This window comes from Nocardia sp. NPDC055050 (assembly GCF_053608345.1).
Genome location: NZ_JBSGVG010000010.1, coordinates 168,491 through 222,990 on the forward strand (window position 1 = coordinate 168,491; position 54,500 = coordinate 222,990).

The following is a 54,500-nucleotide window of genomic DNA, read 5'->3' on the forward strand; positions in this document are numbered from 1 at the left end:
GAAGCAGGGGCTCACCGATGTGGCCGCCATCGAGGCGGGCATGGCCGAGAAGTCCGCCGAGTTCGCCGACCAGGGCAGCAAGGTGTACCTCCCGGTCGTCTCCTGACCCCGCTCCGCCCTCGCCGACGCCCGTCCGATCTTCGCGATCGGGCGGGCGTCCCGGCGCGTGCACCCTGGATTTCGGGGCTTTCGCTCACCCTGGCGATCGGTAACGATTGGCAATCGTGTCGACCTACCGGCACGCCGAGCACTGGAGTGAATCAATGAAACGCATCGTCGCCGGGGCCCTCGCGGCCGCCGCCCTGTCCGTCGCCGCCCCGCTCGGCACCGCCCAGGCCGAGTCCCTCCCGGTCGCCGACTCCGGTTCGTCGTCCATCGGCTGCACCTCCGACACCAGCCCGTGCGCCCTGCGCCCGCTGTTCGACCTGTTCACCGCCCTCCTGACGGGCAGCGCCTAGGCCACGGGGCGCGCGGGGTAACGTCGGCCGGGTGGCCGATGCCTTCTACCGCCGAGACCCCGCGGACCCGAACCGGTACCTCTCGACCGAGCTGACCCGGGGCCCGTGGTCGCCGGACGCCCAGCACGCCGGACCGCCGTCCGCTCTGCTCGGGCATGTGATCGAGCGCTGCGAGCCCCGGCCGGGATTCCAGGTCGGACGAGTCGCCGTCGAGATTCTCGGGCCGGTGCCGCTGGCTCCGCTCACCGCGCAGGCGAAGGTGGTGCGGTCGGGGCGCAGTGTCGAACTGATCGAGGCGACTTTGTCGTCGGAGCGCGGCCCCGTGATGCAGGCCAACGCGTGGCGGCTCAAGCTCGCCGAGCCCGCCCTCGATCTGCCCGCCCAGTTCCTGCCGACCGGTACCAGGCCACTGCCCGCGGCGACGGAGCCGGAGCAGTTTCCCTCCGATCAGGAGATCGGTTTCCACACCGGCATCGAATACCGTTTCTCCGCAGGCTCATTCGCCGCGCCGGGGCCCGCGATCTGCTGGATCCGGTTGAAGTACCCGATCGTCGCGGGGACCACCCCGAGTCCGCTGGAGCGCACGCTGGCCGCCGCCGATTCGGGCAACGGGGTCAGCGCGGTCCTCGACTGGTCGAAGTACCTGTTCATCAACACCGACCTCACCGTGACCCTGCATCGTCAGCCGGTCGGCGAGTGGGTGTGCCTGGACGCGGTCACCCATCCCCAGCCGCACGGCATCGGCCTCGCCGAATCCGCGCTGTTCGACGAGACCGGGCCGATCGGGCGCAGCACCCAGACGCTGCTCATCGCGCCCCGGGGCTGATCAGGGACGCGGCTTCACCAAGTCGGCGTTGCCGTGCTTGAGCAGTTCCGACTCGCCGGTGCTCGTGCGCCGGAACGGGTCGCCTTCACCGGTGGTGAGCAGACCGCGCAAGCTGGTGGTGATGTAGGCGCCCCAGGCGTTGGAGCACACCTCGTAGCATTCCCCGGCGGGCACCAAACCCACATGGGTGAAACGGATTTCGGTGCCGTCGGCGTTCTCGGTGATGTCGAAGACGACGTCGGTGTCCTCCCATTCGTTGGTGTCGGCGATGAAGGACAGGTGCGAGTCGGTGACGTGCCAGACCAGGCGCTCGCCCGGAATCGACGTGGTGGTCGTCATGGTGCAGCGGTGCAGGCCGGGGACCTCGAAGAGGTAGCTGTCACCGACCGTGCCGGTGCTGCCCTCGATGGTCTCCGACCACCAGGCCCACACGTTGTTGATGGCCGCGAAGGCCTCGTCGGGTGTCTTGTCGACGGTGATGGTGGCGGTGAAATCGTTGTCGCTCATTGCGTTTCCTTCCGGCTCAGCCGTCGAGATGCCGGCGGAGCGCGTCGAGTGGGCCGTCCCAGTCACGGGACAGGGCGGCCAGAAATTGTTGTGCCACGTGCATCGGAGCGGAATCGAGGCGGTAGCGCACGCGCCGCCGCTCCCCCGGTTCCGCGATCACCAGGCCCGCATCCGCGAGCAGGGCAAGGTGTTTGGCGATCGCCTGCCGGGTGATGGGCAGCCGATCGGCGAGGTCGGTCGCGGTGGCCGGACCGTGCGCGGCGAGTGCGGCCAGTACCGACCGCCTGCTCGGATCGGCCAGCGCGACGAAGACCCGTTCGGCGGTGGCCTCCTGCTCAGGCCGCATCGAGGTACTCGACGAGCTCGCCCAGCTCGCTCTTCCAGCCGCCGACATTGCCCTCGAACGCCGCCTTGTGGGCCTCCTCGGGCAGCTGGGCGAAGCCGGTCTCGGTGACCGTCAGCCGGGTGCCGTCGCCGACCGGCTCGAGGCTGAATTCGACATAGGTGCGTCGCGGGTCGTCGTCGGGCAGCCCGTTGATCGGCCAGGTGTAGCCGAACACCGAGGGCTCCTCGACCCGCTCCACCCGCATGTCGGCGGCGAACCCTTCCTTCCAGGTCATTCGCATGTCCCCGCCCGGTCGCAGGTCGATCTCGGCGGTATTGCCGAACCAGCTCCCCAGCCCTTCCGCGGTGGTGATGGCCGCCCATACCTTGGCGGGCGGATGCGCGAGCTCGACGGTCCGGACGATCTGATCAGGAAATCCCATGATGCCTCCTCATATATTGCAACCGACTGGTTGCAATTCAGGGTATTGCAACCGTTGGGTTGCGTCAAGGGTGTGGTCATCCGTGGCCGCCGGTGACGCGGAACCCTTTCGGGACCAGCCAGACCGTGCCGACAGCAACCACCGCGACGACGGCGGCCGAGATGTAGGACGTGGTGGTGAGGGCGACGTCGAAGGCGTGACCGGCGGCATGGGCGAGTTCGTCGCGGGCGGGTTCGGGTAGGTCGGTGGCCACCTCGGCCGCGCCGCCGATCGAACCGCTCGCCTGATCGAGCTTGTCGGCGGGGACGGACAGGCCCGTCATGTGCTGACTGAAGATCCTGGCGTGCAGGCTGCCGAGCAGGGCGACGCCGAAGCCGACGCCGACCTCGTAGTTGGTCTCCTCCACCGCACCCGCCTGGCCCGCCCGGTCCGCGGGCACGGCGCCGACCAGGACTGCGGCCGCCGCGGTCACGGCCATACCGTCGCCGAGACCGAACGACACCAGCACCAGCGCGACCACCGGATAGGTGGTGGGTTCCGGACTCACCGCCAACAGCAGGAACCCGAGGGCGACCGCGCCGAGGCCGAAACCGAGCACCGCGCGGACACCGAACCTCTCCATCAGAAACGGTGTGAGCAGGGAGGCGGTGAGCAGCGTGAGCGCGGCGGGCAACATCCGGATGCCCGCCTGCGACGGGCTGTAGCCGTGGACGTATTGCAGCCACAGCGAGATCAGGAACATGGCCGCGCCGATCGCCATCATGGCCAGCAGCGTCGCGACGGCCGCCGCGGTGAACGCGCCGTTGCGGAACAGCCGCACATCCAGCAGCGGGTCGGTGGCAGTGAGCTGACGTCGGGTGAACCAGGCCAGCGCGGCGATGCCGATCAGCAGGATCGCCCAGTCCACCTCGCTCGCTTCACCTTTCGCGAGATGCTTGACGCCCCACGCCAGGCAGACGATGCCTGCCACCGACAGCGCGGCGGCGAACCAGTCCAGGCTCCCCGCCTGCGGCGCACGATATTCCGGCAACACCCACAGCCCCACCACCACCGTCACGACCACCACCGGCACATTGAGCCAGAACGCCGACGACCACCCGAAGTGCTCGACGAGGAACCCACCGACGATGGGCCCCACCGTGGCGCCGACCCCTGCGACCGCCGCCCAGATCCCGATGGCCATGGTGCGTTCGCGCACATCGGCGAAGATGTTGCGGATCAGCGACAGCGTCGACGGCATCACCATCGCACCGCCGATTCCGAGCAATACCCGGCCGCCGATCAACTGCGCCGCGCTCCCGGCGGTAGCCGCGACCACCGACGCGATGCCGAACAGCACGAACCCGCTGATGAACAACAACTTTCGCCCCACCCGATCACCGAGCGCACCGGTGGTGATCAGCAAGCCGCCGAGCACGAGCCCGTAGATATCGATGATCCACAGCTGTTCCATCGGCCCGACCTGCAAATCCTCGATCAGCGACGGCAGCGCCACATTGAGAATCGTGGCATCCATCGCCACCAGCAACAGACTGGCGCACAGCACCCCGAGCATCACCCAGCGCACCGACCCGTAGGACTCGTCCCGCGCTTCGCTCACCCTGGCCACCTCACCGGCCGCTCGGCCCTCGACGTCCGTTGACGACAAGCTACCCACACCAGTGACGCCCGCCCGGCAATGCTCGCGGCAGGTCCAGCCGCGATCCGGGCACACGAAGGCCGATCCGGGCCGGATGAGACCCGATCACCGACGGGCGCTCAGCCGGGCAGGACCGCCGCGATGAGGGTGCGCGCGGCGCGGCCCGTACGTTCCCGGTCGCCCGTGATCACGCGGTCCTGGATGATGCCGCGCAATCCGGAGACCAGCAGCGTGGACACCACCTCGGGATCTTCGGCCAGCCCGGTGCGGCGCAGCGCGGCGGCGAGTTCGGTGACGAAGGTGGCGATCGCGGCCTCGGCGTAGTCCTGGTACGGCGAGCCGGGGGCACACGCGGCACCCAGCACCTGCAGCAGCACTCGCACGCTGTCGGCCTCGGCACCCTCGGAATTCACGTCGAAGAACCCGATCAGCCGCGCGGATAGCTGCGCGGGCTCGGCGATATCGGCGAAGACCGCGGCGAGGTCGGGTCGCTGCGTCGCCAACGCCTGGACCAGCAGTTCTTCCTTGGTTCCGAAGTAGTAGATCAGCATGCGCGAGCTGGTTCCGAGCGCCGCGGCCAGCGGTCGCAGCGAGAGCTCGGCCAAGCCGTGCGAGGCGATGTAGGTGACGACACCGGCCAGCATCTCGGCGCGCTTGCGGTGGTCGAGGGGACGGGCCATGGGTTGACTGTAGCGAGTGCTACAGGTATTCATGTCATCGTGACTGTACCGATCGCTTCAGAAACTCGGGGCGGCGTGGTGGTGACCGCGTACGCGGCGACCACCGCACTGGCCGACACCATGGACGAGACCTGGTCGCGCCTGCTGCGCGGCGAGAGCGGAATCCGTGCGCTACCCACGCGGTTCCTCGCCGAGCACGATCTGCCGGTGCGGATCGGCGGACCACTGGTCACCTCGCCCGATGCCGAGCTGACGCGGATCGAGCAGCGCAGGCATTCCTACGTCGAACGCATGGCGCTGGTCCTCGGCAGACAGGTCTGGCAGGCCGCGGGCTCGCCGGAAGTCGACCGTGAGCGGCTCGCCGTGGCCATCGGCACCGGCCTCGGGGGCGGCGACGCACTGATCGATGCCGTCGACGCGATGCGGGCGGGCGGCTACCGCAAGGTCTCGCCGCTGGCCGTGCCGATGGTGATGCCCAATGGACCCGCCGCCACCGTCGGACTCGACATCGGCGCGCAGGGTGGGGTTTTCGCGCCGGTGTCGGCCTGCTCGTCGGGGTCGGAGGCGATCGCGCACGCCTGGCGGCTGCTCAGCACCGGCGAGGCCGATGTGGTGGTCACCGGTGGCGTCGAAGGGCATATCGACCCGGTCCCCATCGCGGGCTTCGCGATGATGCGGGCGATGAGTACCCGCAACGACGAGCCCGAACGTGCCTCCCGGCCGTTCGACCGCGACCGCGACGGCTTCGTCTTCGGCGAGGCCGGCGCGCTGCTCGTGCTCGAATCCGAACGGCACGCGAAGGCGCGTGGTGCGCGCATCCACGCGCGAGTGCTCGGTGCGGGCATCACCTCCGACGCCTTCCACATCGTGGCCTCCGACCCGGCGGGCACCGGTGCGGCGCGGGCGATGCGCAAGGCCGTTCACACTGCGGGGCTGCGGGTTCGCGACATCGATCACGTGAACGCGCACGCGACGTCGACATCGATCGGCGATGCTTCCGAAGCGGCGGCGATCACCGCGGTCGCTCCCGATGCCTCGGTGTACGCCCCGAAGTCAGCGCTCGGTCATTCGATCGGCGCGGTGGGCGCTCTCGAAGCGGTGCTCACGATCCTGAGCCTGCGTGAGCAGATCGTCCCGCCCACACTGAATTTCGACAACGCGGACCCGGCGATCGATCTCGATATCGTCGCCGGGGCCGCACGACCGCACAAGATCGACTACGCCCTCAGCAACTCGTTCGGATTCGGCGGCCACAATGTCGCGCTCGCGTTCGGAAAAGCGTAGCGGCGCCGCCGATCCGGTGGGATCGACGGCGCCGTGACGGCTCAGCGCGACTTACGCCTTGTCGAAGCGGGTGTCGACGAACGACTTGAAGTCGACCTTGCCGGGGATGGCCTTGGCCTTGGTGAAGGCATCCGCGATTTCCTGTTCGGAGGCGATGACCTGGTCGGTGAGTTTGATCGGCTCCTTGATCGAGCGGGTCCAGGTGGTGCGGGAGGCGTCGACGCTGATCTGGGTCAGCTCGCCGTATTTGGTCGACCAGGTGTCGAGATTGTCCGAGGACCACTTGGTGGCGGCGGCGTAGCGCTGGAAGAAGTCGGCGAGAGCGGCGGACTTGCCCGCGTCGGCGACGGTCTTGTTGCCCGCCACCCAGAAGTTGTAGCCGTTGGCGGCCTGGTCGGCGGTGGCGATCGACTTGGCGCCGATCTCCTTCTCCGCGATGGCGGTGTAGGGGTCCCAGGTGGCCCAGGCGTCGACGTCACCGCGGGTGAGCGCGGTGTAGCCGTCGCCGGGAGCCAGGTAGACCGGCTCGACATCGCTCAGCGACAGGCCCGCCTTCTGCAGTTGCAGGAGCAGGTTCGCGTTGGCCGAACTGCCCTTGTAGACGGCGACCTTCTTGCCTTTGAGGGCCGCGACCGAACCGATCGTGGAGTCCTTGCCGACCAGGATCGCGTCACCCTTGCCGGTGGCCGAGAGCGCCCCGACGATCTTGATGTCGGCGTCGGCGGCCGCGCCGAAGATCACCGGGGTGTTGCCGGTTTGGGCGATGTCGATGCCGCCCGCACTCGCCGCCTCGACCAGCGGCAGACCGGCGGTGAAGGTGGAGAATTCGATCTTGTAGGGCAGGTTCTCCAGCTGACCCGATGCCTTCAGCAACACCTCGATCGAAATCGCCTTCTGGTCACCGACTTTCAGCGTGACGGTGCTCAGGTCGACCGGGCCCGAGGGCGAGGCCTCGGTCGCCGTGTCGTCGCCGCACGCGCTCAGTGCGAGCGTTGCGACGACGGCGAGGGCAAGGCCTGCCAGACGGGACATCGGAGTGCGTTTCACGGGAACAACTTTCGTGCGATGGTGCGGAGGGTTCAGTGCACGCCGAGCAGCGCGAGCAGGTGCGTCGCGTACTCGGCGACTTCCGGCGCGGCGGCGGTGCGGGGGCGTGGTAGCTCGATGGGCACGTCGGCGGCGATACGGCCGTCGTCGAGAACGAGAACGCGGTCGGCCAGGGTGATCGCCTCCAGCACGTCGTGGGTCACCAGCAGGACGCCGAACTCGCGCTGAGCGTGCAGGCCGAGGAGCAGCTCGTGCATCGTCAGCCGGGTCAGCGCGTCGAGCGCACCGAAGGGCTCGTCGAGCAGCAACAGCGTCGGCTCGGCCACCAATGCCCGTGCCAGCGCGGCACGTTGGGCCTCACCACCGGACAGAGTGAGCGGCCACGCGTCGGCGCGACCGGCGAGGCCGACCTCGGCGAGCAGGTCGCGGGCGGCTTGCTCGTCGGCACGTCGATTGCGCGGCTTCGGCCTGCCGAGGGCCACATTGCGCACCACCGGCTGCCACGGGATCAGGCGGGGTTCCTGGAAGACGATCGTCGGCCTGCCTTCGACGGAAGCCGCACCGCGAGTGGCGGTATCGAGGCCGCCGATAATCCGCAACAGCGTGGACTTGCCGGATCCACTGCGCCCGACCAGTGCGACGATCTCGCCCGCGCCGATCTCGAGATCGATCCCGTCGAGCACGGTGCGGTCACCGAATCGCTTGCTGAGAGCGGCGATCCGGGCGGCGGGCACGCGAGCCGATCGCGACGAGATGGGGGTGACGGTCGTGGCGGCGGCAGCGGTCATGGGGTGAACCTCGCGATCGAACGGCGGCGGGTAGCGGGCCTGCCTGCTCTCGGGACGGGGTGGGTCCTCGAGCCGGCGGAAGAAGCGGACATCAGCGGTGCACCGCCGGGCGCCAGCGCAGTGCGCGGCGTTCGAGCAGCCGCACGATCGAGTCGGTGAGCAGGCCGAGCAGGCTGTAGACCACCAGGCCGAACACCACGATGTCGGTTCGCAGGAATTCGCGGGCATTGTTGACGACGAAGCCGAGTCCGGCACTGGCATTGATCTGTTCGGCCACGATGAGCGAGAGCCAGGCGATGCCGAGACTCTGCCGGGCGCCGACCAGGATCTGCGGCAGGGCGCCGGGGAGCACGAGCAGGCGCAGTCGTTCGGTGAGTCCGAGGTGCAGGGCGCTGCCGAGTTCGAGCAGTTTCGGATCGAGCTGGCGGATGCCCGAGAAGGTATTGAGGTACAGCGGGAAGAACACACCGAGGGCGATCAGGTAGACCTTGGGCTCCTCGCCGATGCCGAACCAGATGATGAACAGCGGGATCAGGCCGAACAGCGGGATGGTGCGGATCATCTGCAGCGGCGGGTCGACCGCGTACTCACCGATCTTGCTCAGGCCGGCGAGCACGCCGAGTACCAGCGCGAGAACCGCGCCGAGGGCGAAGCCGTACAGCGCGCGCTGGCCGGAGACCAGCAGGGCCTCGGTGAGCTGGCCGGATCGGTAGGTTTCCAGACCCGCGTCCAGCACCGCGGACGGCGCGGGCAGTTTCTTGGCCGGGATCGAGCCGCTGGCGCTGGCGAGCTGCCAGATGACCAACACCGCGAGCGGCGAGAGCGCGCGCAGGAACCCGGGGCGACGGTACAGCGGGATCCGTCGCTCGCCGGTTTCGGTGGGCCTCTCCAACAGCATGCGAGCATGGTGCCCGCCCGAAGCGGTATACCGACAGGGTTCGAATCAGCTCGAGGATTTGTCGGCTCGGCTGGAGATCTGCTGCACCGCCCAGCTATTCCCGTCGGGATCGCTGAAGAAGACGAAACCGACATTGTCGAGCGGGTGCGGGACGGGCCGTGGATTCTTGCCGAGCTCGCGCACCTCGCTGACCTCGACTCCCCGCGCCACCAGCTCCGCGTGCGCCTGCTCGATATCGGGAACCACGAGTTGCAGGCCCTTCAGCGAGCCCGGCGGCATCTGCGGCACCGCCCCTTTGCCGATGACGATCGAGCAGCCCGAGCCAGGCGGGGTGAGTTGCACGATGCGCACGTCGTCGGAGATCACCGTGTCGTGGTCGACGGCGAACCCGAGCTGACGCGCGTAGAAATCTTTGGCCCGATCGATATCGGAAACCGGGACGATCACAACTTCCAGGGTCCAGTTCACTACGCGCCTCCGCGTTGCAGTCCGGGTGATGCGCCAAGTCTGCCAGGTGCGCGCTCGGGAGCAGGGCCGTATCGGCGGCGGTCAGGGCTTGCGTTCCCATCGCCAGGCGAACTCGCCGGTCGCAGGGGGTGGGCCCGGTAACTCGCCCTCGGCGGTGAGCCCGTCCACCATCAGCGCGAGGACACGTTGGCGCAGTTCGGCGGTGCGCGCCGGGTCGGGCATGGTGATGGCCGAGCATGCCTCGAGGATCAAGCCGAGGTCGAGGGCGTCGACATCGGGCCGAAGGCGACCGCTGGCGTGGGCGCGGCGGACCAGCTCCTCGCCGGCCTCACCCGAGTGCACGACGTCGGGCAGCATCGACTCGTCGGGCGTGAAGGTGCCCGCCAGACGCACGGTGAGCGAGTGCACGTCGGCCTCGACGACCCGTTCCAAGAATCCGACGAACCCGCGCCAGCCATCCGAATCCGCCAGCGCCGCATCGGCTTCCGCGTTGAATCGCCGTAGCCCTTCGTGACAGAGGGTGCGCAGCAGCACCTCCTTGCTCGGATACCGCCGGTAGAGCGCGCTGATCCCGACGCCCGCCCGTTCGGCCACGGCGGCGATCGGTGCGTTCGGATCGTCGAGGAACACCGCGCGGGCGGCGTCGAGGATCAGTCCGTCGTTGCGCGCGGCCTGCGCCTTGCGACCGGGCAAGCGGGGCTGATCTGCGGTTTCGGTCTGGTTCGCCATGAATATCAGCCTACCACTTGAAACGGAATGCTCCGTTCTGCTACGGTTGGAACAGAACGAAACATTCCGTTTCAATTTGAGGAGTCGACATGGCCACCATCACCCCGTTCCGAATCGACGTTCCGCAGGCCCGCCTCGACGACCTCGCCAACCGGCTGCGCGGCGCCCTGTACCCCGACGAACTGCCCGGCGTCGGCGACGCCTACGGCGTCCCGGCCGGTCGCGTCCGCACTCTCGCCGAGTACTGGCTCGAGGAGTTCGATTGGCGCGCGCTGGAATCCGAGCTCAACGCCTACCCGCAGTTCACCACCGAGATCGAGGGCGAGGACATCCACTTCCTGCACATCCGCTCCTCGCGCGCCGATGCGACGCCGGTGATCCTCACCCATGGCTGGCCCGGTTCGATCCTCGAATACCTCGACGTGATCGCGCCCCTCACCGAGCCGGAATCGGCCGACGCGCCCGCCTTCCACCTTGTCATCCCCTCGCTGCCCGGCTTCGGCTTCTCCGGCCCCACCCGCAGCACCGGCTGGAACCGCTACCGCACCGCCCGCGCCTGGGCCGAGCTGATGACGCGCCTGGGCTACCAGCGCTACGGCGCCATCGGCAACGACGGCGGCTCGATGGTCTCCCCGGAGATCGGCCGGATCGCGCCCGACACGGTGATCGGCGTGCACGTCACCCAGCTGTTCTCGTTCCCGTCCGGCGACCCGGCCGAGTTCGAGGGCCTGTCCGAGGCGGATATGGCCGCGCTGCAGCATCTCCAGTGGTTCCACGAGAACAAGATGGCCTTCAATACGCTGCACAGCCAGCAGCCGCAGACGCTGGCCTACGCGCTCGCCGATTCCCCGGTGGGCCTGCTCGGCTGGAACGCGCAGCTGTTCGGCGAGTCGCTCGACGCGCAGTTCGTGATCGCGAATGTGGCGCTGTACTGGCTCACCGGGACAGCGGGTTCGTCGCTGCGCTTCTACTACGAGGACGCGCACGCCACCGAGCAGCCGACCGAGCCGACCACGGTCCCGACCGGGCTGGCCATGTTCGCCGGCGATTTCCAGTCGATCCGCCGGTTCGCCGAGCGCGACCACAGCAAGATCGTCAGCTGGAATTCCTACGACACCAGCGCGGGTACGGGCGGCGCGAACGACGCGGCCGGGCACTATGCCGCACACGAGGCGCCCGCGGTGCTGGTCGGCGACATTCGCGAGTTCTTCGCCGGGCTGGCCTGATTCGTCCAGGTGCCGCGGCCCACGCTCCCCTCATCGGTGCGTGGGTCGCGACCCATTCGAATCATGCACCAGCGCAGTGTGATACGCGCAGCAAAGATGCCAATCAGTGATGCTCGTGCAGGTCGGCCCAGGCCGGAAACGGATCGGCGTAGCCGGTCCACGCACTCGGGCCCGCCGCGAACTCCGCGTCGGTGAGCAGCGCGGCGTCGAGTTCGCGCCGCACGGCGGGGGCGTCGAGGCGCACTCCGATGAACACGAGCTCCTGTCCGGCAGGCACTTCCAGTTCCGACCACCACGCGCCGGGTTCGAAGGTCAGATTCGGGCCCGCCTGCGACCAGATCGCCGCCAGCTCGGGACGGCTCGCGATCCAGCAGAATCCCTTGCTGCGCAACATCCCCCGCAATCGCTCCAGCACGGCGGCGAGGCGTTGCGGATGGAAGGGCCGGTCGGCGAGAAAGGTGCTGCTGCTGATTCCGTATTCCTCGGTCTCGGGAGCGTGTCCCCCCGCCAATTCCTCTGCCCAGCCTTCGGATTCGGCCGCGACCACCGGGTTGTAGCGTCCCGTGGCAAGCACTTCGCGCAGATCCACGACGCCCTTTTCGGTTCGCAGCACGTGCGCTCGCGGGTTGAGCCTTCGTACGGTCGCCTCCACCGTGGCCGCGGCGTTCGCGCTGACCAGGTCGGTCTTGTTGATCAACAGCACGTCGGCGAACTCCACCTGATCGACCAGCAGATCGGCGATCGAGCGGGCATCACCCTCGCCGGCTTCGAGGTCGCGTTCCGTGAGCGCCTGTCCGCGGACGAGTTCGGCCAGGAAGGTCGAGGCGTCGACGACGGTGACCATGGTGTCGAGGCGGGCGATGTCGCCGAGGCGGAACCCGTCGTCGAACTCCCAGTCGAAGGTGGCGGCCACCGGCATGGGTTCGGAGATGCCGGTGGACTCGATCACCAGCTGGTCGAAGCGGCCCTCGCGTGCCAGACGCGCGACGGCTTCGATCAGGTCCTCGCGCAGGGTGCAGCAGATGCAGCCGTTGGTGAGTTCGACCAGCTTCTCCTGGGTGCGGTCGAGGTGCCCCTGGCCTGCGATCAGCGCGGCGTCGATATTGACCTCGCTCATGTCGTTGACGATCACCGCGACCCGGCGGCCGTCGCGGTTGGCGAGGATGTGATCGAGCAGCGTGGTCTTGCCTGCGCCGAGGAAGCCGGACAGGACGGTGACGGGCAGAGGTGTCAGGGTGTTGGTCACGAGTTAATGATAATGGTTTTCATTCGCAGTGCCCAGGTGGGGTCTCGCGACGGCGAGTGCGGTCGTAGGGTTGGGGCGTGAAGATGTTGCCGCTGACCCCCGATGGCCAGACCCCCGTTCGCGCGCTCACCATCGCGGGCACCGACTCCGGTGGCGGCGCGGGCATCCAGGCCGATTCGCGCACCATGGCGCTGTGCGGCGTGCACGCGTGCGTGGCGGTGGCCGCCGTGACCGTGCAGAACACGGTGGGCGTCAGCGGGTTTCACGAGATTCCGCCGCAGGTCGTGGCCGATCAGGTACGGGCGGTCGTGCGCGATATCGGCATCGGCGCGGCCAAGACCGGCATGCTCGCCTCCACCGCGATCATCGAGGCCGTCGCCGGGGTGTGCCGCGAGCTCGGAATCGGGCGCGAGGGCACCATTCCCCTGGTGGTCGATCCCGTCGCGGCTTCCATGCACGGGGATCCACTGCTGCACGCGGAGGCCCTGGAGGCAGTGCGCACTACGCTGATTCCGCTGGCGACCGTCGTTACCCCCAACCTCGACGAGGTGCGTCTGATCACCGGCATCGAGGTGGTCGACGACGCCACCGCGCGCAAGGCCGCCGAGGCATTGCACGCACTGGGCGCGCAGTGGGCGATCGTGAAGGGCGGGCACCTGCGCGCCTCGGAATTCAGCACCGACCTGCTCTACGACGGCGACACCTTCCGCGAGTTCAGCGCACCGCGCATCGCCACCGGCAACGATCACGGCGGCGGCGACACCCTGGCCGCGGCGATCGCCAGCGCGCTCGCCAACGGCTACCCGGTTCCCGACGCGGTGGAGTTCGCCAAGGAGTGGACCTACCGATGCCTCGCCGCCTCCTACGATCTCGGCGCAGGCCACGGCCCCGTATCACCGCTCTGGAGACTTCACGTCGACGCATGATCGGCGCGGCCGCGCACGGCCGAGGTATGCCTAGCGTGGCGTCCCGAACATGTCGGTACCCAGGTTCATACTGAACCCATCGCACCCCCGTCGACCCCAACGACGTGATCGACGAGAACAACGGAGTTCGTGTCGGGCGCGAGAACTCAGTCGAGACCGAAAGCCGAGCGCAGCGGTTCCGACGGGTCGATCTTGACCCCGTTGAAGCGAGCGTGCGCCTGCGCCAGCGCCGAGATGCTCTCGGCCAGATAGTCGACGAAGCGCTCGACCGGCATCGCCGATACTTCGCGCTGGTTCGCGCCGAGCCACCAGTCCGTGGCCGAGGCGACCGCGCCGAAAATCGAATAGTTCACCAATTCGATCCCGGTCACGTCGATCGATTCGGTCGGCAGCAGGCCCGCGAAGAATTCCGCCGCCCGCCGCGCCGATTGGCGGGCCGCGACCAGCGCGCGTTCGGTTTCCTTGGCCTGCTGGCTGAAATGGCTGTGCAGCATGAACCGGAAGACGTTCGGATGCGCCGACACGACCGCCACGTACTCGGTGGCCGCGGTATGGACGAGTTCGCTGATCGAATCGTCGGTGAGATTCACGCTGGTGAGCACGCGCTCCCAGAGCATGTCGCGTACCCGGTCGACGATCGCGTTGTAGAGGTCGGTCTTGTCCTCGAAATGGCGATACAGCTTCGGCTTGGCCGCACCGGCTTCCTTGGCGATATCGCCCATGCTCACATCGGGCCCGACCTGATCGAGCGCCCGGAACGCGGCGTCGACGAATTCGATCCGCACCTGCACGCGATGCTCACGCCAGCGTTCGGTCCGCGCGTCGACACGACGCCGCGGCGCCTCGTCCGTCTTGGGGTAACCGCGCGTCACGGTAGTAATACTAGGGCGGGCCGTACCGCGGGTTACGCACCCCACCGAGAGCGGGAACACATTTGCTGAAACAGCAAGATTTCTGGCGCCCGTCGGAGCCGCCGATGCACTATCGGGTGATCCTTTCACCCTGACTGACCAGGAGCATCGATGACCGAGACCGTGGCGAACGCCGAAGAGTTCTGGGAAGACTTCTACCGCGAACGTGCGCAGATCTGGACCGGTAACCCGAACCCCCTCCTGGTGCGCGAGGTCTCCGAGCTGACCCCAGGGACCGCCCTCGACCTGGGCTGCGGCGAGGGTGCCGACGCGATCTGGCTGGCGGAGGGCGGCTGGCAGGTCACCGCCGCCGACATCTCCGCGACCGCGATGGAGCGTGGCGCGCGCCGGGCCGCCGAGGTAGGCGTGACGATCGTGTGGGAGCGCCACGACCTCCAGGCGAGCTTCCCGGCGGGCACCTTCGACCTGGTGTCGGCGCAGTTCCTGCACTCCCCGGTGGAACTGCCGGACGAGCGGGCCGGGATTCTGCGCAGCGCGGCGGCCGCCGTCGCGCCGGGTGGCGTACTGGTGGTCGGCGCGCACGCGGCCGCGCCGAGCTGGGCCTCCAGCCAGATGCACACTCATGTGTTCCCGACCATCGAGCAGGTGCTCGAGCAGCTCGAGCTCGGGCCCGAGTGGCAGGTCGAGACCGCAGAGCTGGTCCACACCCCCTCGACCAGCCCCGACGGTGTGGTCGGCGAGCGCGCCGACAGCGTGCTGCGCCTGCGTCGCGGCTGACCACGATCCCCAGCAACCTCCCAGCTCGGTCCCAGCTCGGTGGCAGCGCGGCCATCGAGTCTGGGTGTCATGACTCAGACCGAGGCCGAGCAGAAGGCCATGCAGAGCAGCCGCGCGCCGGTGCTCGACGTAGTGATACCCGTGTACAACGAAGAGGTCGATCTCGGCCTGTGCGTGCGGAGGTTGCATGCCTATCTGCGCGCCGGATTCCCGTTCACGGCCCGCATCACCATCGCCGACAATGCCAGCACCGACGCCACCCTCGCGGTGGCGGAGTTGCTGGCCGCCGAACTCGACGGCGTCGAGGTGCTGCACCTGGACGCCAAAGGGCGTGGGCGGGCCCTGCGGGCCGCGTGGGAAGTCTCGGACGCGGCGGTGGTCGCGTACATGGATGTCGACCTGTCGACCGACCTGGACGCGCTGCTGCCGCTGATCGCGCCGCTGGTGTCCGGGCATTCCGATCTCGCGATCGGCACCAGGCTCGACGCGTCGGCTCGCGTGGTGCGCGGACCCAAGCGTGAGATCATCTCCCGCTGCTACAACCTGCTGCTGAAAACCACTCTGCGGGCAGGCTTTTCGGATGCGCAGTGCGGATTCAAAGCCGTGCGCACCGAGGTCGCGCGCGAACTGCTGCCGCTGGTTCGGGATGGCGAGTGGTTCTTCGATACCGAGCTGCTGGTGCTGGCCGAGCGGGCGGGTCTGCGGATTCACGAGGTGCCCGTCGACTGGATCGACGATCCCGACAGCCGGGTCGACATCATCGATACCGCACGCAAGGACCTGCGCGGAATCTGGCGGTTGACCAGGGCGCTGACCACCGGCGCCCTCCCGCTGGACGAGCTGCGGGCCGCTGTCGGGCGGGAACCGCTGGTCGCCGGAGTACCCCTCGGCATGGTCGGGCAGCTGGTGCGGTTCGCGATCGTCGGGGTGAGCTCGACCCTCGCCTACATCGTCCTGTATCTGCTGCTGCAGCCGCTGCTCGGCAGTCAGGGCGCCAATCTGATATCGCTGCTGGTCACCGCGGTGGGCAATACGGCCGCCAACCGGGCATTCACCTTCGGCGTGCGCGGACGCGGCAACGCGATGTCGCACCAGTTCCAGGGTTTGGCCATCTTCGCGTTCGGGCTGGCGGTCACCAGCGGGTCCCTGTTCGCCCTGCACCGCTGGGCACCCGACGCACCCGTGGCGGTGGAACTCACCGTCCTGATCACCGCCAATCTCGTGGCGACACTCGCTCGTTTCGTCGGCCTGCGCTGGGTGTTCCGGCACGCGGGCGCCGACCGGAGCACGAGCGTCTCGCCGGTGTTCGCAGCCACCGAGAGCGCGGAGTCGGCAGCGCGCACGCACGCGGTGGAGGTCCGTCGATGACCACGACCATCGCACCCACCCCACCCGCCGGCATCGCGAAGACCACGCCGACCCGAAAGCGTTGGGAGCGACCCGCATTGGCGGCGTTGCTGCTCGGCACACTGATCGCCTATCTCATCAATCTGAGCGCCAACGGCTGGGCCAACGACTTCTATGCCGCTGCGGTACAGGCAGGTTCGCAATCGTGGGAGGCGTTCTTCTTCGGCTCCTCCGACGCCGCGAACTCGATCACCGTCGACAAACCGCCCGCTTCGCTGTGGGTGATGGAACTGTCGGTCCGGCTGTTCGGGCTCAACAGCTGGAGCATGCTGGTGCCGCAGGTGCTGCTCGGCGTCGCGAGCGTCGCACTGTTGTGGGCGACGGTGCGCAGGTCGTTCGGACCTGCGGCGGGGTTGATCGCGGGCACGGTGCTCGCGGTGACTCCCGTCGCGGTGCTGATGTTCCGGTTCAACAATCCCGACGCGCTGCTCGTCTTGCTGATGATCGCGGCCGCGTGGGCGATGACACGAGCGGTCGCGGACGGACGGTGGCGATGGTTGCTGCTCACCGGCGCGTTCATCGGATTCGGGTTCCTGGCCAAGCAGTTGCAGGTGCTGCTGGTGGTGCCACCGTTGGCCCTGATGTATCTGATCGCCGGACCCCCGAAGCTGGGAAAGCGGGTCGCGCAATTGTTCGCCGCCGGAGCGGCGATGGTGGCAGGCGCGGGGTGGTGGATAGTGGCGGTGGAGCTGTGGCCGTCGGATTCGCGGCCGTGGATCGGTGGGTCACAGAACAATTCGATCATCGAGCTCACCCTCGGATACAACGGACTCGGCCGGTTGAACGGCAACGAGACCGGCAGTGTCGGCCCCGGCGGGGAACTGCCCGCCGGCGGCAACGGGATGTGGGGAAGCACCGGGATCACCCGGATGTTCGAACCCGCGCAGGGCGGTCAGATCGCGTGGCTGATTCCGGCGGCGTTGCTCGCGCTCGTGGTCGGGCTCGCCTTGCGCGGACGCGCGCCGCGCACCGATGCTCGGCGGGCCGCGCTGATCCTCTGGGGCGGTTGGCTTCTCGTCACCGGACTGGTGTTCAGCTTCATGGCGGGGATCTTCCACCAGTACTACACGGTGGCGCTCGCGCCCGCCGTGGCGGCGCTGGTCGGGACCGGCGCCGTGCAGATCTGGGGTTCGCGTGATCGGCTGTGGGCGCGGTGCGCGGGCGCGGTGGCCATTGCGCTCACCACGGCGACCGCGTGGATGTTGTTGTCACGCAGCGCTTCCTTCCAGCCGTGGTTGCGCTGGACGATCCTTGTCGTCGGTGTCGTCGCCACCGTCGCGTTCGTGTTCCCACTGGCTCGCAAGCAGTCGGTGATCGTGGCGCTCGCCGCGGCCTTCCTCGGCCTCGCCGGACCGATCGCCTACTCGATCGACACCCTCGCGTCCGCGCATTCCGGTGCGATCCCTTCCGCCGGACCGAGTTCCGGCGGGATGCACGGCATGGGGGGACCCGGTATGCGTCCCGGGGGCGACGGTGGCAGGCCGGGCGCCGACGGATCCGCCAGGGACGGTGCCGCACCTGGCGGGACAGCCCCGGACGGTGCGGCCACGGGTGCGCCGGACGGTGCCGCGCTGGGGCAGGACGGCGCGGCGACGCCGGACGGTGCCGCGCAGGGAACGAACGGCGGCGACCAGCGCATGGGTGGCGCCGGCGGATTGCTGGGCGGATCACGGCCGAGCGATCAGATCGTCAGCCTGCTCGAGTCGAACGGCACCGACTACACCTGGGTCGCGGCGGCCGTCGGTTCCAACAGCGCCGCCGGGTATCAGTTGGCCACCGAACTGCCGGTGATGCCGGTCGGCGGGTTCAACGGCAGCGACCCGTCGCCCACCCTCGAACAGTTCCAGCAGTACGTGGCCGACGGAAAGATCCACTACTTCGTCGCCGGTGGGCGCGGTGGTCCCGGCGGGAACAGCGCGTCGACCAGCTCGGCGATCACCGCATGGGTGACGGCGAACTACTCGGCGACGACGGTCGACGGGGTAACGCTCTACGACCTCACCCAACCGAAGTCGTAGCCGTCTCGACGACAGGCTGGGCCCGGCGGATCACCCCGATCCGCCGGGCCCAGCCTTCGTGTCGCCTCACCCCATCGCGCCGCCGGCACCCTGCGTTGCCGCCCAGATTTCATCCACCACGCAATCACAATTCGGCCCGACGTCGGAGAACGGGAGCAGCAGCCTTTGCACGAGCTCCCCGGGGAAGCAACATCGGACAGGCGAGCGTCGTTGATATGCCGAGCAGCACCGGAGCGCCGAGCAGCCTTACAGCGCAGCGGAGACCCACTCGGCGAAGGAGGGACCGGCCAGGGTGGCGTGCGGGGACGGCAGGAGGGTGCCGTTTTCGAATTGCTCGCGGTCGGGGTTGGCCGAGTCGGAGGTTTCGATGATCTGTAGCGCGTCCCCGCGGGTCTCGACCAGAACGGCGGCCGCACCGGCCATGGTCTCCGGCTGCGGGCCTGCGATCTCGGGGAACGGAATATCTTCGGCGGCAATCGGATTCGCGGCGAGATCGACCAGCGCCTCGGCGACTGTTCGCGCGGCGACCAGCTGGGTACGCATACCCGCAACGTAGGCGACGGAGCCTTGCGTGCCCCATCCGACCATCACCTCGACGAGTTCGTGGAACTGCGCCGCACGCAGGATCTGCACCGGCAGTGCACCTTTGAGCAGTTCCTGCTCATGGGCCAGCTTGGCGGCGTTGTACCCGGCGAGCGAACCGTCGATCCCGATGATGGACACCACCACCAGCCGCTCGACCCCGGCCCGCTCCCCCGCCGCATGCAGGTTCCGCGCGGAAGCGGTGAAGAACTCGGTCGCCACCTGCTGATCGGCCGACGGCGTACTCGACGCGTCGATAACGATGTCGACCCCGGTCAACGCCTCGTCGAGACCCGCACCGGTCTCGATGTCGACACCGTCGGCGCGCGAGAAGGCGACAACGTCGTACCCACGCTCGACCAGCACATCCACCACGTGCCGACCCAGCCGCCCGGTTGCCCCCGCCACCGCGATCTTCTTCTGCTCCACCATGATCCACTCCTTCATCGCTTCTTGCGGGTTCACAGAGACGACGACGTAGGCGACCGGAGTGTGACATCACCTGGTCACGATGTCTCGAGACTCCCCCGAGGCGCGACCCAGCGGTGATTGAGGTCCACCACCGATGCGACCGTTTCGAAATCGGAGTCGTAGTGGAACAGGACAAGGCGGTGTTCTATCGCCAACACCGAAGCGAGCAGGTCATGGATGCCGACCGCGCGGTGGCGGCCCGACCGCGCCAATTCGCGCTGGATAGCAAACGCGCTCTGCCAGTGTTCGTCGTTGGTCGGTAGATACTCGAACAGCGCGCGCCGATCCGATCGGAGCTGTTCGTATTCGACAGGATTGCGCGCGCTGTATAGGATCTCGGCGTCGATAACGGCACAGGTGGCGACCACTCCCGCGTCGATGAGCGGCACGAGGTGACCGGCAACCTCCGGACGAGGCATTCGGGCGAGTGCGCTGGTGTCGACCAGGTATCGCGCTGTCACCGCCATACGTCGTCGCGCCGATCCTTATCGGCCATCTCTGCCAGCCCCCCGTTGATGAGCCACTCGACATGACGGGCTCGGGCCGCGGTGACCGCTGCCGAGTGCAGGGCCGCGCGCACGGTATCGGAGACGCCGGTAGTCCCGAGCGCGTCCTGCGCGGACTCGAGTAGCTCGTCGTCGATCTCGATCAGGCGTTTGGTCATCGCACAGTCCCTCGATATATATTCCCCCATGCCCGAACTATATACCTCGAAACGACCAGGTCACAAGGGTTCAGTGGGACAGGTTCAGGGCGGTGTGCAGGGTGGCGGCCCACTGGTCGACGATCAGTTTGCGGCGAGCGGAGTCGTCGGTGAGGACGTCGGCGAGGCCGAGGCCGCGGGCCAGGTCGAGGGTGGCCTGGACGAGGTGGTGGGTGACCGGGTCGGAGTCGTCGACGCCGAGGGCCTCGATGGCGCGGCGGTGGGAGATACGGCCGAACCGGGCCTCGAGGGGCAGGATGCGTTCGCGCAGGGCCGGGTCGGCGGCGGCGTGGGTCCAGACCTGGAGCGCGGCTTTGAAGAACGGGGTGGTGTAGGACTCGACGAGCGCGGAGACGACGGCGCGCGTGCGGCCCGCACCCTGGGCGACCGCGTTCACCGTTTCGGCCTCGGCCTTGGCCTGGTCCATCCGGAACTCGAACATGAACTCGAGCGCGGCCGTGATCAGATCCTCGCGGGTGGGGAAATGGTGCTGGGCGGCACCGCGCGACACCCCGGCCCGCTCGGCGACCACCGACACGGTGGCGGCTGCCCAGCCGGTTTCGGCCAGGCAGTCGATGGTCGCCTCCAGCAGCCGCTGCCGGGTGGCCCGGCTGCGGTCCTGCTTGGGTTCGTGGGGTGTCGCCATCGGACTATTGTGCCCAGCTGGGCGGACGCTTCTGGAAGAAGGCCGTCATGCCCTCGATCACCTCGGGGGTGCCGAAGAAGCTCGCCGACCGCTTGGCCAGTGCTTCGGCCTCGGCGTCGAACGTAGCCAGCACCGCCGCGTTGACCAGTTTCTTGGACTCGGCCAGTCCCTGCGGCGACCCCTTGCGCAGCTCGCCACTCAGGCGTTTCACCTCGGCGGCGGCGTCCTGCGCGGCCACGGTGACCAGGCCGATCTCCTGCGCGGTCGCGGCATCGAATTTCTCGCCGGTCAGGAAGTAGCGGCTCGCGGCCCGCTGGTCCAGCCGCGGCACCAGCGTGAGCGAGATCATGAACGGCGCCATCCCGATGCGCACCTCGGTGAGCGCGAAACTACTGCCCGGCCCCGCGACGACCAGATCGCAGGCCCCGATGATGCCCATGCCACCGGCCCGGACATTGCCGTCGATCTGCGCGATCACCGGCTTGGGCGAGGCGAGGATGCCGCGCAGCACGTCGATCATCACGCGGGTGCGCTCATCGGCGGCCACCGCGGGATCGGCGTTGCTCGCCTCCTTGAGGTCAGCGCCCGCGCAGAAGGTGTCACCGGTGTGGGCCAGCACGATGCCGCGCACGGCGGGATCGGTGGCCGCCGCGTCGAATCCGGCGAGCAGCTCGCGAACCAGCCTGGACGAGAGCGCATTGCGGTTGTGCGGCGAGTCGAAGGTCAGCCTGGCGAACCCGTCGACGACCTTGTAGCGGACGAACGGTGCTTCCGTCGCGTCACTCATCGGGACTCCTGTTCATCCGGTAGGGGTGGTCGCCCCATCTCCGGGGCGACCACCGTTGTGCCTAGTACGAGCGCGGCAAACCCAACGAGTGCTGGGCGACGAAGTTCAGGATCATCTCGCGGCTGACCGGTGCGATGCGCGAGATGCGCGCGGCCTGCAGCATCGCCGCCAGCCCCACCTCACGTGTCAGGCCCGAACCGCCGTGGGTCTGAATCGACTGGTCCAACGCTTTGATGCTGGCTTCCGCGGCCGCGTACTTGGCCATGTTGGCCGCCTCGGCGGCGCCGAACTCGTCGCCGGTGTCGTAGAGCGTCGCGGCCTTCTGCATCATCAGCTTGGCCAGTTCCAGCTCGATCTTCACCTGGGCCAGCGGATGCGAAATACCCTGGTGCGCACCGATCGCCGTCTTCCAGACCGTGCGCTCCTTGGCATACTCCACCGCCCGGTCGATGGCGTAGCGACCGAGGCCGACCGCCATGGCCGCGCCCATGATGCGCTCGGGATTCAATCCGGCGAACAGCTGGGCGATGGCCGCGTCCTCGGAACCGACGAGGGCGTCGGCGGGCAGGCGCACGTCGTCGAAGAACAGCGTGAACTGGTTGTCCGGCTCGATCACGTCCATCTCCTGGACGTTCTTCACCAGGCCGGGCGCATCCACCGGCACGATGAACAGCGCGGGCTTGAGCTTGCCGGTCTTGTGGTCCTCGGTCCGCGAGACCACCAGGATGGCCTCGGCCTGATCGACACCGGAGATGAAGATCTTGCGGCCGTTGAGGATCCAGTCGCCGCCGTCACGGCGGGCGGTGGTGGTGATCTGGTGCGAGTTGGAGCCCGCGTCGGGTTCGGTGATCGCGAAGACCATCTTCGACGAGCCGTCGGCCAGCTTGGTCAGCCAGTTCTGCTTCTGCGCCTCGGTGCCGTACTTGGTGATGATGGTGCCGCAGATGGCAGGCGAGACGACCATCAGCAGCAGCCCGGCGCCCTGCGCCGCCAGCTCCTCCTGCACCAGCGCCAGCTCGTACATGCCCGCGCCACCGCCGCCGTACTCCTCGGGCAGGTTCACGCCGAGGAAGCCGAGCTTGCCCGCCTCGTCCCACAGCTCGGTGAGGGGCTCGTTCTTGCGCGAGAGCGGCAGCACGTAGTCGCGGTAGTTGTACTTGCTCGCCAGCGAGGCGACCGCCGCGCGCAGCGCCTTCTGCTCTTCGGTCTCGATGAAACTCATGCCTGCTCCTGCTCTTCTTCCTCGACGACGGCGAGGACGGTTCCGACCTCGACCTGCTGGCCGACGGTCACGTTGAGTGCACTGAGAATGCCGGTCGCCGGGGCCGCGATGGTGTGTTCCATCTTCATCGCCTCCAGCCACAGAATGGGCTGCCCCTGCGTGACGTGGTCGCCTTCGGCGGCGCCGAGGCGGATCACGCTGCCCGGCATCGGCGCGAGCAGCGAACCGGCGGCCACCTGCTCCGACGGATCGGTGAAGCGGGGCAGCCTGCGCACCGCCACCGGGCCGAGCGGGGAGTCGACCGCGACGTGATCGCCGTAGCGGGCGATCTCGAATTGCCTGCGCACCGAACCACGTTCATTCGGCACACCGAGAACTACCCGATCGGGCGCGACCGAGATCAGCTCGAGACCGTCGTGGCCCTCGACCGCCACACCCGTGCGGGTGAAGCGGTAGCGCACCTCGTGGGTGCCGGAGGTCCGGCTTTCGTAAGACTTGGTCTGCGGCAGCGAAGACAGGTTGCGCCAGCCACTCGGGGTGAGTCCGGCCAGGCGAGAGGTGCCGCGATTGGCAGCCGAATCGGCAAGTGCCGCAGCGACAATCGACAATGTCTCATCGACCTCCGATACCAGCGGCGCCGCGAGCACGGCCAGGTCGTGGGTGGCGAAGAAGGCGGTGTCGGTGTCACCGGCGAGGAACGCCGGGTGCCGCAGCACGCGCACGAGCAGGTCGCGGTTGGTGACCAGGCCGTGGATCTTGGCACGCTGGAGCGCGGTGGCGAGCAGATGTGCTGCCTCCGCGCGGGTTTCGGCGTAGGAGATCACCTTGGCGAGCATCGGATCGTAGTGGACGCCGACCACCGAGTCGTCGACGACACCGGTATCCAGGCGCACGCCCGGCTGGTCGAGGACAGTGAATTCACCGGCGGTGAAAGGGATTTCGATCTTGTGCACCGGACCGCTCTGCGGCTGCCAGTCGTGCGCGGGGTCTTCGGCGTAGAGGCGAACCTCGATCGAGTGACCACGCTGGGCGGGCTGGGTCGCGGGCAGCGGCAGGCCGGACGCCACCTGCAACTGCAGGCGGACCAGGTCGAGCCCGGTGGTCTGCTCGGTGACCGGATGTTCCACCTGGAGACGGGTGTTCATCTCCAGGAAGAAGAAGTCACCCTTCTCGTCGGCCAGGAACTCGACGGTGCCCGCGCCTTCGTACCCGATCGCCTCGGCGGCCAGACGCGCCGCCTCGAACAGGCGATCACGCATGCCGTCGATCTTCTCGACGAGCGGCGACGGCGCTTCCTCGACGACCTTCTGATGACGACGCTGGATCGAGCACTCACGCTCGCCGACGGCCCAGGTCTTGCCGAAAGTGTCCGACATGACCTGAACTTCGATATGACGGCCGGTCTCGAGGTAGCGCTCGCAGAACACCGTCGGATCACCGAAGGCCGACTCGGCCTCGCGCCGAGCGCCCGCGATCTGATCCTGCAGTTCGCCCAGCTCGCGCACCACGCGCATACCGCGTCCGCCACCACCGGCGGACGCCTTGATCAGCACGGGCAGGTGCGCGTCGGTGACCTCGGCCGGATCGAGCTCGGCGAGGACGGGAACACCGGCGGCGTCCATCATCTTCTTGGACTCGACTTTGGAGCCCATCTGCTCGATCGCCGCGACCGGCGGGCCGATCCACACCAGACCCGCGTCGAGCACGGACCGCGCGAATTCGGCGTTCTCGGAGAGGAATCCGTAGCCGGGATGGATCGCGTCGGCACCGGCCGACAAAGCAGCCTCGATGATCAGCTCACCGCGCAGATAGGTCTCGGCCGGGGTGTTTCCGGGCAGCCGGATCGCCGCGTCGGCCTCGGACACGTGCGGCGACGCGGCATCAGCATCGGAGTAGACCGCGGTGGTGCCGATGCCCATCCGACGGCAGGTGGCGAAGACGCGGCGAGCGATCTCACCACGATTGGCAACGAGGACATTCGTAATGGCCACAGCGCATCTCACATTCGGAAGACGCCGAAGCCCTCGGCGCCCTTGATCGGGGCTGTGTGAACGGCCGACAGAGCCATTCCCAGCACGGTGCGGGTGTCGCGGGGGTCGATGATGCCGTCGTCGAACAGCCTGCCCGACAGGAACATCGGCATGGCCTCGGCCTCGATCTGCGCCTCGACCATCGCGGCGAGACCGGCGGCGGCCTCCTCGTCGAACGGCAGGCCCTTGGACTCGGCCGCGCCGCGCTGCACGATGGTGAGCACGCCGCCCAGCTGCGCCCCACCCATGACGGCGGACTTCGCGCTCGGCCAGGCGAACAGGAAGCGCGGGTTGAACGCGCGCCCGCACATGCCGTAGTGCCCGGCGCCGTAGGAGGCGCCGATCAGCAGCGAGATGTGCGGGACCGTGGAGTTGGCGACCGCGTTGATCATCATCGCGCCGTGCTTGATGATGCCGCCGTGCTCGTACTCCTTGCCGACCATGTAGCCGGTGGTGTTGTGCAGGAACAACAGTGGCGTGTTCTTCTTGTTGGCCAGCTGGATGAACTGGGTGGCCTTCTGCGATTCCTCGGAGAACAGCACGCCGCGCGCGTTGGCGAGGATGCCGATCGGGTAGCCGTTGATCTCGGCCCAGCCGGTGACCAGGCTCGAGCCGTAGAGCGGCTTGAACTCGTCGAAATCGGAACCGTCGACCACGCGGGCGATGACCTCGCGGGGATCGAACGGGATCTTCAGGTCCGAGGGCACGATGCCGAGCAGTTCCTCGGGATCGTAGATCGGCGAGATCACCTCCGCGCGCGGCTCCGGTCCCTGTTTCTTCCAGTTCAGGCGACGAACGATATTGCGGCCGAGGCGGATCGCGTCCTGCTCGTCGGCGGCCATGTAGTCGGCCAGACCGGAGGTGCGGGCGTGCATCTCGGCACCGCCGAGGGTCTCGTCGTCGGAGTCCTCACCGGTGGCCATCTTCACCAGCGGCGGGCCCGCGAGGAAGACCTTCGCGGCTTCCTTGACCATCACCACGTAGTCGGACATACCGGGGATATAGGCACCACCGGCGGTGGAGTTGCCGAAAACCAGGGAGATGGTGGGGATTCCGGCCGCCGAGGCCTGGGTGAGGTCGCGGAACATCGCGCCACCCGGGATGAACACTTCCTTCTGCGTCGGCAGGTCCGCGCCGCCGGACTCGACCAGCGAGATCACCGGCAGCCGGTTCTCCCGGACGATGTCGTTGATACGCAGTGTCTTACGCAGCGTCCACGGGTTCGACGTACCGCCGCGCACCGTCGGGTCGGGCGCCACGATCATGCACTCGACGCCCTCGACGAGGCCGATGCCGGCGATCGTCGACGCGCCGACGTGGAAGTCGCTGCCCCACGCGGCGAGTGGGCACAGCTCGAGAAACGGCGAGTCCTCGTCGAGCAGCAGTTCGATGCGCTCACGTGCGGTCAGCTTGCCGCGCTTGTGGTGCCGGGCCACCTTGTCGGGGCCACCACCGGCGATGGCCTTGGCGAACTCCGCCTCGACCTCGGTGAGCTTGGTGGACATCGCCTCGGCGGCCGCGGTGTACTCGGGCGAGGCGGTGTCGATGAGGGAACGGAAGGTCGTCACGACTGGTACCCCAATACTTTCGACGCCAGCATGGTCAGGATCTCGTTGGTGCCGCCGCCGATGCCGATGATGCGCACATCGCGGTAGATGCGCTCGACCTCGGCCTCGCGCATGTAGCCCATCCCGCCGTGCAACTGCACGGCCTGGTTGGCCACCCATTCGGCGGTCTCGACGGCGTTGTTCTTGGCGAAGCACACCTGAGCGATCAGGTTCTCGTCGCCGGCGACGTAGCGCTCGACCAGCGCCCGGGTGTACGTGCGCGAGATATCCACGCGCTGTGCCATATCGGTGAGTGTCATCTGTACCTTCTGGCGGCTGATCAGCGGCCGGCCGAAGGTCTCGCGATCGCGGCACCACTGCACGGTGAGGTCGAGCGCGCGCTGGGCCAGCGAATACGCCTGCACCGCGAGGCCCACCCGCTCACTGACGAACGCGGCGGCGATCTGCGCGAAGCCGCTGTTCTCGGCGCCGACCAGGTTCGAGGCGGGCACCCGTACGTCCACGTACGACAGCTCGGCGGTATCCGAGGCCAGCCAGCCCATCTTCTCCAGCTTGCGGCTGACGGTGAAGCCCGGCGTGTCCTTCGGCACCAGGATCAGCGAAACACCGGCCGCGCCAGGGCCGCCCGTGCGCACCGCGGTGACGACGAAGTCGGCACGACAGCCCGAGGTGATGAAGGTCTTGGCGCCGTTGATGATGAAGTCCTCACCGTCGCGCACGGCGGTGGTGGTGAGGTGGCCGACATCGGAACCCCCGCCGGGTTCGGTGATGGCCAGCGAACCGATCAGGTCACCGGCCAGCGTCGGCTTGGCCCACTGGTCGATCTGGGCCTGGTTGCCCGAGGCGATCATGTGCGGCAGCGCGATTCCACAGGTCAGCAGCGAGGCCCACAGGCCGCCGGACGCACCGGCGACATGGATCTCCTCGCCCACGATCACCGAGTCGATGGCGTTGCCGCCCTCGCCGCCCGCCGATTCCGGGTACTCGATGCCGAGCAGGCCGAGTTCGCCTGCCTTCTTGTGCAGCTCGCGCGGTAGTTCACCGGCCCGCTCCCAGGCATCGAGGTCGGGCAGGATCTCCCGTTCGACGAACCCGCGCACAGTGGCGCGCAGCTCTTTTCGCTCCGGCGTTTCCCAAACTGAGGTCATGCGAACAGCTCCGTCGGCATATCGATGTGGCGGGAGCGCAGCCATTCGCCGAGCCCCTTGGCCTGCGGGTCGAAACGTGCCTGGTAGGCGACGCCCTTGCCCAGCAGCCCGGAAATGATGAAGTTGACCGCGCGCAGATTGGGCAGCACGTGGCGGGTGACGGTCAGGCCGGCCGTCTCGGGAAGAAGTTCTCGCAGCTTCTCGACGGTGAGGGTGTGCACGAGCCAGCGCCACTGGTCGTCGGTGCGCACCCACACGCCGATATTGGCGTCGCCGCCCTTGTCGCCGCTGCGCGCGAGCGCGATAGTGCCGAGCGGGACTCGACGGGTTTCGGCGGGCGGCAGCGGTGCGGGCAGTTCGGGTTCGGAAACAGGTTCGAGGACAACGGTTTCCGTAGCGGGGGCGATGTCGACACGGGTGCCGTTCGCCAGCACGGCGATATGCGGCACCTCGTGCGCGTCGACGAAACCCGGGGTGAAGACACCGTAGGGCGAACCGTTTCCGGGCAGCGCGGTGAAGCTGGCACCCGGGTAGCTAGCGAGCGCCAATTCCACAGCGACACTGGAGAACCCGCGACCGACCTTGTTCGGGTCGGCATCGCGCACCACGCAGCGCAGGATCGCGCTGGCCTGCTCTTCGGTCTCGGCGTCGGGGCGATCGAGGCGAGCCAGGGTCCAGGTGAGCTCGGCGGGTTTGTCCGGCAGCCAGGATTCCAGCTGTCGTTGTGCCAGTGCGGCTTTGGCCTCGATATCGAGTCCGGTGAGGATGAACGACATCTCGTTGCGGAAGCCGCCGAGGGTGTTCAGCGAGACCTTGAGCTGTGGCGGCGGGGCCTCACCGGTGACGCCGCTGATCAATACCCGGTCCTTGCCCTCCTGGCTCAGCACGATGCTGTCCAGGCGGGTGGTGACGTCGGGTCCGGCGTAGCGCGCGCTCTGGATCTCGTACATGAGCTGGGCTTCGACGGTGTCGACAGTGACCGCGCCGCCGGTGCCGTCGTGCTTGGTGATCACGCAGGACCCGTCGCGGCGGATCTCGGCGATCGGGAAGCCGGGGCGGCCGATGTCACCGAGTTCGGTGAAGAAGGCGAAGTTACCGCCGGTGGCCTGAGTGCTGCACTCGATCACGTGGCCCGCGACCACCGCACCGGCGAGCGCGTCGTAATCGGTACGGGCCCACCCGAAGTGGGCCGCCGCCGGACCCACGATCACGGAGGCGTCGGTGACGCGACCGGTGACAACGATGTCGGCGCCGGAGTTCAGGCACTCCACGATCCCCCACGCGCCGAGATAGGCGTTGGCGGTGAGCGGCTGACCCAGATCGAGCTCGGCGGCCCGCGAGACCAGGTCGTCGCCTTCGACGTGCGCGATCTCGGCATCGAGCCCGAGCTCGGCGGCGACCTTGCGCAACTGCTCGGCCAGCCCGGCCGGATTCAGCCCGCCGGCATTGGTGACGATCTGGACGTTCTTCTCGAGCGCGAGCGCGAGGCAGTCCTTGATCTGCTTGACGAAGGTCTTGGCGTAGCCGAGGCTCGGATCCTTCATCCGGTCGCGGCCCAGGATCAGCATGGTGAGTTCGGCGAGGTAGTCGCCGGTCAGCACGTCGAGCTGACCGCCTTCCAGCATCTCGCGCATGGCGCTGAGCCGGTCACCGTAGAACCCGGAACAATTCCCGATCCGGATCAGGTCCGGGTCAGCGGAGAGAGCACTCATGGCACCCAGGATCGCAGCGGTTCAGAAAAAAAGCAAGCATGCGTGCTTGTTAATTCCGTGCAATCCACCAGGCAAGATGGAACCCATGCTGTCCGTCCTCCTCTTCGCCCTCGCCGGATTCCTGCTCGGCGGCGCGTACACGACCTGGAAGAACAACCGCCCGGTGGCGATCGGTTTGATCGTCGCCGCTGTCCTCGCGGGCCTCGGCGCCGCGCTCTGGCTGGAGTAGCAAGACTTTCGCAAGATCAGGGCAAGGCGAGGGCTGTTGGCTTGCCCACATGTTCACTTGGTATGTCGGCCTGCTCGCGCTCAGCGGCCTCGCGATGATCATCATGGCCAACGTCGACAACGGCCGCAGCCAGCTCTCGCGCGGGCTCAACGCGGTGTTCGGCATCGCGTTCCTCGGATACGCGGGATACCTGTGGTTCGTGTTCGACGGCGGCGACTACCTGATCTTCTTCCACGCGTTCATCCTGCCGGTGCTGCTCATCATCGACTTCGTGCGTTCGACGAACTGGCAGGCACTGACCGACAAGCCCACCCCGACCCAGAAGGCCTTCCGCGAGTACTGGAAGGAACAGGATCGGCTGGAAAAGCGCTCAGCTCGTCGTGTGTAGCCGGAAGATCCTGACGTCCTCCGGGACGCCGCTCAGCGGCGCCGCCCAGAAGTTGCGCTTGTAGGGTTTGGCGACGACGCCCAGCTCCTCGAGGGTTTCCGGGCGCAGCGCGGCCAGCGTGACGCTGGAAATCATCGTGTTGCCGTTGCCGCCAGCCTCCATCATCCTGGCGGCGATGTTGACGTCGACGCCGAGCCAGTCGCCGCCGATCTCCCGGGGCGAGCCGGTGTGCAGGCCCACCCGCATACGCGGGGTGTAGCCGTTGATCTCGACCCCGGCGAGATTGCGCCGGGCCGCCAGCGCGGCGCGCACGGCACGATCGGGCGAGGAGAACACCGCCATCAGGCCGTCGCCCATCCGCTTGACCACCTGACCGCCACGCTCGACGATCGGCGGCTCGATGGCCTTGGCGACCTTGCGCAGCAGTTCCAGGGTGCGCTCGTCGCCCACCGACAGCGACCAGCTCGAGAACCCGACCAGGTCGGTGAACACGATGGTCACCTCCTCGGAACCGCGCCCACGCCCGATCCGCTCCAGCCCCGCCTGCCACACCTGTAGGGCACCGAAACCGATTTCCCTGGCCGCGGTCGGGGCGCCGCCCGCGATCTTGTCCGCCGCCCGGGCCACCGCGCGCGCACCGCCGGGTCCTGTCACCGACAGCGGGTCGCCGAAGGACGGGTCGCCCGGCAGCTGGTGGCGCGCCTTGCGTAAGGCGCCGATCAGGTCCGCCCGGCGGTTGGCCGCTTGCAGCTTCGACGAGATCTGGGCGCGCTTGCGGCTCGCGCGCGCATCGGTGTCGGACTCGGCGGATTCACTCACGATCGGCTCCAACGGGATGGACACGTCCGCGGCGTCGCGCCGCCGCGGATTCACCCCGCCAGAAGGCGTTTCACTCACGCTCAAAGGTTAGCCGATCCGCCTCCCCGAGACTTCCAGCCAGACTCAGGTGAGTGGGGACGAGGTGACGCGTCCGGCGGTTCCGTGCGTGGGCGCGTTCGCCCGTACCCGGCGAGTTACCCAGGCACTCACTGGATATGCGCGAGCCCCCGGCGTCCGGGCAGCGGACGCCGGGGGCTCGTGCAGGGGCGACCTCCCGACAAGGTCGCGGCCCTCGCGACCCGGGCCAATGCGAGGGCGGCCCGGGCAGGATTGTCAGGCGTCGCGGCGGTTGACCAGCACGAGTGCGCCGGCGAACACGATCGCCACGAACACGGCGAAGTAGATCAGGCTTCCCCACACACCCCAGTGCCAGTCGCCTGCGTACTCCTCGACGCTCAGGAAACGGTTCGCGTTCTGGAAGGGCAGGAACGGCTTGACGGTGCGGCCGAAGCTGCCGAACGCGCCGAGCAGGTTCTCCAGCAGCAGCGACCACAGCACGATCAGCGAGATCGCCGCGGCGGACTGGCGCACCAGCACACCGACACCGATGGCGAGCATGACGCACAGGAACGCGTAGATCGGCACGCTGTAGATGGCTCGCCAGTTGCCGTCGAGCACGAGACCGGGAGCGTCGTCACCGGTGATCAGCTTGGCCACGATGAACGCGATGAGCGCGAGCACACCGGTGAGCACGGCCGAGTAGAAGCCGACCAGCGCGGTCTTCGACAGCACGACCTTGGATCGGTTCGGGACCGCGAGGAAGCTGGAGCGGATGACGCCGAAGCGATATTCGCTGGTCACCGTCAGCGCGGCCATGATCATCAGGACCATGACGCCGAAGCCGGCGACACCCGACACCGCCACGCTCGGGGTGAGCAACGGCGGGCCCTCGCCGGAATCCCCGGTGGAGTCGGCGTTGGTGACCAAGGCGATCAGCACGGCGAGGCCGATGCCGAGCACCACCACGACCGCCGAGCACCACCAGGGCGAGCGGGTGGAGGTGAGTTTGATTCGTTCCGCTGCGAGCACGCCCATCAGAGCGCACCTCCCATCGCCTGTTGATCGAAGCTTTCACCGTGGTACTCCACGGCGCCGCCGGTCATCCGCATGAACGCTTCCTCGAGCGAGGCCTGCTGCGGTGCCAGCTCGTAGAGCGTGACGTTGTTCGTGCCCGCCACCTTGCCGACCTCGTCGGAAGTGACGCCCGCGACGATCAGCGCGGCGTCGCCGTCTTCCTTCACGGTCATGCCGTGCGAGGTGAGCAGGCTGCGCAACTGATCCAGCTGCGGGCTGCGCACGCGCACCGACTGCTCGGAGGCACGGTCGATGAACTCCTGGGTGGTGCCGTCGAACATCAGCTGACCACGACCGATGACGATGAGCTGCTCGGCGGTCTGCGACATCTCCGAGAGCAGGTGGCTCGACACGAGCACCGTGCGTCCCTCGGCGGCCAGGCGCTGCATGAACCGGCGGATCCACAGGATGCCCTCCGGGTCGAGGCCGTTGACCGGCTCGTCGAACAGCAGCACCTTCGGGTCGCCGAGCAGCGCGCCCGCCAGTCCGAGACGCTGGGACATACCGAGCGAGAATCCGCCCGCGTTCTTGTTCGCCACCTCGGACAGGCCGACCAGTCGCAGGACCTCTTCGACCCGCGACTTCGGGATGTCGTTGGAGGCGGCCAGCCACTCCAGGTGGGCGCGCGCCGAGCGGTTCGGATGCACCCACTTGGCATCCAGCAGCGCGCCGACCTGTGTGAGCGGGCGTTCCAGCTGCTGGTACTGCTTGCCGTCGATGAGCGCACTGCCCGCCGTCGGCTTGTCCAATCCGAGGATCATCCGCATGGTCGTCGATTTACCGGCACCGTTGGGTCCGAGGAACCCGGTCACCAGTCCTGGTCGGACGGTGAACGTGAGGTCCTGCACCGCGACGGTCTGGCCGAATTGCTTCGTCAGGCCCTTCAGCTCGATCATGCGCCCCAGCTTGCCTCACGATCGCCGTGCCGCGCGTCGCCGAGAAGTAGCGAGTCGGGTCATCCTCGAGGATGACCTTCGACCCCTAGACGGCTGGGGAAGAAGCCTGAGCCCAGAAACGCTTGGGGATACGGCCCGCCTGCCTGGCCAGATAGCCCGCACGCACGGCGGCCGACATGGCCGACGCCATGAGTTCGGGCTCTTTCGCCCTGGTCACGGCGGTAGCGAGCAGGACTGCCGAGCAGCCGAGTTCCATGGCGAGAGCGGCGTCGCTGGCGGTGCCGATGCCCGCGTCGAGGATCACGGGGACCCCGGCGGCGGCGACGATCATCTCGATGTTGTGGGGGTTGCCGATGCCCAAGCCCGTGCCGATCGGGGAGCCGAGCGGCATCACCGCGGCACAGCCCGCTTCTTCGAGGCGGCGGGCGAGGATCGGGTCGTCGTTGGTGTACGGCAGAACCACGAAACCGTCGTCGACGAGCTTCTCGGCGGCGTCGAGGAGCTCGAACGGGTCCGGCAGCAGGGTGCGGTCGTCGGCGACCACCTCGAGCTTGACCCAGTTGGTGTCGAGCGCCTCACGGGCCAGCTGGGCGGTGAGTACGGCTTCGGCGGCGGTGCGACAGCCCGCGGTGTTGGGCAGCAGGGTGATGTCGAGGCGCTTGAGCAGGTCGAGCACGCCGGTGCCGCCCGCGGCATCGACCCGGCGCATGGCGACGGTGGTGAGCTCGGTGCCCGAGGCGATCAGTGCCTGTTCGAGGACTGCGAGGTTTTCGGCGCCCCCGGTGCCCATGATCAGGCGGGAGCCGAACTCCTTGTCGGCGATCCGCAACGGCGACTCAGCCACCCTGCACCGCCGTGAGCACCTCGATGGTCCAGCCGCGCCCGACCGGCTCGTCCCAGCGCGACTTCGAGAAGACCGCGCCGTCCACCGCCAATGCCACACCCTGGCAGGGCAATTCGAGCTTGGTCAGCAGTTCACGGACGCTGAGCGGCTCGGGGAACTCGTGGTCGACACCGTTGACGGTGACGCCGATCGGAATGGTCGAGGTCATCGAACTCCTCCTTGCGACAGAGATGGCATCTGCGATGCCGGAAAACGTTGAGGTGCTGCGGCTTCGACGACCACGGGGGTCTCGCCGTCGAGCAGCGCGGGCACGACCGCCGCGGTGAGCGCGAGGGTGAGCATGCCGTTACGGCCGTGACCGGTGGCGGCAACGACCCGGTCGTCGAGGTGGCCGAGCAGCGGCAGGTTGTCGGGGGTTCCCGGCCGCGAGCCCGCGTTCGCTTCGGCCAGTTCGTATTCGGCGATGCCGGGCAGGATGGTTTCGGCGTCGGCGATCAGGTCACGGACACCGCCGACAGTGACGGTGGTGTCGAAGCCCGCCTCGTATTGTGTTGCACCGACAACGATTCCGTCTTCGCGGGGGACCAGGTAGACCTGCCTGCCGTGGACCCGGGCGCGGATCACCCTGGTCGGTGGCGGGCTGACGCCGGGCCTGCGACGCAACCGGAGGATTTCACCCTTCACCGGGCGCACCGGCAGGCCGGGCCAGAGCTCGGCGGAGCGGGCGCCCGCCGCGAGGACTATCCGGTCGTGCGGTAGCTCCTCCAGCGCGGCAACGGCTTCGGCACGGATCTCGACACCGGCTCCGGCGCAGGCGGATCGGAGCGCACGCAGTACGCGCCGATTGTCGACGGCGGGTTCGGTTTTCGCGTGCAGGCCGGCGCGGACGGTGCGCGCGAGCGCGGGTTCCAGCGCGCGGACTCCCGCACGGTCGAGCACCCGCAGATCGTGACCGAAGCCGGCCAGCCAGTCCGAGACGGTGCGCAGGTCCGTGACATCGGCGCTGTCGAGGGCGACGGTGAGCGTCTCCTCGGCCACGAACATCGATTCACCCGAGACCGCTCGGAGCCGTTCGGCGAAAGCGGGCCACTGCGCCAGCGCGGCCGCGCCGAAGGCGAGCACCCGGTCCTCCCCCGGCCAGCCTTCCGACAGCGGCGCCAGCATTCCACCGGCCACGAAGGAGGCGCCGCGCGCGGGTTCGGGGTCGTAGACGGTGACCGTCCAGCCCGCCTCGGCGGCCCGCCATGCGACGGCAAGTCCGACGGCGCCGCCGCCAACGACCGCCAGAGTTCGCATCCCGTTCCACCTGTCTTTTTCGCCTACCGCCCGCCACGGCGTTCGCACTCCAACGGTAGCGCGACTACCGTCGAGAACGTGCAGCCCTCCCATCCGAACCGTTCCGTCCCGCCAAGGGAGCGCCTGTCGAGTGCACTGCTGTATCTGTGCACCGATGCGCGGCGGGAAAAAGGTGATCTGTCCCGCTTCGTCGACGCGGCGCTGGCAGGCGGAGTCGACATCGTGCAGCTCAGGGACAAGGGATCGCCGGGCGAGGCCGAATTCGGGCCGCTCGAGGCGAAGGCCGAGCTCGGTGCGCTCGCCGAGATCAAGGCCGCGACCCGTCGCCACGGCGCCTTGCTCGCGGTGAACGATCGCGCCGATATCGCACTCGCCGCGGGCGCCGATGTGCTGCACCTCGGCCAAGGAGACCTGCCGCCGTCCTACGCGCGACGCGTCCTCGGCCCCGATGTGGTGATCGGCCGCTCCACCCACAACCGCAACCAGGCGAGTCTGGCCGCGATCGACGGCCACCTCGACTACTTCTGCACCGGCCCGATCTGGACCACGCCGACCAAGCCCGGCCGCCAGGCCGCGGGCGTCGACTTCGTCCGCTCGACCGCCGAGTCCCATCCCACCCTCCCCTGGTTCGCCATCGGCGGCGTCGACGCGCAACGACTCCCCGAGGTGCTGGCCGCCGGTGCCCGCCGCGTGGTCGTCGTCCGTGCGATCACCGAAGCCGCCGATCCGGAAGCCGCGGCTCGCGAACTGAAGCAAGCCCTCCTCGCCGCTGACTGAGTGCCACGACCGGCGTGGCTGCGATGTGCGCGCAGTCGGGTCGAGGAGGTACGGACTCAGGCGAGAACGTCTGCCCGGGTGAGGACCGGGCCTTCGGTGGGCTCACCGTCGAGAACGACTTCGACGCCGGGGCCGTCGGCCCGCGCGTGCAGCCAGAAGAAGCCCTGGTCGGGCAGTTCGACTGTGCGGGGTAGCGCTTGCGCGAGCTCGGCGTCGGCGTCCAGGCGCACGCGCAACGGCACCGCGCGCAGTTCGATCCAGGCGACGGCGAAGCCGGGATGCAACGGCAGATCGGCGACCTCGTCCTCAGGGACCCAGGCCAGTTCGGCGCTCTCCTTGTTGGCGACCGTGGGCAGCGGCTTGTCGGCGTCGGCGACGACGGTGATGTAGGTCCAGCCGCTGGGGGCGGTCATGGTCAGGCGCTCGGCCCTGACCCGGAGGTCGGCGGCGGCGATGCCCGCTTCCTCCTCGGCCTCCCTGACCGCCGCGTGCTCGGGCGACTCGTGCGAGTCACGCGCCCCACCGGGCAGCGCCCAGGTGCCGCCCTGATGACTCCACGGCGCCCGGTGCTGCAGCAGCACCGCGGACCCGCCACCGGGCAGCGGTGCGCGCAGCAGCAGACCCGCCGCACCGAATTTTCCCCAGTGCTTGGCCCCATCGGGGCCCTTGAACCAGCCGTCTCCGTCGCCGCGCATCCCATACTCTTTCCTCCGAGCAGCCGTACAGCAACCGCTGCGGGGGTGTGTGAGGGGCTGCGCTACCCGTAGGCCCACAATAAACTCCGCACAGGTAGGTGTGCACGGACAGCGCCGGGAGGTGAACGATGGTCGAACCGGGGAATCGCAATGCCTCGACGGAGGTGGCGGCCGTCCGCGTTCGCCCGTCACCGCAGGCCACGACGGGTGCGAAGCACTCCGAGGCGGCCGGCGCGGCACCGTTGACACCGCGCTGGGCGCCGCTGCGCCGACCGGCCGCGCCGGTCGACCGGCCGCCCGCGCCCGACGTCAGAGCGTTGCGCGCGCAGTTCCAACCCGCCCGGTTGCGCAGCTTCGCGCAGTCCTCGCCGGGTCGGCTCGTTGCCGCCGGACTGGTCCTGATGGTGCTGTGCGTCACCGCGGGCGCGGTGACTTCGACGACCGTGAGCGAGCGTCAGCAAGCTCTCGGCGTCCTGCTCGACGACACCGAACCCGACGCGCATTCGGCCAATCACCTCTACACCTCGCTCTCCATCGCCGACGCCGCCGCGGGCACCGCGTTCATCGCGGGCGGACTCGAACCCCAAGCGGTGCGCGACCGCTATACCCAGGCCATCGGTGAGGCCGCCGCCGAACTGGTGACCCAGGCCGGGCACGTCTCCGACGAAGAGGCGGCCGATCCGTCGGGCACCGACCGCCGCCTGCGTACCGGCATCGCGACCGGGCTGCCCGTCTACAGCGGGCTGATCGAGACCGCGCGGGTGAACAATCGCAACGGCTATCCCGTCGGCGCGGCCTATCTGAGCGAGGCATCACATCAGATGCAGACCGGACTGCTGCCGATGGCCGAGGAGCTGGAGGACCACCGCTTCGACGCGGTCACCGCCGCGCAGTACCGGCACGTGCAACCACCGTGGACGGCGATCGTGCTGCTCGTGGTGGCGCTCGGCGCGCTGATCTGGGTGCAGGTCGAGCTGGCGCGGCGCTCGCGCCGATTCTTCAACATGGGCTTGCTGGTCGGCACCGGCGCGCTGGCGCTGACCCTGATCTGGACGGTGGCGGCCGGTTCGCTCTCCGCGGTGGCGATGATTCGCTGCCGGGACGAGGGCGCGGTGCCATCGGCGCGATTGGCCGAGAGCCGAATCCTCGTGCAGCAAGCCAGATCAGCGGAAATGGTGAAGCTGGTCCGCCGCGACGCGACCGGTGACTACGACCGCACCTTCGATACGAACGCCACCCGGCTCAACGAGCTGCTCGCCGGTTACCCCGCGGACGCGCCTGCCCGCGACGAGGTGGCGCACGCGCGCGCCGCGCTCACCCGCTGGCAGTCGGCCCATCAGCGGATGAACGACACCCTCCAGCGGGGCGATTTCGTGGGCGCGGCCACCGTCGCGACCGGTCCGAGCGCCGCCGATTCCGCCGCCCAGGTCGACGCACTCGATCGGGCACTGGACAAGGCGGGCGCGGTGACGCGAGACACCTTGCGCGCCAGGGTGTCGCAGGCGATCGATGTGCTGTCGTTCCTCGCCCCCGGCGCGTTCGTGCTCGGGATCGCGGCGGCGGCATGCGTCGCGCTCGGTTTGTGGCCGCGACTGCGGGAGTACCGATGAGGCGCGGCCGAGTTATCGCGGCACTGATGCTGGCCGGACTGCTCGCAGGCTGCTCCGAGGGCGCCCCCGCGCCCGCTGAGCGGGGTGTCTATTCCGAACCTCCGTTGCCCGCGAAGGCCATTCCGATCGGCACCGACACCCCGGTGCCGCCCACCGGCGGCGAACAGTGTGGCGATCCGACCGCGAGTCTGCGACCGAGCACCGCCACCGGCCCGACGATCGATGCCATTCGCGCGCGCGGCAGGCTCGTCGTGGGCCTGGACGCGGGCAGCAACCTGTTCAGCTTCCGCGATCCACTCACCGGTCGCATCGTCGGGTTCGACGCCGACATCGCCCGCGAGATCGCCCGCGACCTGCTCGGCAATCCTGATCTGATCGAATACCGCAGTCTCGCTTCGGAAGAGCGCGAGCGGGCACTGCAGGATCACACGGTCGACCTGATCGCGAAGACGATGACGATCACCTGCGAGCGACGTCAGCGGGTGGCGTTCTCGACGGTGTACCTGCGGGCCGACCAGCGGGTGCTCGCGGTGAAGGGTTCGGGCATCGACGGCCTGGCCGATCTGGCGGGCAAGCGGGTGTGCGTGGTGCGCGGCACCACCTCGCTCGACCACATCCGCCGCGACCAGCCTGCCGCCACGATCCTGACGGTGCCCACCTGGGCCGACTGCCTGGTGGTGCTCCAACAACGCCAGGTCGATGCCGTGAGCACCGACGACTCGATCCTGGCGGGCCTGGCCGCCCAGGACCCCTACACCGAAGTGGTGGGCGGGAGCATCAGCGCCGAGCCGTACGGCATCGGGATTCCCAAGGGCGACGACGACCTGGTGCGTTTCGTCAACTCCACCCTGGACCGCATCCGCAACGACGGCACCTGGACCCGCATCCACCGCCGCTGGCTCGCGACGCTCGGCGAGACACCGAGCCCGCCCGCACCGAAGTACCAGGACTGACGGCCATGAGCACGAACCCGACCAGCGAAGAGCCAGGGCGACGCGATCCGGCCCCGGAGGATCAGGCGCCCGCCGAATCGCCGGTGCACCCCCGAGCCCGGCACGACGCCGACCACGACCCGGCACCCGCCGAATCGGCACCCCACACCGCTGCACCGGATGACCAGGAACGGCGCGAGCCGACCCAGCTGACCCAGCGCCACCGTCCTGGCACGCTGCCCGGTGGGTGGACGCTGCCCGGCGACGACGAGACGCGGCCACTGCCCAAACTCACCGCCGAGGCCGCCTCGGAGTTCGCCAGGAAGCAAGCGAGCAGCCGCGACCAGACCCCCGCGACCGATGCCACCCGGCGCGCCGAAGCGTCCGGGGCCGTCCAACAGGGCGACGTTTCCCCGGCCGACGTCGAAGCCTCGCAACACGCGCGGGACCATCTCGCTACGCAGCGGGCGAGCCGCCCCGCGCCGACCGCACAAGAATCCGCCGCGCATGTCCCCACCGAAGCGACGCAACGCGCCCCTGAGGCCCCGAACGCGGCGGGCGAGCGCACCCGCGAGACCGCGTCCTACGCGGCAACCGAAATGGCACATCGCCCCGCCGAAACCGCGCCCTACGCGGCGACCGAAGCGGCACAGCGGGTTCCGGTGAACGCACCGCACGCGGCGACCGAGGCAGCCCAGCGCGACGATGCGCCCGGCGCACGAGCGACGTCCGATTCCTGGCCGTCCGCGCCACAGACCGGGGTGAGTACCGCGCGGTCGGGGCGCAGTGTGCGGACCGCGAGGTCGCGGCCCACGCGGCGGCTCGGCGCCGGGCTGGTGCCGATTCCGACAGTCACCCCGGCCGACCCTCGGGACGCCGTGCTGGCCGATCCGATGGTCTCGGAAGGCCGTCGGTTCTGTTGGCGCTGCGGCAATCCGGTCGGGCGGTCGACGCCGGCGCGAGCCGCCTCGACCAGCGGTGAGTGCGAAACCTGCGGGGCCGCCTACGATTTCCGGCCGTCGCTGCACGAGGGCGATATGGTCGCCGGGCAGTACGAGATCCAGGGGTGCATCGCGCACGGCGGTCTCGGCTGGATCTATCTGGCCATCGACCGCAATGTGAGCGATCGGTGGGTGGTACTCAAGGGCCTGCTGCACGCGGGTGACGCCGAGGCGCAGGCCGTCGCGGTGGCCGAGCGCCAGTTCCTGGCCGAGGTGGCGCACCCGAGCATCGTCAAGATCCACAACTTCGTCGAGCACACCGCGGGTGACGGGTCCATCGGCTACATCGTGATGGAGTATGTGGGCGGGCATTCGCTGCGCGACATTCTCGATGCCAGGCCACGTGGCGAGCAGATGCCGCTGGCCGAGGCCATCGCCTATGTGCTGGAGATCCTGCCCGCGCTGGAACATCTGCATTCGATCGGCCTCACCTACAACGACCTCAAGCCCGACAACGTGATGGTCACCGAGGATCAGGTGAAGCTCATCGACCTCGGCGCGGTCGCCACCATCGACGCCTATGGCAACCTGTACGGCACCAAGGGTTTCCAGGCGCCCGAGATCGCCCGCACCGGGCCGACGCCCGCCTCCGATGTCTACACCGTGGGCCGGACGATCGCCGCGCTCACGCTGGCGCTGCCCAGCGAACACGGCCGCTACCTCGACGGCATCCCCGACCCCGCCGACGAACCACTGCTGGCCCGCTACGAGTTCTTCCATCGATTCCTGCTCACCGCCACCGATCCCGATCCGGCACAGCGTTTTCCGTCGGCGCGGGCGATGTCGGCGCAGCTGGCCGGGGTGTTGCGCGAGATCCTCGCCTACGACACCGGCACGGAACATCCACAGCTGTCCACAGTGTTCAGTCCACAGCGCACCAGCTTCGGGACCGAGGAACTGATCAGCCAGACCGACGCGTATCTCGACGGTGTGGGTCGCTCGCCGCTGCTGGATTCCCGCGATGTGGTGGCCGCACTGCCGATTCCGCTGATCGACCCCGCCGATCCGTCGGCGCCGCTGCTGGCCGCCACCGCCAATCCCGAGCCGGAGCGGGTGCTCGAGGCACTGCACGACTCCCGCGAGCGGGCCGAGGCCGATCCGGACAACGCACCCGACACCCTGGCGGGCGAATTGCTCTTCGCCGAGGCGCGAGCGCGGCTGGAACTGGGCGAGTCGGCGGCGGTGTTGCACATGCTCGATCGGGTGCCCAGCGAATCCGATTGGCGCACCGACTGGTTCACCGGTCAGGCCCATCTGCTCGAACTCGACTTCGAGGCCGCCTTCGCGTCGTTCGAGGCGGTATTGCGAGTGCTGCCGGGCGAGATCGCACCGAAGCTGGCGTTGGCCGCCACCGCGGAACTCATTCTGCAACACTGGGATTCCGACGCCCCCGAACAGTGGCGAAGTTTCGCCGAACGCTATTACGACACCGTCTGGCGCACCGACAGGGCCGTGGTGAGCGCGGCATTCGGCCTGGCCAGACAACTGGCGGTGGCCGGGCGAGTCGGCGAAGCGGTCCACGCCCTCGACGATGTGCCCGCCGCGTCCCGCCACTTCACCACCGCTCAGACCACGGCGATCCTGTTGCTGCTCACCAGCTCTCCCGTCGCCGAACTCGACGAGCAGATCCTGCGGCTGGCCGCCTCGCGCGCCCAGTCCATCCCAGCGGGCGAGCACCGCGCCACCCTCATGCGCACGCTGGTCCAGGGCTCGGCATTGGCCTGGCTACAGGCCGGGAACACACCGAAACGTAAGGACGCCAAGCTGTTCGGCCGCGCCTTCACCGAACGCGAACTGCGCGACGGCACCGAATCCGGCCTGCGCTCGCTCGCCCGCAACGCCCCGGACCGGACGCACCGCTACGCCCTCGTCGATCTGGCGAACTCACTACGACCGAAATCCTGGTTCTGAGCTCAGTGCCCACCAGCTCAGCGCCCGCCGACCAGCTCGTGGGCCGCGCGGGCAATGGCCAGTTCTTCGTTGGTAGGGACAACCAGCACGGTCACCGGGGCGAACTCCGGCGAAATGCGGCGGATGCCCGGTGCTCTCTTCTCATTGCGGGTCGGGTCGATTTCGATGCCGAGCGCCTGTAGACCCGCCAGTGCGTCGGCGCGCACCGCCGAGCTGTTCTCCCCCACACCGGCGGTGAAGATGATGGTGTCGACGGTGCCGAGTTCCACCAGGTAGGCGCCGAGATAGCGGCGCAGGCGGTGGATGTAGACGTCGTAGGCGAGCTTCGCCTGGGTGTCGCCGCTGTCGATGAGCTGCTGCAATTCGCGGAAGTCGTTGACCCCGCTCATGCCTTTGAGGCCGGAGCTGCGGTTGAGCAGTTGCTCCACCTGACTCACGTCCAGATCGGCCGCCCGCATGAGATACGGCGTGACACCGGGATCCAGATCGCCCGGCCTGGTTCCCATCACCAGACCTTCGAGTGGGGTCATCCCCATGGTGGTGTCGATCGCGATGCCCCCGCGGATCGACGAAGCGGACGCCCCGTTGCCCAGGTGAAAAACGATCTGGTTCAGCTCTTCGGCCGGTTTCCCCAGGTACTGCGCAGCCTTCTCCGACACGTACTGGTGCGAGGTCCCGTGGAAGCCGTACTTGCGAATACCGTGGGCCGCGGCGAGTTTCGCGTCGATCGCGTAGGTCTTGGCGGCGTCGGGCAAGGTGTGGAAGAACGCCGTGTCGAAGACCGCGACCTCGGGAATGCCGGGCAGCAGCTCCCGCGTCGACTCGATGCCGACCACATTGGCGGGATTGTGCAGCGGCGCGAGCACCGACAGTTCGTCGATCGCGTGCAGCACATCGTCGGTGATCAGGGTCGGTTCCCAGAACACCTCGCCGCCGTGCACCACCCGGTGCCCGACCGCGCCGATGCCGATCGTGGTCAGGTCGAGGCCGGTCTCGCGGAACATCTCGAACGCCCGCAGCAGACCGGCTCTGTGGTCGGGTATCGCCCCGTCGTAGTCGAGTTTCGCGGGCCCCGCCTCGTGCACGATCCTGCCGCCGTGCGACTCGCCGATCTTCTCCACGAGGCCCGATGCCAGCACCTGGGCCGAGACAGCGTGCAGCAGTTGATATTTGATCGACGAGGAGCCGCTGTTCAGTACCAGAACCAGGTCACTCACTTGCCATCCCCTGAGCCTGGATGGCGGTGATCGCCACCGTGTTGACGATGTCGGCGACCAACGCGCCGCGCGAAAGATCGTTCACCGGCTTGCGCAGACCCTGCAGCACCGGCCCGATCGCGACCGCGCCGGCGCTGCGCTGCACCGCCTTGTAGGTGTTGTTGCCGGTATTGAGGTCGGGGAAGACGAAAACCGTTGCCTTGCCCGCCACTTCGGAATCGGGCAGCTTGGCGCTGGCGACGGCGGGCTCGATCGCCGCGTCGTACTGGATGGGGCCTTCCACCGGCAGTTCCGGCGCACGCTCACGCACGAGTTCGGTGGCCGTGCGCACCTTGTCGACGTCGGCGCCGGTGCCGGACGCGCCGGTCGAGTAGGACAGCATCGCCACCCGGGGGTCGATCCCGAAACGGGCCGCCGTGCCCGCCGAGGACACCGCGATATCGGCCAGCTGCTCCGAGGTCGGATCGGGGACCACCGCGCAATCGCCATAGGCGAGCACACGATCGGCCAAGCACATCAGGAACACACTCGACACCGTGGAGACGCCCGGCACCGTCTTGATGATCTCGAACGAGGGCCGGATCGTGTGCGCGGTGGTGTGCGCGGCACCGGAGACCATGCCGTCGGCGATCCCCTTGTAGACCATCATGGTGCCGAAATACGAGATGTCGGACATGGTTTCGCGCGCGCGCTCGAGCGTCATGCCCTTGTGCTTGCGCAATTCGGTGTATTCGGCGGCGAATTCGTCGAGGTAGCCCGAGGTGCGCGGCGCCATCACCTGGGCGTCGGCGATATCCACACCCAACTCGGCGGCGCGGGCCCGTACCGACGTCTCGTCACCGAGGATGGTGAGGTCGGCGATCTTGCGCTGCAGCACCCGGCCGGCGGCGCGGAGGATGCGGTCGTCGTCGCCTTCCGGCAGCACGATGCGTTTGCGGTCGGCGCGGGCGCGTTCGATCAGCCGGTACTCGAACATCTGCGGCGTCACGACGGTCGAGGACGGAACCTGGATGCGCCGCAACAGTTCCGGCGCGTCCACCCGCTGTTCCATCAGCGCGAGCGCGGTGTCGACCTTGCGCGGGCTACCCGCCCACATCCGGCCGCGAGTGCCGTGCACGGCACTGGCGGTGTCGTAGGTCCCCAGCTCGGTGGCCAGGATCGGCAGCCTGGGGTGCAGGCCCTCCATCAGCCGGGCGATGGCCGGATGCGGGCGAAGGCCGCCGTTCATGATCACGCCCGCCAGCGACGGGAACCCCTCTGCCTCATGGGCATTCACCAGGCTCAGCAGCACGTCGGAGCGGTCGCCAGGAGCGATCACCACCACACCGTCGGACAGTCGCTCCAGGATGTGTTCGGCGGTCATGCCGCCGACCATGATGCGCAGCGCCTCACGCTGCAGCAATTCCGGGTCGCCACTGTAGATTTCGCCGTCGATCGCCTCGCACAGCTCGCCCATGGTCGGCGCCATCAGCAGCGGCACCTCGGGCAGCGTCCAGGACGGCACGTCGAAACCGGCCAGTGCGGTCGCGATGTCGTCGAGCTCGTCGGGTGCGCAGCGATTGGCGACGATCGCGACCAGGTGGGCGTGCTCGGTGGTGAGCTCGGCGGTACACAGTTCGACCAGTTGCTTGACCTCGCCGGGCGTCCGTTCCGCGCCGCGAACGACCAGCAGGACGGGCGCGCCCAGGTTCACCGCGATCCGGGCGTTGAAGCGCAGCTCGCTCGGGCTGGCGACGTCGGTGTAGTCGCTGCCGACGATCACCACCGCGTCACAGGCCTTGGCGACGTCGTGGAAACGCATCACGATGTCGCTGATCGCGGCGGTGGGGTCGCGGTGCACGTCCTCGTAGGTGACGCCGATGGCCTGTTCGTAGCTGATATCGGCGGTGCTGTGCTCGAGCAGCAGTTCGAGGATGTAGTCGGGTTCGTCGGTGGAGCGGGTGATCGGACGGAACACGCCGACGCGTGCGGTGGTCGCGCACAGCATGCCGAGGACACCCAGTGCCACCGTAGATTTTCCGGTGTCGCCCTCGGGCGAGGCGATGTACACGGTGGACGGCGCTTGTTCGACCATGCTCGCGAGCTTAGTGAATCGTCGGCGATTCAGGGGTTCGGTGGGGTCCGATCGGTCGCGTTATAGTCCGGCCCATGACATCGCAGTTCCCGGATCGCCAGTGGGGCTCCCGCGCCAATCCGCTGTCCCGCGCCGCCAACCGATTCGCCGCGACCAAGCCGGGTTCCTGGCTGATCCGCACCATCACCCCGCTCGACCGCGCCCTGCTCGAGCGCACCGACGCCAAGTACACCGTGCTCGGCCCGATCGGCGCCCCGGTGATCCTGCTCACGACCACCGGCCGCAAGTCCGGCGTCGCGCGCACCCAGCCGCTGCTCTACGTCCACGACGGCGACACCCTGTACGTGGTCGGTTCCAACTTCGGCCAGGCCCACCACCCGGCCTGGACCGGCAACCTGCTCGCCGATCCGACAGCCACCGTCGCCATCGCCGGCGAACGCATCCCGGTGACCGCCACCCCGGTCACCGACGCGGACAAGGACGCGATCTTCGCCCGCTTCATCGACATCACCGGCGCCTACGCCGCCTACCGCGACCGCACCACCCGCGACCTGCGCATGTTCGCCCTGCGCCGGGCGTAACCGCTGGTTTCAGGCCAGATCGGCGGGGCGCACGCGCAGCTTGGCGGCGATCCGGGCCAGCGCTCGTCCGTCGGCGGCGCTCATCTGATCGAGGAAGCGCTCGCGGACCGCGCGCACATGCGTCGGCGCCGCCGCCACGACCGTCGCGTACCCGGAGTCGGTGAGCGAAGCGACCGTGTACCGACCGTCGTCGGGGTCGGGCGCTCGGGTTACCCAGCCCCGCTGCTCGAATCGCTTGACGACGTTCGAGAGCCGCGACAGCGATCCGTTCGCCAGGAAGGCCAGCTCGCTCATCCTGATCCGGTGCTCGGGAGCCTCGGACAGATGGCTCAGCACGAGGTACTCGAAGAGCGTCAGCCCCGCTTCTGCCTGCAGCGGCGCCTCCAAACGGCCCGGCAGCAGCAGGATCAGTGAGACCAGGCCGGTCCAGGCTTCCTTCTCCTCCGCGTTCAGCCACGCCGGCGCCTCGGCGTCCGCGCCGTCGGATCCTGGGGTCACCGCAGTCATCGGGTAATCATAGCGAGGACAATTGAGTTCACACGTGAAGTCATTCCGTGCTAGTTTGACTTCATAGTTGAAGTCAAATGAAAGGTTTGTCGCGATGAGCACCGCCACCTTCGCCAGCACCCCGGGATACGGCCGGACCCTCTTCGACCTGCTTCACTACCGACAGGCGGTCCGCGTCGGCGACCGCGTCGACATCTCGGGCCAAGGTGGCTGGGACGACGACATCACCTTCCCCGAATCCCTCGAGGAAGAAATCGTCCAGGCCTTCGAGAACGTGGAGCGCACGCTCGCGACGGTCGGGGCGACCTGGACCGATGTCATAGCCGTGGACAGCTTCCACATCCCGGCGGTCGAGGACACGATCGGCGACGCGCACAACCGCGTCATGGTCGAGCAGTTCCGCAAGCACATGGGCGAGCGCGCGCCGATCTGGACCCAAATCGGCGTCGCCGCCCTCGGCGCTCCCGGCATGCGCGTCGAGATCCGGGTGACCGCACTCGTGAACCAACAGGACTGACCTGGTATTCGGTCAGCCCTGCCGGTTCGAGTGCTCGGGCCGCGCCGTGGCGGCGATCAGACCTTGTCGACCTCGCCGTTCGACAGGGCCTTCTGCAGGGAGTTGAAGACCGTCAGACCCTGGCCGACCATGCCGTTGAGCAGCTCGCCGACGCCGTCGGGGCCGTTGAGGACGGTGAGGTTGGCGCCCGCCAGGCCGTGCGAGGCCTGCTTGACGATTTCCGGGAGTTGCTCGATGAGCATCTGGTCCAGCGCGATGCGGTTGTTGGACGCCGCCGCCTCGGCCTGAATACGGGTGCGGTCGGCCTCGGCCACCGCGAGGATGCGGACTCGTTCCGCCTCCGCCTCAGCGGGTTTCACCACTTCCGCCTGGAGTTGCTGTTCGCGCAGTTCGGCGTTCTTGCGAGCCTGCTCGGCCTGGGCGTGCAGCACGGCCTGCCTGGCGATGGCGTCGGCGAGCGGGCCCGCCTGTGCCGCTTCGGCGTTGGCCTTGTCGATGTCGCGCTGATACTCGGCCTTGAGGATCGAGGTTTCGCGTTCGTATTCGGCGCGACGGCGCAACGACTCCTGCTCGGCTTCGGCGGAGCGCTGGGCGGCCTGGGCCTGAGCGATCTGGGCATCGCGCTGGACGGCCGCATTGTGCGGCGCCGCAAGGGCATTGATGTAGCCGAGGTTGCCGTCGTCGATGGACTGGATCTGGAACGAGTCGACCCACAGGCCGATATTGCTCATCTCCACCTTGGAGGCGATGAGCACCTCGTCGGCCAGCTTCTGACGTTCGCGGATGATCTCCTCGACGGTCATCGAGCCCACGATCGAGCGCAGATGGCCGGAGAAGATCCGCCCTGTCAGCACCGACATCTCCTGCTCCTGTTCGGACAGGAAGCGTTGTGCCGCATTGACGATCGACTGGGTGTCGTTGGCGACCTTGAACGCGATCACCGCACGCACATCGAGCTGGATGGCCTGCTTGGTGACACAGCGCTCGCGGATCTCGGACTCGAACATGGCCAGTGACAGGTATCGGACCTTGCGGAACAGCGGCACCACCCAGGTGCCGCGTCCGATGACCACCTTGAACGGGGTGTCGTCCTTGGTCTTGGCGCCACTGACCAGCATGGCTTCGTCGGGATCGGGAACGTGATAGCCCAGCATCGCGGGCCCCTTTCATTCAGAGGGAAGCGGAATCCAGGTGACCACGTCGACCAGGCGACCCGGGTGGACCGCGACGATCAACACGGTGGTCCAGGCGGCGATCGGTTCGTCGGCTCGGGCAAGATAGAGCTCGGTGCCCCCGCGAATCGAGATCAGTACCTCACCCAGTGCGCCCGCCTCCCGAATCGGTGACGTGATGGTGCCCGTCATGCCGTGCACGGAGTCGGTCATCGCGGGTGAACCTCCCTGTCTCGCACCGGATGCCGTCAGCGTACGGAGGGTCGGCTATAAGCCGGTAGCAAAATTCTTATTGACAGCATCCTGTCAAACATGACAGGATGCTGTCATGCCGAAGAAAACAGTTCACGTAGCCGTCTACGACACCCTCGCCGACTGGGAAGTGGGGGCCGCGACGGCGCACATCGCCAACGGCAACTGGCACCGGGAGCCCGGAACGTTCGAGGTCGCGACGGTCGGCCTCACCACCGAACCGATCACCACCATGGGGCGTCTGCGCGTGACGCCCGACCTCGCCGTCGCCGATCTCGACCCGGCCGACAGCGCGATGCTGATCCTGCCCGGCGCGGACCTGTGGCTGGGCGAGGACCTGATCACGTTCGCGTACAAGGCGAAAGAGTTCGCCGACGCCGGGGTCCCGGTGGCCGCGATCTGCGGCGCGACCTTCGGACTGGCCACGGCGGGCCTGCTCGATGATCGCGCGCACACCAGCAATGCGGCGGAATTCCTTGTCTACAGCGGATATTCGGGTGCGCAGCACTACGTCGAGGCCCCCGCGGTCACCGACCGTGACGTGATCACCGCGGACGGCATGTCGCCGTTCGAATTCGCCAGAGAGATCTTCGCGCGGCTCGACCTGTACGAACCGCGGGTACTCGAAGCCTGGTACAAGCTGTATGCGCGCAAGGACCCGGCCGGGTACGCCACGCTCGCCGAATACGAAGGGAGCCACGCGGCTTGAACTCCGAACAGGACCTGCTCGACGGCGCCGCCCTCACCGTCTTCCGGCTCAACGGTCAATTCCTGACCATCGGCGACGGCTTGTCCGCGCCTGCCGGAATCTCGGTGGCCTGGTGGCAGGTGATGGCCGCCGTGCAGGACCAGCCACAGCCGGTCGCGGGGATCGCCCGCGCGATGGGCATCACCCGGCAGAGCGTGCAGCGGATCGCGGACCTGCTGGTCGGCAAAGGCATGTGTGAGTACCGGCCCAACCCCGCGCACAAGCGGGCCAAGCTGGTCGCGATGACCGAGGAGGGCACGGCCGCCATCCGTCGCATCGATCCGCAGCACGCGGCCATGGCGCACCGGCTGGCCGAGGCGCTCGGTCCGACCGAGTTCGCCGCGACGGTCGAGACCCTCACCCGTCTCGCGGCGACACTCGACACGATCATCGCCGACGAGGACTAGCCACCGCGCACAGCGGCCGACGCCCCCATCACCACACAGGCGATGGGGGCGTCACGTCGGTGCCGGGTCAGCCCTGGAGGACGGCCTCGATCTCGAGGGTGAGAGTGATCTTGTCGCCGATCACGGCGCCGCCGTCGGGCAGCGGCATGTCGATGTCGAGGCCGAAGTCGCGGCGCGAGACCACAGTCTTTGCTTCGAAGCCGGCGACCTGGCCGTTGCCCATGCCCGGGCTCACGCCGACGAACTCGACCTCGAGGGTGACCGGCTTGGTGTTGCCGCGCACGGTGAACTCGCCGTCGACGACGAAATCGCTGCCCTCGCCGCGGAACCCGGTGGACTTGAAGGTCATCAGCGGGAATTCCTCGGCGTGGAAGAAGTCGGCCGTGCGCAGGTGGCCGTCGCGCTGAGCGTTGTCGGTGGTGAGGGAGTCGACGCGGATCTCGGCGTGCGCGGTGGCGGTGCCGTCCTCGGCGATCACGAGGGCGCCGTCGAAGTCGGTGAAGCGGCCACGGACCTTGCTCACCATCAGGTGGCGTACGGAGAAGCCGACGGTGGAGTGGGTGGGGTCGATGACCCAGGTGCCCGCGGTGAGTCCCTTGGCGATGGCGGTGGTCATGAGTGTGCTCCTTGGGGGTTGGTGTGCATCAGTGATTTGCTGCGAGAAGGTCTTCGAACGGGGTTGTATCGGTGTAGGGATCGGTGGGCCGAGTGGCGGACTTGCCGAGCAGCAGCGCGCCGAATTCGGCTGCGGCGCGGTCGATTCGATTGTTGAGCGCCTTGTCGCCGCCGTTCGCGCCCCAGTCGGTCGACGCCGCGTAGACCGCGGTGGGGACGACGATCGAGCGCAGGTACGCGAACAGCGGGCGCACCGCGTGCTCCAGCGCCAGGGAATGACGCTCGGTGCCGCCGGTCGCGCCGGTCAGCACCGGCAGCCCGGCGAGCGAATCCGGTTCCAGCACATCGAAGAACGTCTTGAACAGGCCGCTGTAGGAGGCGCTGAAGATCGGCGTCACGGCGATCAGGCCATCGGCGGTGACGACCTTGTCGATCGCCGCGCGCAGTGCGGGGGCCGGGAAGCCGGTGAGCAGGTTGTCGGCCAGATCGCGCGCGTGATCGCGCAGGTCGACGAAGTCCACTTCGACCTCGGCGCCTGTCGCGCGCAGCTCGCGTGCTGCCGCGGCGGCCAGTCGATCGGCCAGCAAACGTGTCGACGAAGGCTGTGAAAGCCCTGCCGACACCACGGCGATACGGGTTGTCATGCGATCACCTCCGTGGTGTGCGGGCCGCCGAGTGCGCGGCGCGGCGTGGATGTCACGCGCCGACCTCCGCCGTGGTCTTGGCGGCGAGCAGCGAGTCGTGTGTCGGCGCGTCCGGGACGTGGGCCGGGCGTCGAGCCGCGAACTCCTTGCGCAGCACCGGGATCACCTCCTCGCCGAGCAGGTCCAGCTGCTCGAGCACCGTCTTCAACGGGAGTCCGGCGTGGTCGACCAGGAACAGCTGGCGCTGATAGTCGCCGAAGTGCTCACGGAAGGTGAGTGTCTTCTCGATGACCTGCTCCGGGCTGCCCACGGTGAGCGGGGTCTGCTCGGTGAAATCCTCCAGCGACGGGCCGTGTCCGTAGACGGGCGCGTTGTCGAAGTAGGGCCGGAATTCACGGACCGCGTCCTGAGAGTTCTTGCGCAGGAACACTTGTCCGCCGAGACCGACGATCGCCTGGTCGGCGCTGCCGTGGCCGTAGTGCTCGTAGCGCCTGCGGTACAGGTCGATCAGCCGCTTGAAATGGTCGGTGGGCCAGAAGATGTGGTTGGCGAAGAAGCCGTCACCGTAGTACGCGGCCTGTTCGGCGATCTCCGGGCTCCGGATCGACCCGTGCCAGACGAACGGCGGCACGTCGTCGAGCGGACGCGGGGTCGAGGTGAACGACTGTAGCGGCGTACGGAACTTGCCTTCCCAGTTCACGACGTCCTCACGCCACAGCCGGTGCAGCAGAGCGTAGTTCTCGATCGCCAGGGGGATGCCGTCGCGGATGTCCTTGCCGAACCACGGATAGACCGGGCCGGTGTTGCCGCGGCCGAGCATCAGGTCGACGCGGCCGTCGGCCAGGTGCTGCAGCATCGCGAAGTCCTCGGCGATCTTGACCGGGTCGTTCGTGGTGATGAGCGTGGTCGAGGTGGACAGCGTGATGTTGTCGGTGCGGCCGGCGATGTAGCCGAGCATCGTCGTCGGTGACGACGGCACGAAGGGTCGATTGTGGTGCTCGCCCATCGCGAACACGTCGAGACCCACTTTTTCGGCCTTCTGCGCGATCGCGACCATCGCCTTGATCCGCTCGGCCTCGGTGGGGGTGCGGCCGGTGGTGGGATCGGTGGTCACATCGCCGACGCTGAAGATTCCGAACTGCACGGGCCCTCCTTTGGTTGCCATGGCAACTATAACCACGGCAAGCGGGCACCTATTCCGATGAGACGCGGATCACATGGCTACTCGGCGAACGGCCGGCGCGTTCGGCCGATCAAGTCGGCCACCGAGCCCACCACCATGGTCGGCCGGAACGGATAGGCCTCCACCGAGGACTTCGTCGAGATGCCGGAGGTCACCAGCACCGTGCGCAGACCCGCCTCCAAGCCGGCGATCACGTCGGTGTCCATCCGGTCGCCGATCATCACCGTCGATTGGGAATGCGCGCCGATCTGACGCAGCGCCGAGCGCATCATCAGCGGATTGGGCTTGCCGACGTAGTACGGCTCCTTACCGGTGGCACGGGTGATCAGCGCGGCGACCGAACCGGTGGCGGGCAACACGCCGTCGCGCGAGGGTCCGGTGGCATCAGGATTGGTGGCGATGAACTTCGCGCCCCTGTCCACCAGCCGGATCGCGGTGGTGATCGCCTCGAAGGAGTACGTCCGGGTTTCGCCGAGCACCACGTAATCGGGGTCGCTGTCGGTGAGCACGTAGCCGATCTCGTGCAGCGCGGTGGTGAGACCGGATTCGCCGACCACGTAGGCGGTGCCGTTGGGGCGCTGGTCGTCGAGGAAGGTCGCCGTGGCCAGCGCCGAGGTCCAGATCGACTCCTCGGGGATGTCGAGGCCGGTGTGACGCAGGCGGGCCTGGAGGTCGCGTGGTGTGCGGATCGAGTTATTGGTCAGCACGAGGAACGGGATCTCGTTGGCCCGCAGTTCGGCGAGGAACTCGTCGGCGCCGGGGATCAGTTGATCCTCGTGCACCAGCACGCCGTCCATGTCGGTGAGGTACGACAAGATCTGCTCATCCTTGGTGGCCACCAGTTAATTGTCCGCTAAAACTCGGCGTGGTGGGTGACGAAACGGCATGGGCGCGGATGACGGGCTGCGCGCTAGTGTCGTGTTGGCAGGGGTCAACGGACGACAGGAGTGGCTGGAATGGTTGAGCTCAAGCTCGGGTACAAGGCATCGGCAGAGCAGTTCGGGCCACGAGAGCTGGTCGAACTCGGCGTCGCCGCCGAGCAGCACGGTCTCGACAGCGCGACCGTGAGCGACCACTTCCAGCCGTGGCGCCACGACGGCGGCCACGCGCCGTTCTCGCTGGCCTGGCTGGCGGCCGTCGGCGAGCGCACCGAACGCATCCAGCTCGGCACCTCGGTGCTCACCCCGACCTTCCGCTACAACCCGGCGGTGATCGCGCAGGCCTTCGCCACCCTGGGTTGCCTGTACCCGAACCGGGTGATGCTCGGCGTGGGCACCGGTGAGGCGCTCAACGAGATCGCCACCGGTTACAAGGGCGAATGGCCCGACTTCAAGGAGCGCTTCGCCCGCTTGCGCGAAGCGGTGAAGATGATGCGCGAGCTGTGGACCGGCGATCGCGTCGATTTCGACGGCGAGTACTACCACACCGTCGGCGCCTCCATCTACGACGTTCCCAAGGGCGGCATCCCCGTCTACATCGCCGCGGGCGGCCCGGTGGTCGCCAGGTACGCGGGTCGCGCGGGCGACGGCTTCATCTGCACCTCGGGCAAGGGCATGGACCTCTACACCGAGAAGCTGCTGCCCGCCGTCGCCGAGGGCGCCGAGAAGGTCGACCGCGATGTCGCCGAGATCGACAAGATGATCGAGATCAAGATCTCCTACGACACCGATCCCGAACTGGCACTCCAGAACACGCGATTCTGGGCCCCCCTCTCCCTCACCCCCGAACAGAAGCACGACATCACCGACCCCATCGAAATGGAGAAGGCCGCCGACGCCCTCCCGATCGAACAGGTCGCCAAGCGCTGGATCGTCGCCAGCGACCCCGACGAAGCCGTCGCCAAGATCAAGCCCTACCTCGACGCGGGCCTCAACCACCTGGTCTTCCACGCCCCCGGCCAAGACCAGCTCCGCTTCCTCGACCTCTTCAAGCGAGACCTGGCCCCCCGCCTGCGCGCGCTCGGCTGAGACCGGTCTGCTCAGATCCCTGGCCGGGCGCCATTAACGGCGCCCGGTCAGATGTCGATCCATGGTCACGAACACCGGAACGACACAAGGAAATGAACCATGGGATTGTGGATCGGTAGCCCCGCGCTGAACGCCACCGAGAACGTCGTCTGGCAGAAACTCGCCAATCGCACACAAGGGAGCAGGGCCGTCGGCGGACGCCTCCACCTGACCGAAACCCGACTGCTCTTCGTACCCAATCACCTCGACGCGATCACCGGCGGCAAGCGCTGGGAAGCGCGCCTGACCCAGCTGCGCGCCGTCGGGCAGCAAAGCCCGGATGGCGGCCTGTTCAGCGGCGGCCTGCGCACTCGTCTGCGCGTCGACACCGACGCCGGAACCGAACTTTTCGTCATCGATCCGATCGACGAGGCGATCGCGATTCTGGGCGCCGCACGACAGTGAATCCGCTCAGGGCATGGTCGAGGCCACCGAGAAGCTGCCCTGAAGCCTGTAGACAATAGTAGACAATTTTCGGCTAGAATGATTTCATGAAGTCGATCAGTGTCGGCGAACTCCGCCAGAATCCGTCCGCGATGGTCGCCGACGTCGAGTCCGGCGAGGTCTACGAGTTGACGCGCCACAACCATCGGGTCGGCTACATCGTCCCCGC

Annotated in this window: 59 protein-coding genes and 1 pseudogene (2 of these 60 running past the window's edge); 22 read left to right on the plus strand and 38 right to left on the minus strand. The window is 68.2% G+C overall.

All coding sequences use genetic code 11. The features are described from left to right. The 3 genes from thiC to ACWGCN_RS13365 form a co-directional block, all read left to right on the plus strand. Positions 1–106, plus strand: the end of a protein-coding gene (gene thiC / locus ACWGCN_RS13355; RefSeq protein ID WP_428396857.1) for a phosphomethylpyrimidine synthase ThiC. Its footprint begins 1,538 nt before the window's first position; only the last 106 of its 1,644 coding nucleotides appear in the window; its start codon lies off the left edge, out of view; it ends in the stop codon at positions 104–106. A 157-nt stretch (positions 107–263) separates the two neighbouring features. Next, positions 264–458 carry a hypothetical protein gene (locus ACWGCN_RS13360; RefSeq protein ID WP_452460366.1) on the plus strand — a complete coding sequence of 65 codons (195 nt, stop codon included), beginning with the start codon at positions 264–266 and terminating at the stop codon, positions 456–458. Between the two features lie 31 nt (positions 459–489). Beyond that, a complete protein-coding gene (locus tag ACWGCN_RS13365; protein ID WP_378996136.1) occupies positions 490–1,284 on the plus strand; it encodes a thioesterase family protein in 795 nt (264 codons plus the stop codon). On the opposite strand, the gene ACWGCN_RS13370 is transcribed toward ACWGCN_RS13365, so the two are convergent. From ACWGCN_RS13370 to ACWGCN_RS13390, 5 genes are all read right to left on the minus strand, one after another. Then, the gene (locus tag ACWGCN_RS13370; protein WP_452460367.1) at positions 1,285–1,791 is read right to left on the minus strand and encodes an SRPBCC family protein; all 507 of its coding nucleotides are present in this window, start codon (positions 1,789–1,791) and stop codon (positions 1,285–1,287) included. A gap of 16 nt (positions 1,792–1,807) precedes the next feature. Beyond that, positions 1,808–2,137, minus strand: a complete 330-nt coding sequence (locus tag ACWGCN_RS13375) for an ArsR/SmtB family transcription factor (protein WP_378996132.1) — start codon at positions 2,135–2,137, stop codon at positions 1,808–1,810. Then, positions 2,127–2,558: an SRPBCC domain-containing protein gene (locus ACWGCN_RS13380; protein ID WP_378996130.1), complete on the minus strand. Its 432-nt coding sequence runs from the start codon at positions 2,556–2,558 to the stop codon at positions 2,127–2,129. The genes ACWGCN_RS13375 and ACWGCN_RS13380 overlap by 11 nt, the downstream gene beginning before the upstream one ends. A gap of 76 nt (positions 2,559–2,634) precedes the next feature. Further along, positions 2,635–4,158, minus strand: a complete 1,524-nt coding sequence (locus tag ACWGCN_RS13385) for an MFS transporter (RefSeq protein ID WP_452460368.1) — start codon at positions 4,156–4,158, stop codon at positions 2,635–2,637. A 158-nt stretch (positions 4,159–4,316) separates the two neighbouring features. Beyond that, the gene (locus tag ACWGCN_RS13390) at positions 4,317–4,877 is read right to left on the minus strand and encodes a TetR/AcrR family transcriptional regulator (protein WP_452460369.1); all 561 of its coding nucleotides are present in this window, start codon (positions 4,875–4,877) and stop codon (positions 4,317–4,319) included. Positions 4,878–4,916: 39 nt separating this feature from the next. On the opposite strand from ACWGCN_RS13390, the gene ACWGCN_RS13395 reads away from it, so the two are divergent. Beyond that, the gene (locus tag ACWGCN_RS13395; protein ID WP_452529025.1) at positions 4,917–6,161 is read left to right on the plus strand and encodes a KasA/KasB family beta-ketoacyl-ACP synthase; all 1,245 of its coding nucleotides are present in this window, start codon (positions 4,917–4,919) and stop codon (positions 6,159–6,161) included. Positions 6,162–6,212: 51 nt separating this feature from the next. On the opposite strand, the gene ACWGCN_RS13400 is transcribed toward ACWGCN_RS13395, so the two are convergent. From ACWGCN_RS13400 to ACWGCN_RS13420, 5 genes are all read right to left on the minus strand, one after another. After that, the gene (locus ACWGCN_RS13400; RefSeq protein WP_452460256.1) at positions 6,213–7,208 is read right to left on the minus strand and encodes an aliphatic sulfonate ABC transporter substrate-binding protein; all 996 of its coding nucleotides are present in this window, start codon (positions 7,206–7,208) and stop codon (positions 6,213–6,215) included. A gap of 32 nt (positions 7,209–7,240) precedes the next feature. After that, positions 7,241–7,996: an ABC transporter ATP-binding protein gene (locus ACWGCN_RS13405; RefSeq protein WP_379316475.1), complete on the minus strand. Its 756-nt coding sequence runs from the start codon at positions 7,994–7,996 to the stop codon at positions 7,241–7,243. 91 nt (positions 7,997–8,087) lie between these two features. Beyond that, positions 8,088–8,894, minus strand: coding sequence for an ABC transporter permease (locus ACWGCN_RS13410; RefSeq protein WP_452460255.1), 807 nt, complete (start codon positions 8,892–8,894; stop codon positions 8,088–8,090). Between the two features lie 45 nt (positions 8,895–8,939). Then, the gene (locus tag ACWGCN_RS13415) at positions 8,940–9,362 is read right to left on the minus strand and encodes a VOC family protein (protein WP_378996116.1); all 423 of its coding nucleotides are present in this window, start codon (positions 9,360–9,362) and stop codon (positions 8,940–8,942) included. A gap of 81 nt (positions 9,363–9,443) precedes the next feature. Next, complete coding sequence (locus ACWGCN_RS13420; protein WP_378996113.1) at positions 9,444–10,091, minus strand: TetR/AcrR family transcriptional regulator; 648 nt, start codon at positions 10,089–10,091, stop codon at positions 9,444–9,446. A gap of 89 nt (positions 10,092–10,180) precedes the next feature. Between ACWGCN_RS13420 and ACWGCN_RS13425 the strand changes: the two genes are divergently transcribed. After that, on the plus strand, positions 10,181–11,317 hold the full coding sequence (locus tag ACWGCN_RS13425; RefSeq protein ID WP_452460254.1) for an epoxide hydrolase family protein: 1,137 nt from the start codon (positions 10,181–10,183) through the stop codon (positions 11,315–11,317). A 103-nt stretch (positions 11,318–11,420) separates the two neighbouring features. On the opposite strand, the gene ACWGCN_RS13430 is transcribed toward ACWGCN_RS13425, so the two are convergent. After that, positions 11,421–12,551, minus strand: coding sequence for a GTP-binding protein (locus tag ACWGCN_RS13430; protein WP_452460257.1), 1,131 nt, complete (start codon positions 12,549–12,551; stop codon positions 11,421–11,423). 89 nt (positions 12,552–12,640) lie between these two features. Here ACWGCN_RS13430 and thiD point away from each other — a divergent pair, with 89 nt between their 5' ends. Continuing rightward, positions 12,641–13,489, plus strand: coding sequence for a bifunctional hydroxymethylpyrimidine kinase/phosphomethylpyrimidine kinase (gene thiD / locus ACWGCN_RS13435; RefSeq protein WP_449967790.1), 849 nt, complete (start codon positions 12,641–12,643; stop codon positions 13,487–13,489). A gap of 146 nt (positions 13,490–13,635) precedes the next feature. On the opposite strand, the gene ACWGCN_RS13440 is transcribed toward thiD, so the two are convergent. Continuing rightward, positions 13,636–14,361, minus strand: a complete 726-nt coding sequence (locus tag ACWGCN_RS13440; protein ID WP_378633734.1) for a TetR/AcrR family transcriptional regulator — start codon at positions 14,359–14,361, stop codon at positions 13,636–13,638. Positions 14,362–14,511: 150 nt separating this feature from the next. Here ACWGCN_RS13440 and ACWGCN_RS13445 point away from each other — a divergent pair, with 150 nt between their 5' ends. The 3 genes from ACWGCN_RS13445 (at position 14,512) to ACWGCN_RS13455 (ending at position 18,563) form a co-directional block, all read left to right on the plus strand. Then, positions 14,512–15,138 (plus strand): class I SAM-dependent methyltransferase, encoded by a 627-nt coding sequence (locus ACWGCN_RS13445; RefSeq protein WP_452460253.1) that lies wholly within the window; start codon positions 14,512–14,514, stop codon positions 15,136–15,138. A gap of 69 nt (positions 15,139–15,207) precedes the next feature. Then, positions 15,208–16,506 carry a glycosyltransferase gene (locus tag ACWGCN_RS13450; protein ID WP_452460252.1) on the plus strand — a complete coding sequence of 433 codons (1,299 nt, stop codon included), beginning with the start codon at positions 15,208–15,210 and terminating at the stop codon, positions 16,504–16,506. Further along, positions 16,503–18,563 (plus strand): glycosyltransferase family 39 protein, encoded by a 2,061-nt coding sequence (locus ACWGCN_RS13455; RefSeq protein ID WP_452460251.1) that lies wholly within the window; start codon positions 16,503–16,505, stop codon positions 18,561–18,563. The genes ACWGCN_RS13450 and ACWGCN_RS13455 overlap by 4 nt, the downstream gene beginning before the upstream one ends. Positions 18,564–18,809: 246 nt before the next feature. Here the strand turns inward: ACWGCN_RS13455 and ACWGCN_RS13460 are convergent, their stop codons facing one another. From ACWGCN_RS13460 to ACWGCN_RS13505, 10 genes are all read right to left on the minus strand, one after another. Further along, positions 18,810–19,577 carry an SDR family oxidoreductase gene (locus ACWGCN_RS13460; protein WP_452460258.1) on the minus strand — a complete coding sequence of 256 codons (768 nt, stop codon included), beginning with the start codon at positions 19,575–19,577 and terminating at the stop codon, positions 18,810–18,812. A gap of 74 nt (positions 19,578–19,651) precedes the next feature. Continuing rightward, entirely contained in the window at positions 19,652–20,083 is a 432-nt protein-coding gene (locus ACWGCN_RS13465; RefSeq protein ID WP_387445514.1) for a PIN domain nuclease, read from the minus strand. After that, positions 20,074–20,280, minus strand: coding sequence for a DUF2191 domain-containing protein (locus ACWGCN_RS13470; protein WP_358104280.1), 207 nt, complete (start codon positions 20,278–20,280; stop codon positions 20,074–20,076). The genes ACWGCN_RS13465 and ACWGCN_RS13470 overlap by 10 nt, the downstream gene beginning before the upstream one ends. A gap of 70 nt (positions 20,281–20,350) precedes the next feature. Next, the gene (locus ACWGCN_RS13475) at positions 20,351–20,965 is read right to left on the minus strand and encodes a TetR/AcrR family transcriptional regulator (protein ID WP_378996095.1); all 615 of its coding nucleotides are present in this window, start codon (positions 20,963–20,965) and stop codon (positions 20,351–20,353) included. 4 nt (positions 20,966–20,969) lie between these two features. Beyond that, a complete protein-coding gene (locus tag ACWGCN_RS13480) occupies positions 20,970–21,752 on the minus strand; it encodes an enoyl-CoA hydratase family protein (RefSeq protein WP_378996093.1) in 783 nt (260 codons plus the stop codon). 61 nt (positions 21,753–21,813) lie between these two features. Continuing rightward, positions 21,814–22,974, minus strand: coding sequence for an acyl-CoA dehydrogenase family protein (locus ACWGCN_RS13485; protein WP_378633713.1), 1,161 nt, complete (start codon positions 22,972–22,974; stop codon positions 21,814–21,816). Continuing rightward, a complete protein-coding gene (locus ACWGCN_RS13490; RefSeq protein WP_452460259.1) occupies positions 22,971–24,965 on the minus strand; it encodes an acetyl/propionyl/methylcrotonyl-CoA carboxylase subunit alpha in 1,995 nt (664 codons plus the stop codon). Before ACWGCN_RS13490 ends, ACWGCN_RS13485 begins: the two co-directional genes overlap by 4 nt. An 8-nt stretch (positions 24,966–24,973) precedes the next feature. Then, positions 24,974–26,572 (minus strand): acyl-CoA carboxylase subunit beta, encoded by a 1,599-nt coding sequence (locus tag ACWGCN_RS13495; protein WP_378996089.1) that lies wholly within the window; start codon positions 26,570–26,572, stop codon positions 24,974–24,976. Further along, on the minus strand, positions 26,569–27,720 hold the full coding sequence (locus ACWGCN_RS13500; protein ID WP_378996086.1) for an acyl-CoA dehydrogenase family protein: 1,152 nt from the start codon (positions 27,718–27,720) through the stop codon (positions 26,569–26,571). The genes ACWGCN_RS13495 and ACWGCN_RS13500 overlap by 4 nt, the downstream gene beginning before the upstream one ends. Continuing rightward, positions 27,717–29,432, minus strand: a complete 1,716-nt coding sequence (locus tag ACWGCN_RS13505; protein ID WP_452460260.1) for an acyclic terpene utilization AtuA family protein — start codon at positions 29,430–29,432, stop codon at positions 27,717–27,719. The genes ACWGCN_RS13500 and ACWGCN_RS13505 overlap by 4 nt, the downstream gene beginning before the upstream one ends. 85 nt (positions 29,433–29,517) lie before the next feature. On the opposite strand from ACWGCN_RS13505, the gene ACWGCN_RS13510 reads away from it, so the two are divergent. Further along, the gene (locus tag ACWGCN_RS13510; RefSeq protein WP_378633702.1) at positions 29,518–29,661 is read left to right on the plus strand and encodes a hypothetical protein; all 144 of its coding nucleotides are present in this window, start codon (positions 29,518–29,520) and stop codon (positions 29,659–29,661) included. A gap of 49 nt (positions 29,662–29,710) precedes the next feature. Beyond that, positions 29,711–30,049 carry a hypothetical protein gene (locus tag ACWGCN_RS13515; protein ID WP_452460261.1) on the plus strand — a complete coding sequence of 113 codons (339 nt, stop codon included), beginning with the start codon at positions 29,711–29,713 and terminating at the stop codon, positions 30,047–30,049. On the opposite strand, the gene ACWGCN_RS13520 is transcribed toward ACWGCN_RS13515, so the two are convergent. The 6 genes from ACWGCN_RS13520 to thiO all read right to left on the minus strand — a co-directional run bounded on the left by ACWGCN_RS13520 (position 30,032) and on the right by thiO (position 35,038). Continuing rightward, on the minus strand, positions 30,032–30,886 hold the full coding sequence (locus ACWGCN_RS13520) for an adenylate/guanylate cyclase domain-containing protein (RefSeq protein ID WP_387445878.1): 855 nt from the start codon (positions 30,884–30,886) through the stop codon (positions 30,032–30,034). The genes ACWGCN_RS13515 and ACWGCN_RS13520 overlap by 18 nt on opposite strands. Positions 30,887–31,201: 315 nt before the next feature. Continuing rightward, positions 31,202–31,963, minus strand: coding sequence for an ABC transporter permease (locus tag ACWGCN_RS13525; protein WP_378633697.1), 762 nt, complete (start codon positions 31,961–31,963; stop codon positions 31,202–31,204). Then, positions 31,963–32,898, minus strand: coding sequence for an ABC transporter ATP-binding protein (locus ACWGCN_RS13530; protein WP_378633694.1), 936 nt, complete (start codon positions 32,896–32,898; stop codon positions 31,963–31,965). The genes ACWGCN_RS13525 and ACWGCN_RS13530 overlap by 1 nt, the downstream gene beginning before the upstream one ends. A gap of 85 nt (positions 32,899–32,983) precedes the next feature. Continuing rightward, on the minus strand, positions 32,984–33,742 hold the full coding sequence (thiG, locus tag ACWGCN_RS13535; protein WP_449967819.1) for a thiazole synthase: 759 nt from the start codon (positions 33,740–33,742) through the stop codon (positions 32,984–32,986). After that, a complete protein-coding gene (gene thiS, locus ACWGCN_RS13540) occupies positions 33,735–33,950 on the minus strand; it encodes a sulfur carrier protein ThiS (RefSeq protein ID WP_378633691.1) in 216 nt (71 codons plus the stop codon). The genes thiG and thiS overlap by 8 nt, the downstream gene beginning before the upstream one ends. After that, positions 33,947–35,038, minus strand: a complete 1,092-nt coding sequence (thiO, locus tag ACWGCN_RS13545; RefSeq protein WP_378996076.1) for a glycine oxidase ThiO — start codon at positions 35,036–35,038, stop codon at positions 33,947–33,949. The genes thiS and thiO overlap by 4 nt, the downstream gene beginning before the upstream one ends. A gap of 78 nt (positions 35,039–35,116) precedes the next feature. Here thiO and thiE point away from each other — a divergent pair, with 78 nt between their 5' ends. After that, the gene (gene thiE, locus ACWGCN_RS13550) at positions 35,117–35,815 is read left to right on the plus strand and encodes a thiamine phosphate synthase (protein ID WP_378633686.1); all 699 of its coding nucleotides are present in this window, start codon (positions 35,117–35,119) and stop codon (positions 35,813–35,815) included. A gap of 56 nt (positions 35,816–35,871) precedes the next feature. Here thiE and ACWGCN_RS13555 read toward each other — a convergent pair whose 3' ends face one another. Then, positions 35,872–36,510, minus strand: a complete 639-nt coding sequence (locus ACWGCN_RS13555; protein WP_452458123.1) for an NUDIX domain-containing protein — start codon at positions 36,508–36,510, stop codon at positions 35,872–35,874. A gap of 128 nt (positions 36,511–36,638) precedes the next feature. Between ACWGCN_RS13555 and ACWGCN_RS13560 the strand changes: the two genes are divergently transcribed. The 3 genes from ACWGCN_RS13560 (at position 36,639) to ACWGCN_RS13570 (ending at position 41,964) form a co-directional block, all read left to right on the plus strand. Beyond that, complete coding sequence (locus ACWGCN_RS13560; protein WP_452458124.1) at positions 36,639–38,120, plus strand: hypothetical protein; 1,482 nt, start codon at positions 36,639–36,641, stop codon at positions 38,118–38,120. Then, entirely contained in the window at positions 38,117–39,073 is a 957-nt protein-coding gene (locus ACWGCN_RS13565; protein ID WP_452458125.1) for a glutamate ABC transporter substrate-binding protein, read from the plus strand. The genes ACWGCN_RS13560 and ACWGCN_RS13565 overlap by 4 nt, the downstream gene beginning before the upstream one ends. A 578-nt stretch (positions 39,074–39,651) precedes the next feature. Beyond that, positions 39,652–41,964, plus strand: coding sequence for a serine/threonine-protein kinase (locus ACWGCN_RS13570; RefSeq protein ID WP_379312745.1), 2,313 nt, complete (start codon positions 39,652–39,654; stop codon positions 41,962–41,964). Positions 41,965–41,981: 17 nt separating this feature from the next. Here the strand turns inward: ACWGCN_RS13570 and ACWGCN_RS13575 are convergent, their stop codons facing one another. Both ACWGCN_RS13575 and pta read right to left on the minus strand, forming a co-directional pair. After that, positions 41,982–43,181: an acetate kinase gene (locus ACWGCN_RS13575; protein WP_387445495.1), complete on the minus strand. Its 1,200-nt coding sequence runs from the start codon at positions 43,179–43,181 to the stop codon at positions 41,982–41,984. After that, positions 43,174–45,255: a phosphate acetyltransferase gene (pta, locus tag ACWGCN_RS13580; protein WP_452458126.1), complete on the minus strand. Its 2,082-nt coding sequence runs from the start codon at positions 45,253–45,255 to the stop codon at positions 43,174–43,176. The genes ACWGCN_RS13575 and pta overlap by 8 nt, the downstream gene beginning before the upstream one ends. A 74-nt stretch (positions 45,256–45,329) precedes the next feature. Between pta and ACWGCN_RS13585 the strand changes: the two genes are divergently transcribed. After that, positions 45,330–45,836: a nitroreductase/quinone reductase family protein gene (locus ACWGCN_RS13585; RefSeq protein ID WP_378996064.1), complete on the plus strand. Its 507-nt coding sequence runs from the start codon at positions 45,330–45,332 to the stop codon at positions 45,834–45,836. Between the two features lie 9 nt (positions 45,837–45,845). On the opposite strand, the gene ACWGCN_RS13590 is transcribed toward ACWGCN_RS13585, so the two are convergent. After that, positions 45,846–46,343: a MarR family winged helix-turn-helix transcriptional regulator gene (locus tag ACWGCN_RS13590; protein ID WP_452458127.1), complete on the minus strand. Its 498-nt coding sequence runs from the start codon at positions 46,341–46,343 to the stop codon at positions 45,846–45,848. Between the two features lie 94 nt (positions 46,344–46,437). Here ACWGCN_RS13590 and ACWGCN_RS13595 point away from each other — a divergent pair, with 94 nt between their 5' ends. After that, positions 46,438–46,860: a Rid family hydrolase gene (locus ACWGCN_RS13595; RefSeq protein ID WP_452458128.1), complete on the plus strand. Its 423-nt coding sequence runs from the start codon at positions 46,438–46,440 to the stop codon at positions 46,858–46,860. Positions 46,861–46,916: 56 nt separating this feature from the next. On the opposite strand, the gene ACWGCN_RS13600 is transcribed toward ACWGCN_RS13595, so the two are convergent. Continuing rightward, entirely contained in the window at positions 46,917–48,014 is a 1,098-nt protein-coding gene (locus ACWGCN_RS13600) for an SPFH domain-containing protein (RefSeq protein WP_062986140.1), read from the minus strand. 12 nt (positions 48,015–48,026) lie between these two features. Continuing rightward, positions 48,027–48,245: a hypothetical protein gene (locus ACWGCN_RS13605; protein ID WP_056814983.1), complete on the minus strand. Its 219-nt coding sequence runs from the start codon at positions 48,243–48,245 to the stop codon at positions 48,027–48,029. A gap of 115 nt (positions 48,246–48,360) precedes the next feature. Between ACWGCN_RS13605 and ACWGCN_RS13610 the strand changes: the two genes are divergently transcribed. Together ACWGCN_RS13610 and ACWGCN_RS13615 are read left to right on the plus strand one after the other, a co-directional pair. After that, positions 48,361–48,993, plus strand: coding sequence for a DJ-1/PfpI family protein (locus ACWGCN_RS13610; RefSeq protein ID WP_452458129.1), 633 nt, complete (start codon positions 48,361–48,363; stop codon positions 48,991–48,993). Beyond that, positions 48,990–49,439, plus strand: coding sequence for a MarR family winged helix-turn-helix transcriptional regulator (locus tag ACWGCN_RS13615; RefSeq protein WP_449967847.1), 450 nt, complete (start codon positions 48,990–48,992; stop codon positions 49,437–49,439). Before ACWGCN_RS13610 ends, ACWGCN_RS13615 begins: the two co-directional genes overlap by 4 nt. Positions 49,440–49,506: 67 nt before the next feature. Here ACWGCN_RS13615 and ACWGCN_RS13620 read toward each other — a convergent pair whose 3' ends face one another. From ACWGCN_RS13620 to ACWGCN_RS13635, 4 genes are all read right to left on the minus strand, one after another. Further along, positions 49,507–50,055: a YceI family protein gene (locus ACWGCN_RS13620; RefSeq protein WP_452458130.1), complete on the minus strand. Its 549-nt coding sequence runs from the start codon at positions 50,053–50,055 to the stop codon at positions 49,507–49,509. 28 nt (positions 50,056–50,083) lie between these two features. Next, positions 50,084–50,698, minus strand: a complete 615-nt coding sequence (locus ACWGCN_RS13625; protein ID WP_452458131.1) for an FMN reductase — start codon at positions 50,696–50,698, stop codon at positions 50,084–50,086. A gap of 52 nt (positions 50,699–50,750) precedes the next feature. Further along, entirely contained in the window at positions 50,751–51,842 is a 1,092-nt protein-coding gene (locus ACWGCN_RS13630; RefSeq protein WP_452458132.1) for an LLM class flavin-dependent oxidoreductase, read from the minus strand. Between the two features lie 77 nt (positions 51,843–51,919). Next, complete coding sequence (locus ACWGCN_RS13635; RefSeq protein WP_378996145.1) at positions 51,920–52,678, minus strand: HAD-IIA family hydrolase; 759 nt, start codon at positions 52,676–52,678, stop codon at positions 51,920–51,922. A 159-nt stretch (positions 52,679–52,837) separates the two neighbouring features. Here ACWGCN_RS13635 and fgd point away from each other — a divergent pair, with 159 nt between their 5' ends. The 3 genes and pseudogenes from fgd to ACWGCN_RS13650 all read left to right on the plus strand — a co-directional run. Further along, positions 52,838–53,848 (plus strand): glucose-6-phosphate dehydrogenase (coenzyme-F420), encoded by a 1,011-nt coding sequence (gene fgd, locus ACWGCN_RS13640; RefSeq protein ID WP_378996048.1) that lies wholly within the window; start codon positions 52,838–52,840, stop codon positions 53,846–53,848. Positions 53,849–53,947: 99 nt separating this feature from the next. Then, positions 53,948–54,292 (plus strand): hypothetical protein, encoded by a 345-nt coding sequence (locus ACWGCN_RS13645; protein WP_452458133.1) that lies wholly within the window; start codon positions 53,948–53,950, stop codon positions 54,290–54,292. Positions 54,293–54,378: 86 nt separating this feature from the next. Beyond that, positions 54,379–54,500, plus strand: a pseudogene (locus ACWGCN_RS13650) (type II toxin-antitoxin system Phd/YefM family antitoxin); its annotated part runs 28 nt beyond the window's last position; the annotation flags it as partial.

What these genes read in the sequence shown, in the direction of transcription:
- ACWGCN_RS13645 (WP_452458133.1), top strand. Translation starts at nt 53,948, where the DNA reads ATGGGATTGTGGATCGGTAGCCCCGCGCTGAACGCCACCGAGAACGTC.
- ACWGCN_RS13420 (WP_378996113.1), bottom strand. Translation starts at nt 10,091, where the DNA reads ATGGCGAACCAGACCGAAACCGCAGATCAGCCCCGCTTGCCCGGTCGC.
- ACWGCN_RS13505 (WP_452460260.1), bottom strand. Translation starts at nt 29,432, where the DNA reads ATGAGTGCTCTCTCCGCTGACCCGGACCTGATCCGGATCGGGAATTGT.
- ACWGCN_RS13605 (WP_056814983.1), bottom strand. Translation starts at nt 48,245, where the DNA reads ATGACCGACTCCGTGCACGGCATGACGGGCACCATCACGTCACCGATT.
- ACWGCN_RS13565 (WP_452458125.1), top strand. Translation starts at nt 38,117, where the DNA reads ATGAGGCGCGGCCGAGTTATCGCGGCACTGATGCTGGCCGGACTGCTC.
- ACWGCN_RS13570 (WP_379312745.1), top strand. Translation starts at nt 39,652, where the DNA reads ATGGCACATCGCCCCGCCGAAACCGCGCCCTACGCGGCGACCGAAGCG.
- ACWGCN_RS13455 (WP_452460251.1), top strand. Translation starts at nt 16,503, where the DNA reads ATGACCACGACCATCGCACCCACCCCACCCGCCGGCATCGCGAAGACC.
- ACWGCN_RS13475 (WP_378996095.1), bottom strand. Translation starts at nt 20,965, where the DNA reads ATGGCGACACCCCACGAACCCAAGCAGGACCGCAGCCGGGCCACCCGG.
- ACWGCN_RS13500 (WP_378996086.1), bottom strand. Translation starts at nt 27,720, where the DNA reads ATGACCTCAGTTTGGGAAACGCCGGAGCGAAAAGAGCTGCGCGCCACT.
- ACWGCN_RS13425 (WP_452460254.1), top strand. Translation starts at nt 10,181, where the DNA reads ATGGCCACCATCACCCCGTTCCGAATCGACGTTCCGCAGGCCCGCCTC.
- ACWGCN_RS13560 (WP_452458124.1), top strand. Translation starts at nt 36,639, where the DNA reads ATGGTCGAACCGGGGAATCGCAATGCCTCGACGGAGGTGGCGGCCGTC.
- ACWGCN_RS13405 (WP_379316475.1), bottom strand. Translation starts at nt 7,996, where the DNA reads ATGACCGCTGCCGCCGCCACGACCGTCACCCCCATCTCGTCGCGATCG.
- ACWGCN_RS13410 (WP_452460255.1), bottom strand. Translation starts at nt 8,894, where the DNA reads ATGCTGTTGGAGAGGCCCACCGAAACCGGCGAGCGACGGATCCCGCTG.
- ACWGCN_RS13600 (WP_062986140.1), bottom strand. Translation starts at nt 48,014, where the DNA reads ATGCTGGGCTATCACGTTCCCGATCCCGACGAAGCCATGCTGGTCAGT.
- ACWGCN_RS13595 (WP_452458128.1), top strand. Translation starts at nt 46,438, where the DNA reads ATGAGCACCGCCACCTTCGCCAGCACCCCGGGATACGGCCGGACCCTC.
- thiO (WP_378996076.1), bottom strand. Translation starts at nt 35,038, where the DNA reads ATGCGAACTCTGGCGGTCGTTGGCGGCGGCGCCGTCGGACTTGCCGTC.
- ACWGCN_RS13610 (WP_452458129.1), top strand. Translation starts at nt 48,361, where the DNA reads ATGCCGAAGAAAACAGTTCACGTAGCCGTCTACGACACCCTCGCCGAC.
- thiS (WP_378633691.1), bottom strand. Translation starts at nt 33,950, where the DNA reads ATGACCTCGACCATTCCGATCGGCGTCACCGTCAACGGTGTCGACCAC.
- ACWGCN_RS13620 (WP_452458130.1), bottom strand. Translation starts at nt 50,055, where the DNA reads ATGACCACCGCCATCGCCAAGGGACTCACCGCGGGCACCTGGGTCATC.
- ACWGCN_RS13380 (WP_378996130.1), bottom strand. Translation starts at nt 2,558, where the DNA reads ATGGGATTTCCTGATCAGATCGTCCGGACCGTCGAGCTCGCGCATCCG.
- ACWGCN_RS13370 (WP_452460367.1), bottom strand. Translation starts at nt 1,791, where the DNA reads ATGAGCGACAACGATTTCACCGCCACCATCACCGTCGACAAGACACCC.
- pta (WP_452458126.1), bottom strand. Translation starts at nt 45,255, where the DNA reads ATGGTCGAACAAGCGCCGTCCACCGTGTACATCGCCTCGCCCGAGGGC.
- ACWGCN_RS13530 (WP_378633694.1), bottom strand. Translation starts at nt 32,898, where the DNA reads ATGATCGAGCTGAAGGGCCTGACGAAGCAATTCGGCCAGACCGTCGCG.
- ACWGCN_RS13515 (WP_452460261.1), top strand. Translation starts at nt 29,711, where the DNA reads ATGTTCACTTGGTATGTCGGCCTGCTCGCGCTCAGCGGCCTCGCGATG.
- ACWGCN_RS13360 (WP_452460366.1), top strand. Translation starts at nt 264, where the DNA reads ATGAAACGCATCGTCGCCGGGGCCCTCGCGGCCGCCGCCCTGTCCGTC.
- ACWGCN_RS13375 (WP_378996132.1), bottom strand. Translation starts at nt 2,137, where the DNA reads ATGCGGCCTGAGCAGGAGGCCACCGCCGAACGGGTCTTCGTCGCGCTG.
- ACWGCN_RS13590 (WP_452458127.1), bottom strand. Translation starts at nt 46,343, where the DNA reads ATGACTGCGGTGACCCCAGGATCCGACGGCGCGGACGCCGAGGCGCCG.
- ACWGCN_RS13510 (WP_378633702.1), top strand. Translation starts at nt 29,518, where the DNA reads ATGCTGTCCGTCCTCCTCTTCGCCCTCGCCGGATTCCTGCTCGGCGGC.
- ACWGCN_RS13390 (WP_452460369.1), bottom strand. Translation starts at nt 4,877, where the DNA reads ATGGCCCGTCCCCTCGACCACCGCAAGCGCGCCGAGATGCTGGCCGGT.
- ACWGCN_RS13625 (WP_452458131.1), bottom strand. Translation starts at nt 50,698, where the DNA reads ATGACAACCCGTATCGCCGTGGTGTCGGCAGGGCTTTCACAGCCTTCG.
- ACWGCN_RS13450 (WP_452460252.1), top strand. Translation starts at nt 15,208, where the DNA reads ATGACTCAGACCGAGGCCGAGCAGAAGGCCATGCAGAGCAGCCGCGCG.
- ACWGCN_RS13555 (WP_452458123.1), bottom strand. Translation starts at nt 36,510, where the DNA reads ATGCGCGGCGACGGAGACGGCTGGTTCAAGGGCCCCGATGGGGCCAAG.
- ACWGCN_RS13465 (WP_387445514.1), bottom strand. Translation starts at nt 20,083, where the DNA reads ATGGCGGTGACAGCGCGATACCTGGTCGACACCAGCGCACTCGCCCGA.
- ACWGCN_RS13525 (WP_378633697.1), bottom strand. Translation starts at nt 31,963, where the DNA reads ATGGGCGTGCTCGCAGCGGAACGAATCAAACTCACCTCCACCCGCTCG.
- ACWGCN_RS13485 (WP_378633713.1), bottom strand. Translation starts at nt 22,974, where the DNA reads ATGAGTTTCATCGAGACCGAAGAGCAGAAGGCGCTGCGCGCGGCGGTC.
- ACWGCN_RS13480 (WP_378996093.1), bottom strand. Translation starts at nt 21,752, where the DNA reads ATGAGTGACGCGACGGAAGCACCGTTCGTCCGCTACAAGGTCGTCGAC.
- ACWGCN_RS13635 (WP_378996145.1), bottom strand. Translation starts at nt 52,678, where the DNA reads ATGGACGGCGTGCTGGTGCACGAGGATCAACTGATCCCCGGCGCCGAC.
- fgd (WP_378996048.1), top strand. Translation starts at nt 52,838, where the DNA reads ATGGTTGAGCTCAAGCTCGGGTACAAGGCATCGGCAGAGCAGTTCGGG.
- ACWGCN_RS13460 (WP_452460258.1), bottom strand. Translation starts at nt 19,577, where the DNA reads ATGGTGGAGCAGAAGAAGATCGCGGTGGCGGGGGCAACCGGGCGGCTG.
- ACWGCN_RS13470 (WP_358104280.1), bottom strand. Translation starts at nt 20,280, where the DNA reads ATGACCAAACGCCTGATCGAGATCGACGACGAGCTACTCGAGTCCGCG.
- ACWGCN_RS13585 (WP_378996064.1), top strand. Translation starts at nt 45,330, where the DNA reads ATGACATCGCAGTTCCCGGATCGCCAGTGGGGCTCCCGCGCCAATCCG.
- ACWGCN_RS13445 (WP_452460253.1), top strand. Translation starts at nt 14,512, where the DNA reads ATGACCGAGACCGTGGCGAACGCCGAAGAGTTCTGGGAAGACTTCTAC.